We start from the raw sequence: 57,671 nt of genomic DNA on the forward strand, positions 1-57,671 counted from the left end.
AGCCGATCTCTCTTTAAATTAACATCGTAGTAATCGTTCAAATTATCAATTCCTGTTACGTATTCCCCCTTGTCTAACAATCTTTTTGTAACAAAAGAACCGATAAAACCCGCGGCACCCGTCACTAATATCATAGATCTATCCCATCCTCTCCCTAACCGTAAAGCGATCTTCTGAATTTCTGTTTAATAAATTCATGTAAAGCTCTTCATTTTTACTAACCATACTGATTAAATTAAATTCCCTTTGCATTTTTTCATAACTAATAGCACCCATTTTCTTGCGTCGTTCAATTGGATATTCCAGCATGGTTTTTAGCTTTATTGCTAAATCCTCTTCGTTCCTTTCCTCACATAGCAATCCATTTACTTCATGCTCAACTAGTTCCGGTGCACCGCCTACCTTTGTACATACAATTGGTACACTGGCAGCCATTGCTTCAATAACCACACCCGGGAGCCCCTCCCAGTATGAGGATAGGACGTAAATATCAGCAGCCCACTGTAATTCATTAACATCGTTTCGAACACCTATAAATTTAATCCTATCTTCTAACTTGTGTTCTAGAACCAAGCCCTCCAGCGATTCTCTAAGAATTCCCTCACCCGCAATAATCCAACGGAAGTTTAATCCCCATTCCGCTAATAGAGCAGCTGCCTTAATAGCTGTAGGATAACCCTTCTGCTCTTCCAGTCTTCCTACGGATAAAATTAATTGTTCTGCTGATGAAATACCAAGAGACGATCTTATTTGGTTTCTTTTTTGCGCGTTGGGACATATAAAAGGTTCAGGATTTATCCCATTGTATATCACATGGAGCTTTTTCTCCGGCACTATTCTTTCTTGAATCATTCGGGCGGCAGCTAATTTACAAATTATTGTCGTAGCATCAGACCATGGATCCGTGAATCGCATTATAGATTCTCGTAACTCTCCGCCAAAAACAGTATTTCTTATACTGGAAATAACTACAGGTCCTCTTGTTAACCGGCTTACAATTCGGCTAAGCACGTTAGCATGGAACATAAAGGAATGGATAATATCAGGTCTAAAACTCTTAATTATTTTCAAAAATTTAGGTATGCTCCCTATTGCAAATTTATTTCTCATTTTTAGTGAAACAACTTCCACTCCCGCTTGTTCTATTTTAGCTGCAATCTCGCCACCCTCTAACAAAGAAACCACTATAATGCTGTGACCTTTTTTTTGAAGATCCTTTACTAGCCTATACAACATCATTTCTGCGCCGCCGACTCCGAGACCAGTTATAACAAACATAATCCTAATGTTTTTCATAACTCTCCTTACTGCTCCACCGGGAGTTTATTTTTCAGAGGGAGCACTTTTAACAACTCATCTCTTTTATTAGCTAGCAAATTTTCTTGATTATAAACAAGATTTTTTAACAGACATTTTTCCGCATATTCTTCAACTGTCATTAGAAATTTCGCGGGATGGCCTGCAAAAACGCTGTTTGGCAATACGTCTTTTGTTACCAAAGAACCTGCCGCCACTACTGAGTTTGGACCAATACTTACACCTGGCAAAATGATACTGCCAAAGCCAATAAAGCTATTGTCATGAACAACAATTCTTCCGAACTTAATTACTTTTTTATATTTTGTATCTTCTCTGAAAACCCATGTTCCTCCGTCATGAGTTATAAATTGTACATTACCTGAGATAGTTACTCTGTTTCCGATTGAAACCAAATAAGGTTCGGATCCAAAATCAGATTTTCCTATTCTGCAGTTATCGCCTATGATTAATCCTTTTCTTCTTAAATTCCAAATTTTATATTGTCTGTAGATGTCTTTTATCATTCTCATCACCTCAATTTATCGCTCCTGTTGTTTTTCCTGATTCACGTAAAAACGAACTAGTAAAACCATCAAAATCATAGGAACAACCCAAAATCTTGCATAAATATGTGTAATTGTCATGCAGTTAGATATCAATGTAATTGACATAGAAATAGCAGCCGCTCCTACCGTTTTATTAAGTCTCCAAACTTTAATGGCATAAAGCAATATAATTATTAAAAAAATTACTAACCCAATTAACGAGATAAATCCGCCTTCCACCCAAAAATTTAAATAAGTATTGTGTACTGGAAGTTGAAAAGCCGTTAATTTTTCGAATGAATCAGCTCCAATACCGATAAAGGGATGTTTTTTTATTTCTTCTAAGGCTTCATAGTTCAAATACGATCGATCATCAAATGATCCTACGGATGATGTCTGACCACTTGAATTGAAATAACTCATTATTCTGCTCTCAAAAATCTCAGGTAAGGTTATATTCATTCCAATAATAATAATGAACCCGACCGCCAGTAACGTCTGCATGATCATTTTTAGATTTAGACTCAATAATAAAAATAGCGCTAAGCTCAAAACAGCTGCCAGCAATCCACCAAATGAACTAGCTACTAGCAACCCACCTATCATACAGAACAGGCCAATTAATGCTGTCCATTTTCGGACATATTTATAATGGCTAAACATCATCAAAAGGGGGATAAAAATCGAAATAGTTTTACTTAGACTATTCGGATTTTCAAGAAAAGAGCCCATTCTTCCTCCCATTGTAAAAGGACGAGCATATTGTGCGAAAAAGTAATACATAATGATTCCAAATAAACAAACGATTGTAACGCCTGCAATACCAAACCGTGCACTGTTTTTTAGCTCCTCAAAGCTCAATTGACTGTATACAAAAGGCACCAAAAATAAAGTAAATGAATATTGAATAACCACGATCAATCCCCTATTGGGATCGCCATTGATAATGGTCGATAAAGCAAGCCCCGTCATAATCAAACAAGAAGAAAAAACCCAACCAAATATCACCGAACTTGGGATTTTTGATTTAGTTATGTACTCATTACGTTTTCCCAGCATTAGAAATACCGCACTCAATAAAAATAGTAAATCTGCTAAAGTAAAGAAAATTTGAGGTGCCCTAATATAAGGGAAAAACGAAAAAAAAGTAGCTCCATATACAAAAAAAACTCCAATGCTTTGGAATGAAGTTGATTTGTTTTCAATAGAAATACGATTTAATGAACTGGTTAACATAACGCCTCCCAAATAAATGACTTAATTCCCCATGGAAACTTTCTTTTTCATTAGTTTTGAAAGTTTTCTCGGTAATTCCCAAACATTCATTAAACCTATACAGAACGAATAAATAGTTATTAAAGTAATAATCTGGAACAGAAAAGCTAGGATACCCGAATAATTTCGTATGCTAAATAGTACAAGGCCCGAAATAGCCGTTGCACAAAGTATCTTTGCCACGTCTTTTAATGGTATTGGTAATGGTGTAACTTTTCTGCCAATAGTGTAACTGAGCACAATTGAAGCGGAATAAGAAATAATCGCGGAATAACCGGCACCTATAATGCCTGTCTTAGGAACCAAGTAATAATTTAGAGTGACACTTATTAGAGCCCCTATAAAAACCGGGATTATTTGTAAGGTTGTTTTCTTTGAAATTTGAAATGCTAAATCAAAATAATAATTTTTTATTCCCAATAAAAACATACTGATCGTGACAACAGGTATAATCTTGCTGGCGGTCTCTTGAAATCTACTTCCAAAAATAATCATGGCTATCTGATTGTTTAATATAGTCATACATAATACTACGGGCAACGAAACCAGCAATAATAGAGTAATATTATCGATTAGTTTTATTTTCGCTTTCTCCATTCCTTCATTTTCCAAAGTTCTTATAACAATCGGATAAGAAGCTAAATTTATTACAACCATAATTAAAATGATCGTATATTGTGTAAAATCATAGGCTACTGAGTATAAACCAGCTTCCGTGTAACCTTTGAAATATACCAGAAATAATCTATCCGAAAAATTTATTATCAAGCCGAAGGAAAAAATAACAGTAAGCGGCAATCCATAAATCAAAAAATCTTTTATTAGTGCGGGATCTATAAGATGAAGCCTTGCGTTTGACCAAGTTTTTTTTATTTGAATCGTGAATGAAAAAATAAAACCTAAGATTGCACCCCAAACTATGCCAACAAATCCACTGCCCAACAGCAAAAAAATGACACTAAATATTAAAGTTATTATTGATTTAGCTGTACTCACAAACCCGTATTTGATTGGCGATAATTCAGAACGTAATAGCTCTAAATTAAGTTCAAAAAAGGCTTGAGCCCACAGCATAATCAAAATTAGTATAAACAATTTGTGGAATTGCTCACTAAGCGGAATTAAGAAATAACCAATGCTGCCTAAAACGGCAGTAAGAAGTATTATTGTACAAAATGAAACTAAAGTTGTACTGAGTATATTGTTCCTTTTATCTGTATAACTCGGCATGTACCTTAATAGTCCTAAGCGGATCCAGTTAAACAAAACTATGTTGCATATATTAACAATAGATAAAATCATAGAATATTGACCATATTCATACGGGGCAATTATTCTTGTATAAATAATGGTCGCTAATAAATTTGTTATTCCAGGTACACCTCGTGCGAGAAGATAGTATAAGCTATGTTTAATAAGCATTCTGCAATCTCTCCATTACTAATTTATTTCACGTGTTGTATGAGCTAATTCTTGAGGATGCTTATTTAGCTTATATAGGCTTCTGTAGATTTCATTTACTTGGGGTAAAATATTTGTTATATCATATTCTTTTGAGAAATTTAATCCGTTAACGCCCATATTTCTACATAGGAATTCGTCGCTCATTAATTTTTCGAATGCGGCAGCGGTACCTTTATCATCATTGATTTGAACCAAAAATCCATTGATACCGTCCGATACTAAGTCCGAGTTTCCACGAATATTTGTCGCTACTATAGGTTTGCCAGCACTTAATGCTTCAAGAAGTGATTTGGGTAAGCCTTCACGATAAGAAAGCAACGTAACTGCATCAGCTGCCGCTAACAACTCAGGTACATCTCTGCGGAACCCAATAATTTTAATAACATTTGTTAAACCTTTTTCTTGAATGACAGCCTCATACTCACTCTCCATCTTTCCGGTTCCAACCATAACACACTTAAGATGGGGATACTTGTTATGCAAAAGTTGTACGGCTCGTATTAATTGAATTTGGTTTTTGTTTTTGTTAAGCTCCGCCACACACAGAATGACAAAGTCACTTTCCATAATTGAAAGTTCTTTTCGTTTATTTCTTCTTACTACTAAACTGTTTTCTATGTTGTATTCTGTACTATCAATCCCTACTCCGGGTATGAACAGAACTTTTTGACGAACTGCAAAAAACTTAGCTCTGTTGTAATCCTCCTTATTAATTGTTATTAAAAAATCTGTAAAGCGAGCCATAATCCGTTCTATGGGATAGTAGATCAACCAATTAATTAGTGACGCACCTTTGTGAAAATGAAATCCATGCGCTGTATAAATAATTGGATTAACTTTGGCCTGTAAAGCGGCCAATCTTGTAACGATACTTGCTACAGGAGTATGTACATGAATCATGCCGTAATCTTCTTGTCGCAGCATTTTTTTTATCATTCTGTATGCCTGAATATTTTTAGGATGAAAAGGATTCCGAACAAAAGGTATATCAAAACACTTTATTCCGTTTTTTTTTATACCTTCGAGTCCATGGTCAGTATGACCGTAAGCATGAACCTCAATGCCTTGCTCCTGCAATAATTTCATATAAGGTATATGGAATGCTTCTAGATGACGAAACACAGTCGCCACAAAAGCAACCCTTCTCGGCTTATTTTTAGTGCTCATCTGGCCCCTTCTCCCGTAAACACTACTTTAATAGTCATCAGTAAAATTCGAATATCTAATAGCATAGAACTCTTTTCTATGTATATTAAATCAAGGTCTAACTTTTCTTTGGGAGTTATCTCATAACCGCCATTAACCTGAGCCCACCCGGTCAAACCCGGTTTAACATCCAATCTTCTAGCAAAACCAGGTATCTCTTGTTCAAACTTTTCTGTAAATAAAGGGCGCTCGGGCCTAGGACCAATTAAGCTCATTTCTCCTTTTAAAACATTAAAAAACTGAGGAATTTCATCTAGTCGTGTCTTCCTAATAAATTTACCTACTTTAGTAATTCGGCTATCATTTTTTTGTGCCCATTGTGCACCATCTTTTTCCGCGTCTGTAACCATAGATCTGAATTTAATGATATTAAATCTTCTTCCGAAACGCCCCACCCTTTCCTGGGTATAGAAAATAGGTCCCTTTGATTCAAGTTTTATTACAATCCCAACTATAATCATTAAAGGCAATGTCAAAAGAATTCCTAACGCTGAGAGAAGGATATCCATGCTTCTTTTAGAATAAAAATAAATTAAGTTTGTTCGGTTTGTTACGAGCACTGTCCCCGTATGTTCAATAGATAAGCCAATCCCACTTCCATTGTTATCCTGAACCGTTTCTTGATTTGTATACACCTGTATTCCCTCCACTTTTTATGGGTTTAATTTCCACAATAAAAAAACAAGCCATGGGGCTTGGTAACTACAAAACCACATCGCTTGAAGTTTCATAATAAAAATAATGGGGCATTAAACCCCGCCTCACACCATACCTTCGACGATTTACGTCTAAGGTGCTTGCGCACCCACAGCATGATCGAGTGTCTACACATGATAGAGGTATAGTAGACATGACCTTAAATTCATTATTTTTGTTGATAGTAGTAATATGATGTTTCCTGTTTGGATTGTGCTTTGTTGTTCAGCACTACTCCAAGAATCTTTGCTTTAACATACTCTAATTGTGAGATGGCCTTTTGTGCCCGGTCCTTCTTTACCTTCCCATGATTTAGAACCAGAACTACACCGTCCACTTTACTAGCTAATACTTGAGAATCAGTAACTGCTAATATTGGGGGAGAATCAACTATTATGATGTCAAAATTTTGACGCATCTCATTTATGAGCGTACTCATCTTATTCGAACTAAGCAGTTCGGCCGGGTTTGGAGGCACGGGTCCCGAAGGAAGAAGTGTTAGGTTAGGTATACTAGTTTGTGTTAATCCTTCACTATTTCCTTTGAGGTTATTAATCAGAAGATGTGTTAACCCTTCCATATTAGACACCCCGAAAATCTTGTGTAGGGTCGGCTTTCTTAAATCCGCATCAATCAGGAGTACATTTTTATTTTCTTGAGCGTATGCAATAGCGAGATTTGCAGCAGTTGTTGATTTTCCATCTTCAGGTTGGGCTGAGGTTATTAATATGCACTGAATAGATTGATCAATAGAAGAAAATTGTATGTTAGTTCTTAAGGTTCTATATGATTCAGCTATGTGAGATTTAGGATTGTAATAGGTAACCAATCTATTGGTTTGCACTGACATAAATATTTTCACCCACTGCTTTCTGTGAAGGATTAAGAGGCACTTTTGACTTTAAATCGGAGGATTTAATGCGGCCAATACTTGCTAATGTCGGCAGGCCCAAATATTTATCAATTTCTTTTTCTGTTTTTATAGTGTCGTCCAAATACTCCAACAGGAATGCTAATCCCATGGCAACTATGCCCGAGAGGACAAATGCCAATACTAAATTCATCTTAGGACTAGGTTTCACCGGAACCGCAGGTCCGTCTAATTTTGCTTCGTTTAAAATAGTCACATTATCTACCTTCATGATGGTAGGTATATCTGTTTTGAATATGCCAGAAATCGTGTTGACTAACTTAACAGCAGCTTCATAATTTTCATCTGTCACTGTTATAGTCAATACTTGCGTTTCATTAATGGTACTAACTTTCACTTTTTGTATAATTTCGTCTGCAGTCAGTTTTAATTCAGGTAATTTGGAAGCAACTTTATCCATGATAGCCGGAGTTTTTATGATTTCTTTGTAAGTATTTACGAGCATGATACTGGCGCTAACTTCTCCATAATCAATTCTCGAAGACCCTTCAAATTGATAAGATGAATTGACAACCAACTTTGTATTTGCGGCATACTCAGGCTTTATAAAGTAAAAACTTGCAATTCCAGTAGCGATGCAAGTCAACAAAATGACTGTAAGTATAAGCCACAAACGTTTTTTCAGAATCAGAAAAATACCTTTTAAATCCAAGTCCATGCTCTAGCCTCCGAAATTGTATTTACAATCGTTTTATTTGATACAATTTGTATCATTAAGAACAGAACAAGTTCCTTAATTAAGCTCTCTTTACGTAAACGCCGATCGATACGGTAAAGGGGCAGATTCTTTCCCTACAGCTTCTATGATCTCAACCAAGTCGTATTCTTCAAGCTGCTGCAAAAACAAATGGATGTCATTCTCAGCCGTCTGGTAAGTCGTTTCATAATGATCCTGCAAACACAACACAAGTTCATGCACGGTTCTGGCCTCGGAGAGCAGGGACCAAATCATACCGCCTACTTCGTTGACTTTCGTGATGCTTTGCCTGTTCATTTGCATAATCACGTATTCCCCGTCAAGAAGCATCACTTCCGTATCTTGATGGCGCTTGAATTTATTTTCCATCCAGCGAATCTCCTAAACATATTTTTTCATTTTGACTTGACGAAACAAGCGTTTCCACCTTTCAGCATAAACGGATTTAAAATGCTTCCAGCGTGAGGCGCTCCTCACTCCTTCCAATCCAAGCAAAGCGGGATGAACATAGGGGAAAAGAAAATTGCAGAGCCAGGCTCCCGTATGTACGGGTCTGTCATACACTTGTGTCAGGTGGTAAATTGCAATATAGACGGCGTTCTCAACCCCCTTATGACCTTGCTGAACTCTGCGAATAAGCGAGTAGGACCACAGGGGTGGAACGGACCGTTTAACAGGCACAATAACCGGAAGGCCCGGGAAGAGATAATCAACGGCCGCCAGCACCGTTTTTATTCTTTTCACGGTATATTCCCGAGCAGCCCGTTGAGCCACTCCTTTCCTGACAGATTCAACATCTGCATTCTGCAGCAAATGAACAACGTCCAAGAAATAGCGTATGGAATTCATCCTGTGTTGAGAACCGTGTAAACATATACTGTAAAATGTATCCGAATCGTTCATCCTCCGGATATGCACATAGTTCTGCAAAGGAAGGGACTGACTCCAAAATGAATCGTAATCGATATCGGCTGTACGAAACTCCACCAGTCCCCAGTGAATTTCAACCGTAATGGGAAGCCGGCCGGCAGCTCCTTCTCTAGTGTATACAACGTGATGGCTCGCATCCGATCCATCAAATCGTTCAAATCCCAAGGTCTCGACAATGTCCGCCGCTGCGGAAAGGTTCTCCGGTTGGATAAGAACGTCAATATCCGTCGTTCCTCTTACTCCGAATCCGCCGTAGTACTGCTCGCTGAAATAGATGCCTTTCATAAGCAGGACCTGAAGCCCCGCTTCCTCGAACAACCGGAGCAGCCGGTCTGTCTCTGTCTTGAGAAGCAAGTTCTGGAACAGGGTCGCTTCCGCCTTGCGCTTCAGACGGTCCTGGAGAAAGAGGGGGAGCTCACCGAGTCTCCCTTTCTCTTTCAGCATGTGGTACACCTGAGCCGTGATGGAGAATAAGTCCAAGTCTTCGGCGATCTGCCCGTATTCTTCCTCAGTGAAGGAGAATGCACCGTGAACCACATACAGGTCGTTCATAAATCGGATGAGGGGCTGTGTCATTTACATGTCGGACTGCCTGTGTGACCGCCGTTATCGCACGGATGCGGCTTGGACGGCTTGGTCTCGAAAACGATCTGCTGGTGTTTCAAAACTGTCGGTGCGATATACGTCTTCTTCACTAGCTTCACTCCTTGCGGATAATTATTTATGAAAGGGACTCTGCTACAACGAGTATCCGTTTCACACCAAACCGATACAATTCGTATCTACAATATTAACTTTATGATACGATATGTATCTTGTCAAGCGAAAAATGACCAATTCCTACCCTTTAACTCGAATATTGAAAGGCCAGGGCCACAGGGCCCGCGATAGCGACATGTTATGGGCCGGAACAGCCGGCACAATGACTTCGTCACGCGCGACATATTCCGCGTTAGCCCGGTAGGCCGAGACCTGTTCCGGCCCCACCTTCCGGGCTGCGAGCGCGTACGCGTCCGCGAGGTGCCATTTCCTGACGACGACGTCGTGTGCGTCGGAGGCCAGGAAATGGACCGCATTAGCGCGGCACAGGCTCAGCGCGAATGCCTGCATCCGACGGCCGTACTCCCCGGTGAGGGCTCCCGCCGTCACCTGGAGCAGCAGGCCGCCGTCCATCCACTCGCGCAGCAGCTCCGGCCGGCGCTGGATCTCGCCGCTCCGCTCGGGGTGCGCGAGAATCGGGACGATTCCGCGCACTCCCAGCTCGTGGAGCAGCTCGGCGAAGCCGCCCGGCACGCGGCCGCCGGGGAGCTCCAGCAGCAGATAGCGGGAACCGCCGAGGGTGCAGAGCCGGCCGTCCAGCAGGTCATCGAGGAGCCGGTCGTAGACGCGGATCTCGTGTCCGGGCAGGACGGTCAGGGCGATGCCCCGGCGGTCCAGCGCCTGCTGCAGGAGCTCCACGGCCTCCCGCACGGCCGGGGCTTCGTTGTCGTAGGCGCCGCCGTGATGAGGCGTTGCCACGACACGGCTGATGCCCGATGCCGCGGCGTGCTCCGCCATCGTCAGCGCGGCCTCCAGATCGGGAGCGCCGTCGTCCAGCCCCGGAAGGATGTGGCAGTGCAGATCCGTATACATAGGGCCGCCTCCTTCATCGGGATTCCGGTCCGGACCGGGTTAAGTTTTGCGTGACTTTCATGAAATTTTCATGAAAGTCCGCCTTCATTTTTTCATGAGTGGGCAGAAGTAACCCGGGCTTGGGACGATAGGATGATAGTTAGCGTATGCTTTCCATCTCAAATTATGATACAATCCCAAACATTACATAAGTGGGTAACCACCGAATATAATGTATAAAGTTCTTTAAATTAAGGTAAAAACGGGATAAAAAAAGGGTTTATTACGGCCTGTGGAGAAACATTTTATCGACAAATAGTTGCATTTTGTATCAAAAAATTTATAATTTCAGTATATCGACCTTTCAATGTAATCTCTGACGGGTAACCAATTGAGCCCTATTCAAGCGAGCGGTTGTTAGGTGATACCGGTTTAAACGATTGGCCGACGTGGTTATACTGGTTATTACTTTCTAGTGGAATGAGAGGAATTCTAAGATGAATAAACATGGGGATCGCATTGCTCAACTGCGAGAAAAGCATGCTTTGACTCAAGAAGAGCTGGCCAACAAACTCGGCATATCACGCGCAGCATTATCGCATTACGAGACGAGCCGGCGCGAGCCGGATTTCGAAACGATGAACAAAATCGCGACCTTCTTCAAAGTGTCCGCCGACTATCTGCTCGGAAGAACGACCAACCCGCATGCGGTGCTCGACGAAGATGTAAGAGATTTCGTGAACAGCCTGGAGCTTTCCGACGATAAGATTCTGGAAAAATTCGCGCTGTCCATTGACGGCCGCAAGTTGACTGCCGAAGAAGCCAAGCGTTTTATCGCTTTCGTGAGGGCGGAACGTTCGATGTCGGAGTAGGCGGATCGGTTCCGTCTCCCGGACCTCTCGTCTGAAACGAACTTAGTATAGCCGGATTCAAGTTCAGCTGGTCCACTAGTTTATGCAGATCAATAACAATTTCATCCGTCATTTTTATGGCACCCTCACCGGTTCCGAAATGGTAATCCTACCGAAGCGTTTAGCTCATGAATTTAATTTATGATACATCTTGTATCTGTGTCAAGCACATTTTGTATCCTTTTCAAACCTTTCGACTCCTCCATCCCGGGTGTCGATTCTTTGTTTAGCCGGGATTTTTTATGAAACCGCATACATTATCGGATTATCTGCTGTCGCAGGTCTTTCCGACTCTTTTCGGAGTCTCCGGAGTAATGAAAAGTAAACGCTCAACCGCTGCTTCTTTTATCGATGCCGATGTATTTAAAGGTTACGGAAGGAGCCGAATGGTTAAACAAGTCGCGAAGGACGGAAATATTCTTCGTGCGCTGATAATAATGGTACCCGAATGTCTTCCGCAGCGTATGCGTGCCGATGTCCTGCAATCCCACCCGCTTGGCGGCTTCGTTTAATATCCGGTAGACGCGGATGCGCTTGATCGGTTTGCCCGTTTTTTGCGAAGGAAACATAAAGTCCTCGTCGTCCATATACTGCACATACTCGCCGATGTAAGACTTCAAGGCGTCATCGACCCAGAACGATTTGCTCTTGCCGGTTTTCTCCTCGGTGATGCTGATTTCATTGCGGTCTTTCACGTCTTTCACCCGGAGTCTCAAGATATCGTTGAGATGCAGACCCGAATTAATGCCGATCGTAAAAAGAAGCCAATCCCGCATGGAATGATTCTTCAGGACGTCCTGAAGTTCTGTAATTTTTTCGGGGTCACGAATAGGTTGGGCCACTTGCATGTAAGAAATCCCTCCATTAAATTAGTTAACCCATGGTATGATACATTTTGTATCAAGGGCATTATAGCACACCACATTTCGTATGCCTAGTCCCTTTGGCGATCTTTTATCATTACTTAATCCTCATGTCCGCCTGCGGGAATGAATCTTTGTATCTAGGTCTAAAGACTTTATTTTGGTACAAATTGTATCATAATATCTAAAATAAATCTTCTTTTATTTTTTTGACGGCCTCGGAATCGGGAATCCAGTAGTACAAATTGGAGCCGACAAGCGGGTCTTCTTCACGTCCGCTGTGCCCCGGAAGCTGAGAGTAATTGAAGTTGTCATGACCGACCCCTTTGAAAAGCCAGGCGAGGCTGATCAGATCGGAATCCGAGAAATTCGTATCGAGAATGTCCTTGCGCAAGGAAGGCAGGAGCGTCGCCAGCTGCGGAATTTTATCCGGCTTTAACAGTTCGATGGCAATGGAACGAAGAACTTTGGACTGCTCTTCCTGCCGTCCGAATTCTCCTCCTTCCGCTCCGTAGCGTTCCCGTACGACTTTCAGGGCCGTGTCTCCGTCGAAATGCTGCTGCCCTTTCGGAATCGTCGTTTTCTGCCATTTCAGATGCAGGTCTTTCTCCAGCGTAAGGTCTACGCCTCCGACTTTGTCGACAATACGCTTGAATCCTTCGAAATTCGTTTTGGCATAATAGTTGATCGGCACGCCGAGAAAATCGCTGACCGTCTGCGTGGCCGTAAGCGTTCCCTGCTGATTGCCTCCCTTCGACTCCCCCACGATGTGCGCATGATTCAGCTTCGTCAAACCGACTCCCTTAACGGGCACGCGCGTATCCCGGGGCAGGGACAAGATATTGACTTTGCGCTCGGACGGTACGACATGAACCGCCATCATCACATCGCTGCGGGAAGGCTCCCCGCTTCGTGAATCGATGCCGAGAATCAGGATGTTAAACGACTTCATGTCCGGTTTGGGCGTTTCCTGAACCGGTGCTGCCGCTTCGGCAGTTTGCGGCTGTGCCAGTACGGGGATATCCTGATTCTCGAAATGTCTGGACGGGTCCAGGCTCCAGTAAGCCCAGCCGCCGGCCGAAACCCCGATTACGAGAACACTGAACGCAGCGATTTTCCATTTGGTTTTTTTCTTCAAGAAAGGTCCTCCCTCACTCTCGTCATACGATACAAATTGTATCATCAAACCTTTTGGAAAACAACTGCCTGAGGTTCCGATATTTCCTAAAATTCGGGACTTAAGGTTCAAGGGAATCGAATCCTGTCCCATGTCACCGATTCCTCTCTGCCTGTTCGCCTGTCCGGCGTCCGGTCTTCCCCCCTTTCCTCTCCGGATACACAAAAAGCCCGCATCCTTCTCCGGAAAGGACGCAGACTTTTGCTGCCGCCAAGCGGCTTCGCGCTCAGCCTTTAATAGAGCCCGCAAGCAGGCCGCGGACAAAATATTTGCCGAGGAAAATATAGACGAGCAAAGTCGGGAGGGCCGCCAAAATGGCTCCGGCCATCTGCACGTTCCACTGCACGATCTGGCTTCCCGACAAATTTTGCAGAGCGACCATGACGGGCTGCTGCTTCTGGGAAGTCAGTGTCACCGCGAACAGGAACTCGTTCCAGATGTTCGTGAACTGCCAGATGCCGACGACTACGAAGCCGGTAATGGACAGCGGCATAATAATATAGCGGTACACCCCGAAGAAGCCGGTGCCGTCGATTTTCGCCGCTTCCATGATTTCGTCCGGCACGCCCGCGTAGAAATTGCGGAAGATCAGGGTGCAGATAGGCAGACCGTACACGACATGGACAAGGATAAGGCCGGGAATCGAATTGTACAGGTGAATCGTCTGCAGGAACTGAATGAGCGGAATGAGAATGCTCTGGTACGGGATAAACATGCCGAACAGCATCAGGGCAAAGAGAGTGTTCGATCCGCGGAACTGCCACTTGGACAGCACGTAGCCGTTAAGCGATCCGAGCAGAGCGGACAGCAGTGTCGCCGGTACGGCAAGATACAGGCTGTTCAGGAAATTCGGCGCGAGCTTGTCGAAAGCGGTCTTATAACCCGAGAAATCCGGATAAGACGGCAGCCTCCACATCTGATCGAGCGTAATCTCGTTCAAGCCTTTGAAGCTGGTCACCCCGAGCACGTAGATCGGCACCAGGTAAAGGCAGGCCATGACGGCGAGCAGCATATAGAGCAGCGAACGGTTGATCTGCGCGAGACGCATCAGCCTTCCTCCTTTTTCAGACTCGAGAAGAGATACGGAACGATCAGCAGCGATACGAACAGGAGCATAATAATGGCGATGGCAGCCCCCTGAGCGTAATGATTGCCGCGGAAGGTCGTCTCAAACATGTAGACACCCGGCACGTCAGTCAGGAACATCGCCCCGGGCCCGGTCATCGCGAAGATGAGATCGAAGATTTTAAGTGAAATGTGCCCGAGAATGATCACCACGCTCACCGTAACGGGCCGCAGCTGCGGCAAAATGATTCTCGTGAACACCTGCCGCTCCGAAGCCCCGTCCATCCGGGCCGCTTCCCGCAGCTCGTCCGGAATCGCGCGCAGCCCGGCGAGATACATCGCCATCGTAAAGCCGGACATCTGCCATACCGCGGCAATGACAACGGCAATCAGGGCCAGCGGCAAACCGAAGTCGATCAGTCCCCAGGCGATGCTCGGCACGATTTCCGTGCTTGTGTACCACTTCGGGGGATCCGTCACTCCGAAAGACTTCAGGATGAGGTTCACCCCCGTCGACGGATTGAGAATCCACTGCCAGACGACTCCGGTTACCACAAACGAGAGCGCCATCGGGAAAATAAAAATGTTGCGGAACAGAGCCTCCGCTTTAATTTTCGCGTCCACCATCATTGCCAGGAAAATTCCGATCGCCATCGTGGCCGCGATAAACAGGACGGTAAACATCAGCGTGTTGCGGAGATCCGACTGAAAACGGAAATCGCCGAACAGAAATTTGAAGTTGCTTAAACCCGCGAAGGATAAATCCTTCACCAGTGTGTTCCAATTGGACAAAGATACGTATCCCGTCCAGGCGATAAAGCCGTATACGAACACCAGGATAGCGGCAAAAGACGGCAGCACCATAAGAAACGGCACCCATCTGCCGCCTTTCCGCTTGCGCCGGGGCCTCATACCCCGCTCTATCTCTGCGGGCACACGCACCGCCGATTCCGTTTGCACAGCCTCCAGCCTCCTTCCGGAAAAAGAAGGTCAGATGGTCGCCCACCTGACCGTTTTCGTTATTTTTTCATGCCGCTTGCGGCTGCCGCCTGCTGAAGCATCTTGGCGGTCTGCTCCACATCGCCTTTCGTGACGAAGATGGTCATCGCCTGGTTGGCTTGAGTCACGAAGCCTTCCGGAGCCGCTGAGCCGTGCGCCATGCTCGGCGTGAGCTTACTCTTTTTGAACTCTTCGATCGTCTGCTTGCCGTAGGCGTCATACTTGCCCGTATCGGCATCGGTGCGTGCCGGGATCGAGCCCTTCAGCGGGTTGAAGACGTCCTGTCCTTCGACGGAGCCCAGCACCTTCAGGAATTCCTTCACGGCTTCAGGATCTTTCACGCCCTTCGGCAAACCGAAAGTGTCCGTAATGACCATGAAGCTGTTCTCGGTGTTCGGCGTCGCCGCCCAGCCGAAATCCTCATTGGCCTTCAGCTTCAGATCGGTGGTGAAGTAGCCCTTCGCCCAGTCGCCCATGATATTCATGGCGGCTTCGCCTTTCGCCACGAGCTGGGCCGCATCCTGCCAGTTGCGGGCGGCGTGGTCTTTGTTCGTGTAAGTAAGCATCTTCTTGAACGTTTCCAGCGACTGCTTCACTTTGGCGTCCTCGAAGGAAATTTCGCCCGTCCACAGCTTCTTGTAATCGTCCGGTCCGAGCGTGCCGAGCAGCACGTTTTCGAAAATCATCGTGGCTGTCCAAGGCTCTTTATCGCCCAGCGCAAGCGGAGTGATGCCTTTCGCTTTCAGCGCGTCGGCCGCCTGGAAGAACTCGTCGAACGTCTTCGGCGCCTTCAGGCCGTTCGCGTCGAATACTTTTTTATTGTAAAAGAGGACGTTGCCGCGATGGATGTTCACCGGAACCGAATAAATGCTGCCGTCCTTGCTCACAAGGTCGATCAGATCTTTCGGGAATTTATCCTTCCAGCCTTCCTTGTCGTACAGATCGTTCAGCGCTTCCATCTTGCCGGCCGCCACCCAGCCCGTATTCAGCTCGGCGCCTCCGTGCACCTGGAACGTACCGGGAGGATCGCCGCCCTGCATGCGGCTGGCAAGCACCGCTTTGGCATTCGTGCCCGCACCGCCCGCCACGGCCGCGTTGACCAGTTCAATGTCCTTGTTCTTCGTTTTAAAAAGATCAATGAGCCCTTTAAGGCCCGCTTCTTCACCGGCACCTGTCCACCAGCTGAAAATCTCCACTTTCTTGGCGCCGGCTGCCACTGGCGACGAAGCCGGTGAGGACGCTCCGGGCGTTGTCTGCGCTCCGTTCCCGCCGCTTTCTCCGGACCCGCAGCCTGCGAGCAGTGTCGTACCTATCGTCATGACGGAGAGTACGGTGACCATCTTGCGTTTCATGTGATCGATCCCCTTTTTCGTTATATTTATGGGCTGTATCGTTGATGTATCCGCTTACACAAATATCGTAGCACAGGCTGACGGCCATCGGATGCGGAATCATCTGCACAAGTTTGTGCGGGTTCTGGAATGATTTGCGGTTTGTGAAAGCGCCTCCTGTCTGTTTTCAATAACCAGCATTATTTTGCGCTGCCAGGTCCTCATTTCCACAAAAAAATCCATCCCGCTATACAAACGGAATGGATTTCGCCGGACGGCTTCCGCCTGCCCGGTCTAGTCGTCAACTTTGGCTCCATATGCGCGCAGGAAAGCCGCTCCCTGATGGGCGTCCATGCGGGCCCCTTTTATATCGAGCGCCATAAAATCGACCCCGTCCAGTAGAGCTCCGCGCAGGTCCGCCCCCTGCATCCGGGATTTGCCCATTCTCGCCCTTGTGAGATCGGCGTCCCTTAAGTCGGCCTTCTCGAGGTTGCAGGAATATAAATCGGCTTCGACCAGCCGGATTCCCCTCATGGCCTGCTTCGATAAATTCGCAAAACGCAAATTCGTGTAAGACCAGTCTCCCCCGGCAATCGTAATTCCGTCCAGAGAAGCCTCGTTAAAATCGGAGCCGATCATCTTACACTCCTCAAATTTGGCGACAAAAAAATTGGCTCCCCGGAACCGGCAGTTGGTAAAAGCGCTCCGCTTATGCGAAGAGGCGTTGAACTGCGCTCCGGAGAAATCACAGTCGATAAATTGGCAGCTCTCGGTCCAGGCTTCTTCCAGACGGGTGCCGATAAAACGGCATCGTTCGAACGTGCAGTTCCGCAGCTCTCCCTCTCCCAAATCGCGTCCGCTGAAATCCGTACCTGTGTAAGTTTCTTCTATATAAGAATACATAAGTCCTCTTCCATTCCATAAGTGTATACTTGTCACAAAATCCTGCTTGGCCATGCAGTTTGTGCAGCTTGCACGGTTTGCTGCCGGGGCCGCCGATGTATTCCTTCGCACACCGCGAGTTCCCGGCTCGGCGGGGCGTCGCATGACGGTCGTCAGCCACAGAAAACGCCATGGAACTAACGCCCCCGGTATCCGGTCGGGGATATCCCGGTTACTTTGCGGAATACCCGGCTAAAGTAGTTGGGGTCCTTGTAGCCGACCTCGAAGCAGACTTCCTTCAGGCTCAGCTCGTCGTTCTTCATGAGCTCTTTGGCCCTTTCGATGCGCAGGCGGGTGACATAATCAATGAACGTCTCCCCCATATGCCGTTTGAACATTTTGCTGAAATAATGGAGGCTCAAATGCACCCGCTCCGCCGCCTGCTCCAGCGTAATCTCTTCGACGAAGTGTGCGTCGATCCACTCCTTGGCCTCCTTCAGCACGGAGGTCGTGCGCTCTTCGCGCTCGCTCAGCAGCCTTTGCGCGGCAAGCTCCAGCTCGCCGGGAACGCCGTGACCCGCCGCGGCGTTCCCGGCCGTGACAGGCGGGCCGCCTTCTGCGGACTCGCCGTCATAAACGCGGACAAACGCAGATTCGTCCGCGTTTATAGCGGCGGCGCAGGCTTCGGCGTAGGACCGGCGCAGCCCCGCCAGGCCGTGATGCGCTCTGCCGGCGCCGACGGTCGCCCGCCGGCCAAGCCGGCCGCTCACGTAGCCGTGCAGCTTGCTTGCGGCTGCGGCAGGCTCGGCGGCCTCCGCCGACGCGGCAGGCGGGACGGGCCGGCCGTGACACGGCTTCACCGCCGCCCCGTCTAGGCCGCTGCCCGCGGCCAGTGCGGCATTCGCCGCGGCTGCCTCGTGCTGGCTGCTCCCCGCCCCGGTTCCGCCATCCCGGCCTGTGCCGGCCTTCTCCGCGGTCTCGGCAGCCAAGACGGCTGCGGTTTCACCGCAGGCCCGCGCGCCTTCTTCTGCCGAAGCACTCTTCGGCTCACTAAGCGAAGTCCGGCCTGTGCCGCCACTCTCTTCCGTCTCACCGGGCCGGATCACAAAAACAGCCAGGTGACGGCCCATAAGCGGGCTGACCACGCACGTGTAACGTGTGCGGCACCAGCTTTTGACCGCGTCGTACATTTGCTTCCGGGAAGCGGTGTCGCCGTTCTCTCCGCCGCCTCCCCGGAGTCCCGGTCCGCCGTTGGCGCGATGCGGCTCCTCTTCCTCGAATGAAAGAACCAGCGCGTATCCCGAAGGATCGGCGGGCAGGGCAAGCAGCTCCAGCAGATCGCTCTCCTCGGTTTCCGAAGTCCGCTCCCGCATCAGATGCATAGCCAGTTCGCTCTCCGCCAAAGGTTCCAGACGGGCCAGTTTTTCCGTGGTCCTCAGTTCCTCTTCCCGGCGGACATGCTCTTCTTTTAATTCTTGCACAAGTGAGGTCAGGAGTCCAATCATCTGCTCCCGCTTCGCGGGTTTCAACACATAATCCCGGACTCCGATCTCCAGGGCCTGCTTGGCGTAAGAGAAATAATCATAAGCCGTGACGAGCACAAGCTTCATCCGGGGATGTATGTCTTTTATGCGGCGCAGCGCTTCCAGCCCTTCGATTCCCGGCATTTTAATATCCATCAGCACGATATCCGGCCGGTGCTGCTCGGCTCGCTGAATGGCCGTCCGCCCGTTTTCGGCATGGATCACCTCGAATACGCCGGGCATGGAGCGCGATATCATCCACTCCAGCCCTTCTCTTTCCAGCGCTTCGTCATCCGCGATCAGCAAGCGGTACATAGGCATTCCCCCTTGTCCCGGAACGCTGTCCGGTCATTTCCGGAAGTGTAAGCACCACGGTCGTGCCTTTTCCGGGAACACTCTCAATTTCAATGATTCCGTCCGTTCCGTAAAAAAGCTGCAGGCGCCGGAATACATTCTGCGTCCCGAGACCCGTGGACGGTTTCCTGCCCGCGCGGCCGCGTTCATACCCGGCGGCTGCCTCCGCCATAGGCGAACTTTCGACTCCTCCGGGTGAGAAATTCCCTTCACGCGCAGCGAACCCCGCCCCGTCAGCGGACTCCGATCCGTAACGGAGCAAGTGAAGCCGGGTCTTCTCATCCATCCCCGCTCCGTTGTCCGCCACGGTGACGCGGATGTTCTCTCCGGCCTTCTTGATGCCGAGCCGGATGAAAGCTCCCTCCTCCATGCTTTCGATCCCGTGCATGAAGGCATTTTCCAGCAGCGGCTGAAGCGTGAGGCACGGAATCCTCTGATCCAGCGCCCGCTCGTCTATGTCCGTCTCGAACGAGATCCGGTCCCGGAAACGGGACTGCTGGATTGCAAAATACTCCCGCGCGTGATCGACTTCCTCGCGAAGGGTAACCGGCTGATCCAGCTTGCGGAGATTATAGCGGAGCAGGTTGGACACCGACACTGTCAGATCGCTTGTTTTCTCGGCACCTTCCAGAAGGGCCAGCTTGGACAACACGTTCAACGTATTGAACAGGAAGTGGGGATTGATCTGGCTTTGCAGCGCTTTTATCTCCAGCTCTTTTACAAGTCTGTCCTTCTCCATATTGGCCTGGTTCTTCGCGATGAGTTCTTTCAAATTGACCTGCATATGCCCGAAGGCGAGCGTCAGTATGCCGATCTCGTCTTCGTTCTGCACGGGCGGCGGGGCCGCGTCCAAATTGCCTTTGGACATTTGCCTGGCGGCGTGCACCAGACGCCCGATCGGCTTTGTAATGCTCTGGGACAGCCAGATGGCGAAAACCAGACTGAGCAGCATGTTCACCGCAACAAGCGTCTGGCCGAGCATGTTCATTTCGCCCGTTTTAAGCAGCATCTGCCTGTAGAGCGGCTGGTAGAAGCTCAGCTCCAGATCCACCAGGTTCTGGTGTTCCGCCTTGATATAGCCCGCGGTTTTGTCCGCCTCCTCATACCGCTGGAGATACCGCTGCATGTCTTTGCTCTCGACCGCCATAAGAACGGAATCGGCCGCCGTCAGATAGGTGCCGAGCATGTTCGCGTAATTTCTCCGCGCGAAGCTGTCCTCCTCGCTTCTGGCGTCCGCCTCCAGCTTGCCCTGGAGGCTGCGCAGCTCGTCTTGGAGCGCGACGAATGTTCCGCGGCCTTCTCCGTTCAGGTCGATCAGATAACTGCTGAGGGACCGCAAGCTTTCTTCCGTTTTATGGGCGATTTCCTTGTACAGCAAGATACGGTCCATCGTCAAATGATAGCTCTCCTGGACCGTCCGTCCGCTCTGATAAATAAAGAACGTAACCGAGTTCATCAAAATGACGAGAGCCGGAATAAACAGGAACAGCTTCATGCGGATACTCACGGCGCCACCGCCGCTCCCGCATTTTGCGGATTCAAGATATCTATTCGGGTAAAAGAAACATCGGGCAGCGTTTCTCCCTGAAAATAGCGGTTCAGCATTTCGACCGACTGGAAGCCCATCGTATACGGCTTCTGGATCACTGACGCTTCAATTTCTTTGCGGGCCAGCGCCTCGCGGGTCTCCGTCAGGTCATCGAATCCGAAAATGCGGACCTGCTCCTGTTTATTCAAGCTTTTGGACGCCTGCAAAATACCGAGCGCATCCAGCGCGCTCGTACCGACCATCACATCGATGCCTTCCCTGCTGCGCAGCATGTGCTCCGCGGTCTGGGTCGCCTGGATGCGGGAGATGTTGGAAACGCCGACCTCCACGATTTTGAGATTCGGCTCGGCATCCACAACGGAACGGAAACCTTCCAGCCGCTGCTGCTGGTTGCCGGCCTCATAGCTGCCGATCACCATGCCGATGGACGCGCTGCGGCCTTCGTAAGCTTTTGCCACAAGCTCGCCCAACTGCCGTCCGGATTCCACATTGTCGGTGCCGACATAGCTCAGCCTGCGGCTGTCCGGGCTGTCCGTATCGACGGTCAGAACGGCGATTCCTTGTTCGACGGCCTTGTCGATCAGTTTGTTATAAGCTTCGCTGCGGATTCCCTGGATGAGAATCCCGTCCGGCTTACCGGCGATCGCCTTGCCGAAAATCTCCGTCTGCTCTTCAATATCGTTGCGGTAAGGGCCGCTGTACTCCAACTTAATGTTGTAATGCTCCGCGGCGTCCCTTGCGCCTTTTTCAATCGTCCGCCAGAAAGGGTTGTCCAGCTCCTGGGAGATCATGACCACATGTTTCGTCTTTCCGCCTGGAACCGGCGTATGGCCGCGGTCCTGTATGTCCCGGACAATCCCGTTGATCTGGGCGTTTGTATAAGCAAACCTGCCGAGCAGCAGCACGAACAGCGCAAACAGCACGGCGAGGCCGACGGTCCATTTGGACGGGGCCCATTTCTTCACGTTGCTCCTCCTCCGAAAAATCCGGTTTTAGCGATGCCCTGTCCCCGCCTCCTTTAATTTGTATGCGGTTACAGTTTGATGGGTATGCCTATTATAGCAAAAAAATTCTCCATGTGGTCGGGCGGGGTCGGGGACTTTTTTGTACCAAGGTCGGGCAGCAAACCTAGACCTGAGTCGGTGTGACCGGACACGAACGGTCTATATAATGAGAAACCGAGAGCACTGCACGAGTGATAACGGATTACGGATTTTTTGGAGGTAGAGAAAAAAATGAACAATCAACCCGTATTGGAAATACGCGGCGTCAACAAGACGATACGCGGCAAAAAGATTATCCAGGACCTGTCTTTCGAAGTTTATCCCGGCGAAGTCTTCGGATTTCTGGGACCGAACGGGGCCGGTAAAACGACGCTGATCCGCATGATCGTCGGTCTGATGAAAATGAACAAAGGCGACATCGTGATCCACGGACAGTCGATCCAGAACCGATTCGAAGACGCCATCAAGCACGTGGGCGCCATTGTGGAGAATCCCGAGATGTACAAATTCCTCTCGGGGAAGAACAACCTCGTGCATTACGCCCGCATGTTTCCGGGCGGCATCCCGCAGTCGAGAATCGACGAAGTCGTCGAGCTTGTCGGGCTGAAAAACCGCATCAAAGAGAAGGTCAAAACCTACTCGCTTGGCATGCGCCAGCGGCTTGGCGTCGCTCAGGCCCTGCTGCACCGGCCGTCCCTGCTCATTCTCGACGAGCCGACGAACGGTCTCGACCCGGCAGGCATCCGGGAGCTGCGCGACTACCTTCGCCGGCTGGCCCGCGAAGAAGGCATCGCCATCGTCGTCTCCAGTCACCTGCTGTCGGAGATGGAGCTGATGTGCGACCGCGTCGCCATCATCCAGCAGGGCAAGCTCGTCGACGTGCAGGATCTGCGCGGAGAAGGGGCTGCGCCGAAGGAGACGTCCTACTTCTTCGAAGTTAACGATCCGGCGACGGCGCAGGCTGTGGTGCAGGAAATCGACCCGCACCTGCACGTGACACCGCATCCGAACGGCATCGAGCTCACGATCGGACGCGAAAGAGCCGCCGACATCGGCGCTCTGCTCATCCAGGCGGGTCTCCGCCTGTACGCGATGAAGCCGCTCACGCAATCGCTCGAAGACAAATTCTTGCAGATAACGGGAAGTGATCAAATTGCTTAATCTCATTCGTAATGAAAACATGAAAATTTACCGCCGGCTGACAACTTGGATTATGGTCATTCTGCTTGTCGGACTGGTGGGGCTGATTTCGTTCCTGATCCACTACGACTCCAGAGGCATGAACAGCGCGGACTGGCGGCAGGCACAGACTCAGCGCATCGAACAATTGGAGAAGACCAAAGCGGACTTCCCGGACAACGCGGCCGATCTGGATCAGCAGATCAAGCTGGCCCAGGAATATCTGAACCGGGATATATCCCCGAATCAGGCTGCCGTATGGCAGGCCGTCGGCTCCATGTCCAGCCTGATCGCGGTCATTACCGTCTTCACCGTGGTCGTCTCCGCCGACGCCATGTCCGGCGAATTCTCGAGCGGAACGATCAAGCTGCTGCTGATCCGGCCCGTTTCGAGATCGAAGATCGTGTTCGCCAAATACGCGGCAGGCTTCCAGTTCTCCATCTTCATGCTGCTCGTGTTATTCGTCTCGGCCCTGGCCATTAACCTGGTGCTTTACGGAGGGGCGGGAACAAGCCCGACCGTTCTCGAGCTGAACAGCATGGGGGCCATCGTCGAGAAAAACGTCATCACCGACATGCTGAGCACGTACGGGTTCAAGTGCGTAGAGCTGATTATGATCGTGACGCTCGCCTTTATGATCTCCACCCTGTTCCGCAGCAACTCGCTTGCGATCGGGATCTCGCTCTGCATCATGTTCCTGGGCAACACGGTCAGCATGATTCTGAGCCGGTACGACTGGAGCAAATACCTGTTGTTCTCCAATATGGATTTGACCCGCTACCTGCACGGCCAGCCTCTTGTCCAAGGCATGACGATGACCTTCTCGATCCTCGTGCTGGCCGCTTACTTTATCGTCTTTAACATACTCACCTGGACGGTGTTCCGCCGCCGGGACGTCATGTAAGCTCCTATTCTTGCATGGAAAAAGCCCGCGTCAGCGGCCGCCTTCGCTGCCGGCCGCTGACGCGGAACCGGCCTCCGGCACGGAGCCGAAAAAGCCGCACCCGTTTGTTAAGGGTGCGGCTTTTTCGTATGCCGGGCGTCCGGCCGTGTGCCGCGCAGTACCGGGAGCGCTTCGCGCCCGAACTTCTTACCGGCTGCAGCGGACTGGGGCGGGCGTTCGCAAGCGGCGACGCTTGACCGCAGTCTCCCGCAATGCCGGAGCTCTCCCGCGGAGGTGGCGCGAGCAATCACGGGCGCTGTCACCGTCTGGCTCCGGGAGGGCTTTTCTCACCGGCGGAGGATAAACCGGCGCAGGCGAATCCCGCTTCCTCCTAAGAGGAGTTGCGGCGGAGCCAGCGGTAGCTTTTGCGTACGCCGTTCAGAAGCGTGTCCGGCATCGGAATAGGGTGCTTAGACAGAAGCGGCAGATACAGGCGGTAGTAGGCTTTCTTCATATCCTCCCACATCGTGTCCGGCGTGTCGCCCAGAAAATCGGAAACATCCAGCACTTTCCCGCGTCCGTCTTCCATCATGACATTTTTGGCATGCAGGTCCTGCGGCACCAGTCCCAGCCTTCGCGCAAAATCGCACGCTTCTTCGATATCGAGAATGACCCGCTCCGGTATCCGTATCCCCGAACGGATGCAATCGTACAGCGTCCTCCCGTTCATCCGTTTCAGGATGAGGTAGGGCTTTTTCGCATAATGGCAGCGGGAGTACGCGGGGTGCTCGCCCAGCTTACGGTACACCTCGACCTCGTCTTCCCAGCCGTCTCTTCCGGGAGCGTATACTTTAACGACCAGCCCGGGCATGTCCGGATGCGAGACGACAGCCGCGTAATTGCCCGCACCGACTAACTGCCAGGGGGCGGGAAGTTTATGCACCACGACGGGGTCATGGGGCTTTTCGCTTTCAAAGTCGAGGCCGGGCAGAAGCTCCCGTTCGATCTTTTGTATCCATGCTTCCATTTTAGTCTCCCAACGAGTTCTTATGCTCTTATTGTAGAGGGTTCCGGGTACCGATACAATGGACCTTCCGCTTCCGTAAACAAAAAAAGAGCACGGCGCGCCGCACTCTTCCGGTCCAAGCCGTATGTGCGGAGCTAAACCGGCATGCTTTTATCCGGCGTCTCCGTCTTTGTCCCGCGGCTCTGCCGCTCCAGCAGCACTCTGCGCCCCAGGGTCAGAGCCAGAACGAGCATAACCGTTCCCGTTCCTGCGGCAATTCCGTACTGCTGAACCCAGAGCGGCAGCCCTTCCGCCTTTTCGTACAGCATACCCCCGAGCAGGGGGCCCAGGAAAGCCGCCAGCCCCGTCAAGGTGTTGTACATGGCGATAAACATCGGCCGCTCGCCTCTCGGCGTATCCCCGATAATGAAATTGAAAGCCAGTTGGTTGAATCCCCCGGTCCCCGCTCCAAGCAGGATGTGAACCGCAATCAGCACCGGAAGGACCGGAAACCAGGCGAGCATCCCCCACAGCAGACACGACAACGACAGAAGCGGGAGCGTCCAGAACAGAAGCCGCCGGTTGCTCCACCGCGCGTTAAGATTTCCCCAGACGTAGAAAGAAATCATCATCGCGGCCGTCTGCAAAACCGTCAGCACGGAAATCGTCTCATAGCTTACCTGCAGCAGCTTCAGCATGACATACGAAAAGAGCGGCACCGCAATTCCCTGCAAAAACAGCCAGAACGACAGGAACGCCGTCGCCCTGATATACGAAGTATCTTTCATAGGGCGCGTAAGCATGGGCAGGAGCCCGCTTTCCGCGGAAGGCTCGAAGGGCGGATTCGGATAAAACAGGTAAGCGATTACATTGACCACCGCGGCCGTGCCGATCACCAGGTAAAGAACCTCAAACCCCGCCTCGTTACCGAGCTTGTCGAGTATTTGTCCGCCCGCAAACAGGCACAGAGCTCCCAGAGCGTTCAGCATCATATTCCGGATGCCGAAATAACGGGCCCTCACCGAAGACGGCACCATATCGGCCATGAGCGTCGACCAGACCACTCCTCCGAAGGCATTCGAGAGAAACGCCGCCGTATATAAGGCGATATAAGCCGGAATCCACAATTCGCGAGCCAGCACAAGGGGAATTAGCCCCGTAGCCGCCCATAGAATGCGGTGAAGCCCGCCGAAAACGAGAATCTGCAGCTTCCGGTTTTTCCATCTCTGCATCAGAAAAGCCATCAGAATCTGCCCGGCGTTCACAATCGTCGTCATGGCAAGCACAAGTCCGATCTGTGCGGACGTTGCACCGAGATAGAGCAAATAACCCGTCAGGAACGGACCGTTGAGAAGGGTTTGAACCACCGTGGCCGGAGCCCCTTCGAGAGTCGCGATCCAAAGATGTTTACGGGTCGGGGTAAAACGGTTCCAGGAGCGGGTCTTGGCCTGCACGTCGGTAGCTCTCCTTTGAGCCGGTGCTGTTTTCCGGCTTCGTCAGCAAAATGTTTGCGCTTACGCGTAAGGTAAAAGAAGACGGACAAAAGAAGACATCTTTTATCCGTTACAGAAGTTCAGGTCCATTATACTGCAAAAATTCTCCGCCGTCTGGTATAAAATCCGGCGAATTTTCTGTCCGAATTAAGGCTCCAATGATTCGCCTTCCTTACGCTTTTCGCCCGGGCTGAAAACCCACCATTTACTGGCGGCGTAATTCACCAGAAGCAGCAGAACCGTCACCGTCAGCTTGCTGAGCAGCATGTTCCAGCCCAGAACATTGCTGCACACATAGAGCAGCAGGTAGGACAGCCCCAGACACAACCCGTTGACCAGCAGGAACTTCAATGCCTCCGATACCCGCACCGGTTCTTTGCTGGCAAACGTCCACTTCCGGTTCCAGAGGTAGCTGTTCAAAGTTCCGCACAAGTACGAGAAAGTCTGAGCCGCTCCGTAATGCAGGTGCAGGCCCGAGAACAGCAGCCAGAACACGGCCCAGTCCACCGCCGTATTGCCGACTCCCACTGCCCCGAAGCGGAGCAGGCGGAGCATTTCCGGGTTAAGCCGCTTTTTTTGCCCGTTGTTATCGTTTGTCACGTGTCAGCTCTTCCCCTTCTCCCGGATTCCGGTCATCCAGTCTATAATCGCTTCGGCCGTCCGCCGCGTCTGCTCCTCCGGTGAGATCGAGGCCGCATGATCGCCCTTCTGAGAGCCGTAGCTGCCGAATTGGCCGTGATTCCCTCCCGGAAGGGTCAGAAGCTTGGCGTCTTCCGGCAGGTTCTTCTTGTTCTTCTCGAAGCTGTCGCGGTTAAGCACGCCGTCCTCCGAACCGGTCACGGAGAGAACCGGAAGCCCTTTATCGCGGAGGCTTCCTTTGTCATCGGCGTACGACGCCAGGAAAAACACGCCCCGCAGCCCTTCCGGATGCTCCGCCGCATAGCGGGCCGCCATCACGCCGCCGAGCGAGTGCCCTCCGATGACGAACGACTCCCCGGGACGGGCCGCCATCACTTCCGAGGCACGGCCGCCTCCCAATACCGCCAAATTCAGCGGCATTTTGACGACGACCGTGCGGTGCCCGCGCTGAGCCAGCTCCCGGGCCAGAGGCGCGTAGCTCTCCGGCTTCACCAGGCCGCCCGGGTAGAAGATCACGCCGGGCTCCTTGGGCTCTGCGCCTTCGTAGACCGTTACATCCTTGCCGTCTGTAACGGTAATACCGCCGCCGCTCCGCATAGCCTCGACCGCCGCGCGGTCCGGCCCGTACGGCCGCAAATAGAATGCCGCCGCAATTCCGGCGGCGAGTATAAAGATCACCAGCGCCAGGAGCAGCTTTCTGCCGCGCGATCGTCTTTTTCCAGTCATTCTCCGCCTCCTTGGATCCGTTCAGGTAAATTCGTCTTCTCTCCGGTCCGGGCCGTCTCCGCTTTGCCGTTCCGAACCAATGGGTGTCCGCTGTCCTTCTCCGGCCGTTTCCGTCTTCTTCAACGCCTATCGTATCACAGCTCCGCTTCCCGGCCTACCTTATCCCTGGGGTAAGTTTCCGGCGGCCTCGGCGGCGGTCTTTTTAAGGGCATCCACGCTCTCTCTACCCACTTCGTATACCCCGCCGTCTAACTCCATTCGGGGAGAATCCCCGCCGTTTTGAAACGGCACATAGAGCCTGCGGACTTCATGGACCGCCGTGGCGACCGGCAATTCCTTCCGCATGCGGACCGACTGGCCGGGCGGCAGCATAAGAAGCAGCCCGGGCTTATCCGGCACATCCCCGGTCAGCTCGGCCGGACACTTGCAGGGCCCCTTCGCGGTAGATTCTATCACTTCCTCGGCCTCGTCTATCAGACGTTGATACCGGGAATCCGCTTGCGGCACCTCGATGATGCGGCCATTCCAGTTGAGCACCACTTTCTCAGGAGCAAGCTCGGCCGAAGGCAGCCAAAGCGAGGCGGCTCCGGCCGCAGCTATAGCTAAGATAACGAGTCCGCCGGACACCGCTGACCATTTGTTCCATCGCATAAGATACCCCCTGTAACTTTCTTACCCAGTTAAACGGCACAGGAAGGTAAATGTTGCATAATCGGCAGAGGAATGAAAGGGCAATAAAAAATGCTGGGTCGCTATTCCTGGTGTTAGTAGGGCTGGACGCTTTATCCATCGCGGCCACACAAAAAAAAGCAGCCTCCAAAAAGGAGACTGCTTTTTCTGAATCTTGTAAGCGGGTGATGGGAATCGAACCCACGCTACCAGCTTGGAAGGCTGGAGTTCTACCATTGAACTACACCCGCAAAGGTGATTGGAGCGGAAGACGGGAATCGAACCCGCGACCCTCGCCTTGGCAAGGCGATGCTCTACCGCTGAGCCACTTCCGCAAACTTTTCGTTCGAAGCATTTCCGAATCGACAAGAGATATCATAACAAATAATTCACGAAAACTCAATCCTTTTTCCGTCCAAATTTCAATCCAATTTTTTACACCCCCTGCAAACAAGGAAAAACCCTCATTTCCGCGCATAAAAAGAAGGACCGGAGCAGACTTCTCCGATCCTTCCTCTTTATCTGAATGGCTCGCCTAGCCAATTGCCCTCTTCTCTTTTTACACCGCGCGCAGTTCCCAGTGCGCGGTGTGGGGGCATAAGACGAGGCGGTCAATCACACACCGAACGTCCGCCTCGTCTGTTACTCTCAGGAAAGAGCCGCTTTAGCCTCTTTGAAAGCCTGCGTATATTGGGCCGCTTTCTTCGCGATCAGGCTGAAATCGCCGGTTTTGGACGCATCCGTCGTCAGATCCGATCCGATTCCGACAGCGACGGCACCCGCTTTGATCCAATCGGCGAGATTGTCCAGGGATACGCCGCCGGTCGGCATGATGTTAGCCTGCGGCAGAGGCCCCTTGATGGCCTTGATCACGGACGGCTCGTACAAGTTGCCCGGGAACAGCTTCACGATGTCCACGCCGAGCTCCAGCGCTTCCTGGATCTCTTTGACGGTCATCGTGCCCGGCATGACCGGCACGCGGTACCGGTTGCAGAGCGCCACGGTCGCCGGATTCAGCGAAGGCCCCACCACGAACTCCGAGCCGCTCAAAATGGCCGCTCTCGCCGTTTCCGGGTCCAGAACGGTACCTACGCCGATAATCGCGAATTTGGAGGCGTCCTGCGCCGTGCTGCTGTACGTTTTGGCCAGCTTTTCAATGGCTTGAAGCGCAAAAGGCACCGTCATCGTCACTTCGATGACTTTGATGCCGCCTTCGATGGCCTGTTCGGCGGCTTCGACGACCTCGTCCGACGTTTTGCCTCTCAGAACGGCGACTACGCCCTGTTCCGTAATTTTTTGAATCAGCTGTATTTTTTTCATGGGTCAGTTCATCCTCTCTCTGTCGGTAAAATCAGTTTCCGCAAGTAAGAGGCGGCGGATACGCCTTCTATCTGATACGTCCGTATGAACCTCGATCAGACTTTAACGGCAACACAACACGGCGCTCAGCGCTCGATATGACGGCTTCCCTGAAGCACGGCATCGACTTCCTCACGCGTCGGCAAGCCTTCCCAGTCTCCCGGAGCCTGAACGACCAGCGAACCGAGCAGACTGCCCAGCTCCATCGCTTCCAGGTGGCTCTTCCCTTGCAGAATGCCGGATAGGAAACCTGCGCAGAATCCGTCCCCTGCTCCGATCGTATCGACGACCCGCTCCGCTTTGACAAAAGGAACAGAGGACACGCGGCCGCCTTCGATCAGGAACGTTTCATTGTCGCCGCCTTTAAGCACCGTCACGGCCCGAAGCTTGCTCAGTTTTCCGACGATCTCGTCGAAATCTTCCGTCTCGTAAAGGAGCTTAAGCTCATCCAGACCCGGAAGAAAATAATCGGCCTCCTCCGCCAGGGCCAGCAAAGTCTCTCTGGCTTCCCCGATTCCCCAGAGCTTAAGCCGCAGGTTCGGATCGAAGCAGACTTTCACCCCGTGCCTTTTGGCCGTGCGGACGGCGGCAATCACCGCTTCTTTACAGCTTTCGCTCAGGGCGGGCGTAATGCCGGTTACATGCAAAATTTTGGCCCCGGCTATATAATCTTCATCGAGATCGCCGGGCTTCATCAGGCTCATGGCCGAATTTTTGCGGTAGTAGTAGACGGAGGCTTTGCCCGATACCGCTTCCCGCAGCATCAAACCCGTCGGCGCCTCGGACGCTAATACGGCCTTGGAGACGTCCACGCCTTCGCCGCGTATTTTTTTGAGCACCATCCGGCCGAAAGGATCTTTCCCCAAGCGTCCGAACCACCCGACACGATGCCCGAGCCGCGCAAGACCTATCGCCACATTGCTTTCGGCCCCGCCGAACGAAGCGGTCAGCTGCGGTGAATATTCAATTCCTTTTCCCGAATCCGGCATCAGTAGAGCCATCGACTCTCCGAAAGTCACTACATCGGGATAAATAGGGGGTTGCTCTTTGCCTTGCTCCATCGTTTATCCACCTCGACCGTTAGATTCTCGCAGGCTCAGGCATCGTCCGCAGGCGGTACCCGGCCCATGCTGGCTTCCTTTATTCCCCGGAAAAACGATCCCTTGTCCGCATTATCATGCGCAGAAAAAGCTTTTTCTTATGGGATCACTCCGTACAGGTTTGTATCTCATCCTTGATTCCGTCATCGGAGAAAGCCCCGGTCTGGATTTGTTAATTTAGAAGAATCCGTTCCTTCTTCATTATAGCAGAAAGGACTTCCCTTTAGGTATGAAAATGTTCATTCAAACGAAAACGAACGAAACGAACCTCTTTATCACATTCCAGCCGTTTAAAGAAAAAACAAAAGAAAGCCTTGATTGCTCAAGGCTTTCTTCGTTGTTGATGCGTGATGCGAACGAGAGGACTCGAGCCTTTACGGCTGTTACACCACTAGAACCTGCTAGCCTCGGCCAGCAGGTTCTATTTTGGCGTATGGGAATGTTCACTGCTCCTTATTTTAGATACTTAATAAGCTTGGACCAAAAGGCCGAATAGTGCTCCCAATTCATAAACTCCAACGATCCCCAGTGCGGCGAACAATCGCTTGCAAACGCCGCCGTCTTTCCCTGGCCGTAAGTTCCAACCGTCAGAATAGCATCGCCTTCATGGCTTAGCAGTTCCTCTGCCCCCGGCTTAGCGGACAACTTATTATAACCTAGCAGCCTAGGCCATTCTCCCAGATCGTTTACCAATGGATGCGGCTGCGATACGACAGGCGAGAAGCCGCTCGGCATCTCTACCCGATCATCTTTATCCATCATGACAACCGGCAGCACATCGGCCAATAGCGTATTTCTATAATTGGCTTTTCCTTCTATCCCCATGAAGGTGAGGTAACCGCCAACCATCAGCAGGCCACCTCCTTCAGCGACATACTGCTTCACAAGCTCAAGGGCATTCGGAATGATTTGCATTTGATAGAAGGTTGGATTCTGGAGCAGGAATGTGTTTGCACCTACGTCACTCAGCACAATCGCATCATAGGTTTTGAGCTCTTCCAGCGATTGAGGAAAGCGTACCTGCACTTCATGCGCAGGCATATAAGTGACGTCGATTCCCTCCTGACGCAGACAGGACAGCAAGTAGGTTGCTCCCTCCTCGTACTTGGTCGAGGTAAAACTGTCATAACCTTTCGTATGAATCATATGCACAACCCAGGATTCGCCAACAAACAAGATCTTCATCAGTTCAAGCACCTCCGTATTTTTTATATCACCAGGCCCTACACCTACAGGCCGTCTTGATCCCATTTTTACGCTTCCTCGATTTCACACCAGTTCACAATCGTTTTGGCAATCATCTTGACGGCCTGAATCACTTCGTCAACGGGTGTAAATTCGTCGCTATGATGGGCAAGGCTTGGATCACCAGGTCCAAAGTTAATGGTCGGTATGCCGACATTCACCGGCCAGCCCATATCGGTATGGAAGCCCAGTCCTTCGATTTTGCCTTCCTCTCCAATGGCCTTCAAGGATTGTACACAGGTCTGAACAAAGGGGTGTGCCACATCCGTTTCTGCACAATCGGCATCCACCAGCCATTCGATTTCCGGCATATGCTCACGCAGCCAAGGATCTGACTCCGATACCTCGCGCAGGAAGTCCGTCAATTCCTTCTTTACGTTACCGCCTACAAGCTTCTCGTCCCGCTCCGAGGGCAAGTATTGCGCATTGAATACGATTTCCGCCTCATTCGCGAAGGAGGTCGGGTATTCCCCAGCGTTCAATTGCGCAACATGCACCTGGCAAGGGATCGATAAATATGGATGGGTCTTGTTCGCAGCCCATTTCTCATTCAAGCGATCCAAATGCTCCAGAATATATCTCGCTTTCTTAATCGCATCAACCGCGCCGCCGTCCTGCCAATCCGCTTGCGGCATCTCAATATGGCCGCTGCGACCTTGAATCTTGATTTTTCCCCATAAAATCCCGCGGCAAAGCGGGGCGATCGTCAGCGAGGTCGGTTCCGTTAAAATGCAAGCATCCGCTCGATAGCCATGGTGAATAAAATCAAGTGCCCCCATGCCTCCCGCTTCCTCATCGACAACCGTGCCGACGATAACCGGCCCTTTAAGCTTAAACCCGCTGCGAAGAATCGCTTCGACGGCCATAATCATGGCTGCGACTCCGCCCTTCATATCAACGGTGCCGCGGCCGTACATCTTCCCATCGATAACTCGGCCCTCGAACGGATCGACCGTCCATTTGGAGCCTGCCATGACGACGTCAATATGGCCAAACAAGAGCAGGGACTTGCCTTCCGTTCCTTTGCCGAACGTAGCCGCCAAATTGGGCCTGCCCGTAAAATCTCTTCCTGGATAATAGCCCGCCATGCCTTCATATTGCTTCAGTTCATCGGCGATGGGCTCCCAGACTTCGATGTCCGCGCCGAGCTTCTCCAGCTTGCCGGCGATAAATTGTTGAAGGTCCTTCTCTTTGGATGGCGCCGGTTCCTCGAAAAACCAGGGGTTGACGCTCGGAATTTGAATGAGCTGCTGTAAAAAATGAATAATTTCATCTTGATGATTCTCGATCCAGTCCATTACTCTCTGTTCTTGGTTCATCTCTCTCTCTCCTTTTGGCAGCACTCTCCTGATACAGCATGAATCCGCAACTGTCGTAAGCAAGCGTATCGGGAGCCATGCCTGCTCGCTTATTCGAATCGAACGGTGTTCCCGTCAATAAAATCAACCCACGGATTAATCATTTCATCGCCGAATTTATCCTTCTTTTTCTCAATGCCGAACATATAACGGGCATCGTCCGCAGCCGGGTAAGCCGGACTATGCCAGACCCCCCGATGGATGACGATAGCTTGTCCAGGCTTAATTCGAAAGCACTTGACGGTGGATGCGTCAGGACTTTCATCAGGATCGTCGATGTCCATGCACAATGCTACAGGCTGTACAATCTCACGATCAAAGGTAAGCAGCAGCTCTTCACGGCTGACATGCCTCTCCATTGCCGTTACGGCAAATTCGCGCCGCTTGGTGACCACAAGGCCAAATCCGATTGGCTCCCATACATCCAGCATTTGCACATAGCTCCAGCAATCCCACCCGTCCCCGGATTTGGAGGGATCAATCGCCGGCATATCCACTACTTTGCCATAGGGAGCAAAAGCCTCCTCCGTCAACTCTTCTATCTGCACCTTGTACTCCATTAAGGTCGCCTCCTAACAGGGGTGTTATTAGAAATCAAAGCTGTCCACATTATCGTTCGTGACTTCAAGCGTGCCAATAAATACACTTTGTCCGTCTACTTTCACAGTCCCTATCGTCGGAATCTCCATGCCGTCCTTGATTTCCTTGCCTTGAGCCAGCTGATCCATAATGTAGACCGTTACATAAGCCAGCTTGCCTGGGTCCCAAATAATATCCGTTTTGATCGTGCCGCTCTTGATATAATTTTTCACGACGCTCGGCACGGCAATGCCTGTAATGGCAACTTGGTTTTTCTTTAAAGTGCCTGCCTTTACAGCTTGCTCTACTACCTCCGCAGCAGCCGTAGGTTCGCCGCCTGCAAATCCGATAATGCCTTTCAGATCAGGGTAAGTTTGTAGCAGGTTTTGCGCATTGGCATACGCCTTCTGTTGATCGTCGTCGCTCGCAACAGTCGTTACGACCTTAATATCCGGATATTTGGCTGTAAAATAGGCTTTAGCCGCATTGGATTTCGCAATCTGGTTTTGTGAGCCAAGACCGGCTACCATGAACGCTACCTGTCCTTTACCGCCGATTTCTTCTCCGATCGTTTTGGCCAGAAGCTCCCCCACTTCTTGGTCAGTGGCCGGAGCTACATAATATTGGCGATCTGTACCCGGCGCATCGCTATCCCAAGTCACAATGTTGACGCCTTGACCCGCCGCTTTCTTGAACACAGGGCCTACCGCTTTCGCATCATTAGGCGATACACCGATGCCGCTTACTTTGCGGGTCAGCATATCCTGAATCATATTAATTTGCTTGGAGGAATCCGCCTCTGTCGGCGCATTGAACAGAACTTCTACCTTCAAATCGGCTGCCGCCTTCTTGGCACCCTTTTCAGCCGCCGCCCAATAAGCAGGGCCGATGGACTTTGGATTCATAAAGTAAGTCTTTGAGCCGGAAGCTCCCTGGTTCGGTTTGCCTCCGTTATCCGTTTGGTTCCCGCTTGTACTTCCGCATGCTGCCAAATTCAGAGCCAATACACCCGTTAGTAACGTCAATGCCAGCTTTTTCATAGGTTTCACTCTCCATTGAATTTTTTGTTTCCTACAGCAAGCAGAAGCAACGCTCCTAAAATGACTGCCTGGTAAAGCACGGATACACCTAATAGATTCAATCCATTACGCAAAAACACAATGATCAGCAGCCCGACAAATGTGCCTGAAAGACTTCCCCTTCCTCCAAAAATATGTGTGCCTCCTATCAAAGTCGCTGTAATCACGTCGAGCTCTATATTGGTACCCGATGTCGCCTCCGCGCTTGCCAAACGCGACACCAGAAATATACCCGCCAAGGCCGAGAACAATCCGCTAAGCATAAACAGGATAAACCGGATGCGTACGACCGAGATGCCGGAATAGCGGACAACCTCTTCATTGTTACCAATCCCGTACACATAGGTGCTGAATCTGGTTTTTTTCATTACAAAGCTGGCCAGCAGGAACATCACCACAAGGAAAATCGCATTAACCGGAACAACGCCGATATATTGCTGGCCCATAAAGTAGAAAGCATCGGGAAAACCGCTTATGGGTCTCCCCTGATTGATCACGTAAACCAGCCCCCGCAGCATCACGAGCATGCCAATGGTGACGACGATAGCCTGCATGCGGTGCCGCGCGATCAGATAACCATTGACGGCCCCGCACAGCAAGCCGGCCAGCAGTCCAATGATCACACTGATCCATATATCGATGCCCCGCTCATATGCGACTCCCATACATACAGCGGAGAAAGCCAGAATGGAGCCAACCGATAGATCCATCGCACCGGATATGATGATCATGGTCATAGGAATGGCGATCAGCCCTACTTCAACCATCTGGTTAAGCACATTCATAAAGTTGGTGACGGTCAGGAAATAGGGAGACAAGAAGCTGAACAGCACGATAATGACGAGCAACAGGAGCATTTGAACGATTAGCTTATTTCCCCTAAGCGGGAACCGGCTTGTCCATGCACTCATACCAAATCCCCCTCTTTTCCTTTGTTTTGCCGTATACGCTGCAGCGTGTTAATGACAATTGCCAGAATAATCAGAAAACCGGTTGCGGCATCAACCCAGAACGGAGAAACCTTGGATATAATGAGCCCGTTTTTAACGATGCCCATAAAAAGTACCCCCAGCATCGTTCCGGCTATAGTACCGACGCCCCCGAATATACTTCCCCCGCCGATAAGAACAGCTGCCATGACTTCAAACGCCAAACCGCTGCCTGCCGTCGAGGCTTGCACACTTCCTACCTTTGCTGCGAAGATAACGGAGGCGATTCCGACCAGCAAGCCGGTTAATACATAAACCTTAAACTTAGTTCGGGCTATGCTGATTCCCGCAAGCTTGGCTGCCGGACCGTTCCCTCCGATCGAGTAGATTCTTCGGCCCACGCGGGTGAATTTCATTAAATAGATGAAGATTGTTATGAGCATAACGGCTGTCAGCAGCGGGAAGGAAATGCCAAGCAAATATCCTTGTTCGAAGAATCGAAATCCTTCCGGAAAGTTCGTCATCCAGGTTCCCCCGCTGATGCCTACCGCAATGCCCCTGAAGATGTACATGGTGGCCAGGGTGACGATGATGTCCGGTATCTTCCTTACAGCGATGAAATAGCCATTGACCATGCCGCATAGCACCCCGATGCATATCCCCATAGCGGCTGCAATCCATGGATGAATGCCATGGCCGAGGAACAGCCCGACAGATGTCGCTGTCACAGCCAGCACGGAGCCAACCGATAAATCCATGCCTCCCAGAAGAATGACCATCGTCATCCCTATCCCCACAATAAACATGGAGATGTTCTGACCCACAATCAGCCTTATATTTTCGAATTGCAAAAAGTCAGGTGAAAGGATTGAAAACAACAGCGTGACGAGAATGGTGAATAAGATAATAGGCGCTTCATGCACATTTAGCAGGCGTTTCATAAGAGGCCTCCTTCCGGGAGCGGATGTGAAGCACGCTGCAGCAGTTGTTCCTGGTCTGCCTCACCATGTGCAAATTCATGAACGATTGTGCCTTTGTGTAGCACCAGGATCCGATCGCTGAGTCCAATCACCTCCGGCATTTCGGACGAAATCAGCAGGATGCTCAAGCCTTCTTGAGCCAGTTGATGAATAATATTGTAAATCTCCGCCTTCGCTCCGACATCAACTCCCCGAGTCGGCTCTTCCAGAATAAGAATATCTGGGTTCGCCGCAAGCCATTTGCCAATCACGACCTTCTGCTGATTGCCGCCACTCAGAAAATCTACGCTTTGTCCGTCACTGGGTGCTTTAATCCGAAGCTTCTCCATGTACTCCCCGCTCATTTTTTTAATTCGCGACTCGTCCAGCACCGTGTACTTTGAAAGCTGGGGCAGCATCGGGAGCGATAGATTTTGCCGGATTGACATCGGTTTTATGACGCCTTGACGGTGACGATCCGGCGGAACGTAAGCAATCTTCTTCGCTTTGGCCTGGCTCGGGCTATTGATTTTCACCGCTGTGCCATGAACAATGATGTCACCCGCTCCCCGCCTTAGACCGAATAAACGCTCGGCAATCGTATGCGTACCCGAACCCGGAACGCCGAACAACCCTAATATCTCTCCCTTACACAGTTCAAAAGATACACGGTGAGTGGAATCGAGCGACAACTGCTCTACCTTCAGCACAACCTCTTGACCGTGCTTCTGCTCTCTTACCGGATATAACTGGCCGACCTCTTTGCCCACCATCATCTGAATCAAGTTCTGTTCAGTAACCTCTTCGATCCCTCGGGTATCAATCTTGGCTCCATCCCTCAGCACCGTTACCTTATCCGCAATTTCAAATATTTCTTTCATGCGGTGGGAGACATACACGATGGCAACGCCTTGCGCCCGAAGCCGGTTAACCACGTCGAACATTTTTTTCACTTCGTTTTCCGGGAGCGCCGCCGACGGTTCATCCATAATGAGCACATCCGCCTGAAAAGAAAGCGCTTTCGCAATCTCGATTACTTGCTGGCTGTGGACTCCGAGATGCCGGACCTCCTTGCGGACATCAATTTCGCCTCCCCCTATGGAATCAACCAAACGCTGCGCCTCGTCATACATTTTGGACCATTGTATCCGTCCGAATCTGCCGACCATTTCCGGGCGGTCGATAAATATATTTTCCGCGGCTGTCAGATTGGAAAACAAATTGAATTCCTGATGGATAATGGACACGCCTTGCCGTTGGGCATCGAGCGGGTTGCCGAATGTTACTTCCTTGCCCTTCAGTCTTATCGTTCCTTGCGTCGGTGAATATACGCCGGACAAAATTTTCATCAGCGTAGACTTTCCTGCTCCGTTTTCCCCCATAAGCGCATGAACTTCGCCCGGATACAGCTCAAAGCTAACATCGGATAACGCTTTGACCCCCGGGAACTCTTTGCCGATGCCTTCCATTTTCAAAACCGGATGCCTCATCTTTAGACCTCCTATTCACCTTACCCGGCTGCTTTTTGGATAACTTTAACAAGACTAAGCGTTAAATCGTCAAAGTCCGGGAATACAGGTGTCCCTTTCCAGGAAAGAAACCCCGTATATTGCCTTTTTATAGCGGCCTTATTGACCTATTGTTCTATGCCGTAAGAAACGACTGACCTGATCATCTGTCGGAATCGAACTCTGAGCGCCCGGTTGAGCTACAGCCAGCGCCGATGCCGCTGTCGCGTAGCGCAGGCAGTCATGCACCTCCGCTCCCGTTACATATTTAGCTGCGAATGCTCCAATGAAGGTGTCTCCCGCCGCTGTCGTATCCACTGCGTCAACTGAAAATGCGGGTAATGTGATTTGACTTCCCGATTGATCCATGTAGATAGATCCTTTGCTTCCCAAAGTAATAATAAGATGAGGAATGCCGTCTTTCAGCAGTTTCTTCCCAGCCTCCAGCGCTTGGCTGCTTCCTTCAATACGGATGCCGCTCAGCACCTCCGCCTCGACCTCATTCAAAATGAGGAAAGCAACCTTGTGCAGCTGGCTCCGGTCAAACCCGTCAATTGGTGCCGGATTCATAAATACCGGAATATGCTTCTCTGCAGCTCTATCCAGCACCCTTTGATTGGCTGCCGATGATATTTCATTTTGCAGCAAGATGACGTCAAAACCCGAAAGATCCAATTGGTCAATCTCTTCCGCGCCATATCTTCCATTAGCGCCGGAGGATAATATAATGTTGTTCTCGCCAGCTCCATCTACTGTAATCAAGGCAAGCCCCGTCATACAGGGCTGATCGGCAACATAATCAAGATTAATTTTATCCTCCGCCAACCCCCTGCGTATGTCGGCGCCAAATGAATCCAAGCCCAGTCCACCGGCCATAGCGACCGAAACTCCAGAGCGAGAAGCGGCAACCGCCTGATTAGCCCCTTTGCCTCCAATGAAGAAACGGGTCTCGTTGCCCTGTATCGTTTCGCCGGGAACCGGGTGACGTTCAACCTGTGTGACGATGTCCATATTCATGCTGCCCACTACCAAGATCTTCGCCATGGCTCTCCCCCCAGTATTACGCTTTCAGTCTTTTGACTGAGCCGAATTTCTTCAATTCAACATCCAATATCATTTTCTTCAGCTTCGTCTGTTCTTTTGGCTTTCCCTTGATTTTTTGAATGAGCATCTCCGCCGCTTGAATTCCCATCTCTCTTGTCGGTCTGCTAACCACGGTCACTCTTGGCTGCACGAATTGAGCAAGCTCGTTCTCGTCAAACCCAATTAAAGATATATCCTCTCCGATTCGGAGATTCAAATCGCGTATCGCTTTAATCGCACCCGTACAGATGACGTTATTAGCCGCAAATATGGCTGTCGGCGGCTGCTCGGATTGCAAAAGCTCCATTGTAAATCGGTAGCCATCCTCTTCCAGCCAATTCCCCTGCTTATGATAGGCAGGATCGGGTGTCAGGCCGCTCTCATGCATGGCTTGACGATAACCCCAATAACGGTCCTTGCCGTCATTAAAATCATGCGCCCCATCTATAATGGCAATGCGTTCATGACCATAGTCCACGAAGTGCTTGGTCGCTTCGTAAGCGCCGCGGAAGTTATCGATTAAGACACCGTCGTGGCCGCAATCGTTGATATAACGGTCTACAAGGATAGTTGGCTTGCGAATATTCCGGTAAAAATCTGCATCCTTATGCGTACCGATTAAAATAATCCCATCAACATTTTTCCCTAGGAAGCTTTCAAAAAATTCTTCCTCCTCCGCCTCGTCACTATTCGTAGAGACGACTAGAGTGAAGAAGCCTTCCTTCTTGGCTACCTCTACCATACCGCCAATGACTGCAGTGTAGAAGGGATTCTGAATCTCCGGCACCACGACGGAGAGCATGTTGGTTTTTTTATTGACCATCGATGCCGCCATCGTATTCGGCACAAAGTTCATCTCTTCGACTATTTTGAGTATTTTCTTGCGAGTGGCTTCACTTACGCGATCCCGTCCATTCATCACTCGGGATACCGTAGCTACAGATACATTTGCTTGCTTGGCCACGTCCTTAATTGTAATTTCCTTGTTCGTCTTAGCCACCCCCTTCCTTTAGTTTAATGTCATAACGTTTTCTCAATATTTTCCCTTTGACGATAAAAGCTATGAATCTAATCTATCATTCATTCAATGAAAACGGTTACGCAATTTCTAGTTTTATTCTAGTACGTTCCCAATAAGATTACAATAGTTTTTTTACAAAAAACAAAAATAATAAAGCGTTTTCATTTTCATGCATAACCTTTTATGTTAAGTATTTGTTCGGTATTTAACTAAATTCTCATTAAAACCTCGTAAACATGTCATATATCATTACATAAAACCAAGATGTTCATTGGTATCGAGCAGGCCTCAGAAAAATCATACGAATTTTAATGTCAGCCACTCCTCAAAAACTAGAAACGTTAACCCGCTGTTTCCCTCATTTAAAAACTTCCTTTTTTCAACCAATTGTTTGTTAAAACGTTTACGCAATTTGTTTGAACATGCACATTGTTCAGGTAAAATAAAAAAACCTGGGGGATTCAGGAATAAAAACCTTTAATGCCACCCGGCTTGCTGCCTCTTACTATAAGGATGCATGATAATTCTGAGGAGATTGCTGTTCCCGAGAGCCTTTGGCTAGATCTATTTTACGAGACCTTAGGACGGAAATTGTAGCAGGTAATACAGTATCATTTCGATCACAGGTGCAAGCTTTCTTCTGCCCAGGTAATGAGCACCAGCTTAAAGATCACGCATCAAGAAAAAAGGTTCCTGCTCTGCCAGAAAAAGCAGATCAGAAACCTTTTTTCTTGATGCGTGATGCGGACGAGAGGACTCGAACCTCCACGGCTGTTACACCACTAGAACCTGAATCTAGCGCGTCTGCCAATTCCGCCACGTCCGCATGAGGATTTGATGGTGCGGTCGGAGGGATTTGAACCCTCACGCCCATTGGGCACTACCCCCTCAAGATAGCGTGTCTGCCGTTCCACCACGACCGCATAAGACACTTGAAAAGTGAGCCATGAAGGACTCGAACCTTCGACACCCTGATTAAAAGTCAGGTGCTCTACCAACTGAGCTAATGGCTCTTAAAAACTGGTGGAGGCTGATGGATTCGAACCACCGAACTCGTCAGAGAACAGATTTACAGTCTGCTGCGTTTGGCCACTTCGCTAAGCCTCCATGAAACTGGTGCCGTCGAGAGGACTTGAACCCCCAACCTACTGATTACAAGTCAGTTGCTCTACCAATTGAGCTACAACGGCATATAAAGTTGTTTAAATGGTGGCTCGGGACGGAATCGAACCGCCGACACGAGGATTTTCAGTCCTCTGCTCTACCGACTGAGCTACCGAGCCTTGCATGGTTTGCACCAACCCAATCGGAATATGCGGGATCGATGAACGCTTGTAAAACTTAAATGGCGGAGCTGACGGGATTCGAACCCGCGGTCTCCTGCGTGACAGGCAGGCATGTTAGGCCTCTACACCACAGCTCCAAGTAGTATTCCCCAGTTCCAGGAAAATTATGATTGTCGGTCTCATAAAATCTGGATGGTGGACGCTGACGGGATCGAACCGCCGACCCTCTGCTTGTAAGGCAGATGCTCTCCCAGCTGAGCTAAGCGTCCATATCTTATGGTAGGAATAAAATGACCCGTAGGGGATTCGAACCCCTGTTACCTCCGTGAAAGGGAGGTGTCTTAACCCCTTGACCAACGGGCCTTGATGTTTATCTTTTTTGGCGACAAGGATTATTGTATCAGAAATTTAAAAGATTACAAGCTTTTTCTTCTATCCAAAATATCCTAGAAATTGCCTCCATATGGACATGCTGTTTTTGACGGATCAAATCGCATTTTTCCCAGTAAAATCAAGGGTTTCGGAGGTCACGCTTGAAAAACGGCAGGACGTATCCGGATCACTAGATGTAAATTTACGCCATGATACGGGAACGTGAATTCGTATATACGAGTATGACTCTCATTTGTGGTTGACCACCGTCATGTGACGCACAAGCACAGCGCTCTGACGTAAATTCGCAACCGCGGGCGTGACTTTTCTCTATTCTTCCAAAGCGCGTGATTCACAGGCGGCGTTACGGCACTGCGCGGCAGTCGGCCCCGCCCTTTATTCTGATAGTGAATAGCAAACGCAGGCTCATTAATGGTTAAGCCCGTAAAAAAACACGCCCTTGCTCACAGGAAGGAGCACCGGACGTGTTTGGTTTGAAGGGGTTCCTGCTCAGCTTAAGCCGCCGGAACGAAGCGCAGCCGCTGTCTGTGCAGGATGAGCATCGCCGGATACAGGCCCCAGCCGTACCGCAAACCGAAAAGCTTGAGGCTCCAGCACATGCGGCGGAAGCTGCTTCGGCCCGCAGCTGTTGCTGCCCAGCCCGTTCTGCTTGTAATCCAGATGGAGCGTGACATAATCGCGCGGAACGAGATCGCACTCGTGGGAGGCCGCTTCCAGGTCCTCCGGCGTGTAGCGGCTGGCCCCGAAGTCAAAGACCGGCTGCCCGGCTGCCAGAAGCCCGGAGCCCTGCACGCCGCGCAGGTACGCCCAGCGCACATCGGAGCGGTTGCCGCTTTCCTGCGGCTTGACGTACGGAAAGCGCAGGTCGTCCACCGCTGCGTCGTACAAGCCCATCCGCGCCGCCTGTCTGCTGTCCGGGTAAGATTCCCCCGGACCGAGCCCGTACCAGGTCACGCGGTCCATGCTGCCGGGCAGCTCCATCCTCAGGCCGATGCGGGGAAGCATATCCGGCGGCGTGCCGTCCGGTTCGCCCTGCACGATCAAGTCCACCGTCCCGTCGGGACGAACGGTGTAGGCCCACGTGCAGGAGAAGCCCCAGGTGTACACGGGCGGCGCCGTGCGGATGGAGACGGTCACGCGGACGGAGCCGTCCGCGAGCCGCTCCCAGCCGCTGCCGCGCACATCGTCGGCCGCCATGTGTACGCACGCCTTGCGCCAGTCGGCGACAACGTACATGTCGTTGTCGATCGGCGCGCGCCACAAGGCGAGCCGCGGTCCGCCGCCTTCGGCGATCACCGGGGTGCCCGCGTGCCGCCAGGAGGCGATGCGCCCCCGGCCCCGGTCGAAGACGAGCGTGAAGTCCGCTCCCGTCAAGGTGAGCAGGCGGTCCGCTTCTTCGACCCGGATGGCGGCTGCGGTTTCGCCCGTGCCGGCGGATACGCTTCCACGTCCGGCTGGAGCGGCCGCGCTATCCGCCGAAGATCCTTCTCCTCCGTGTGCTTGTGAAGCCGCCATTTGGCCTTCTGACGCTCCTGCTGGGGATTCGGCGGCGGAATTTATCGCGGCTCCTGCCGCCCTTCCGGAGCAGGCATGAAGCGGAAACTGCGCCCACGCAATCTCGTGGCCTTCCTCCGCCCAAGCTGCCGGGGAGGCCAGCACGATGCGCACGGTCAGCCAGTACTCGGCCGGATCTCCTTCAGCTGCCGCAAGCACAGGAAGGGGAATATGGAGAGTTCCCTCTTCTCCCGCAGCCATGTCCGGCAGCTCGGCCGGACCCCCGCCGACGAGGCGGCCATCCGCCTCCAGCTTCCACGTACAGCGGAAGTTTTGAAGCGAGATGAAATCGTAATGGTTCCGGATAATCAGCTCGGCGGCTCCTTCGTTTTTGCCCGGCTCCCATCCTGCGATCTCTATCGATATCGGTTCAATCGTTTTCTTGTATTCCATCAGACCCGGAGAAGGCGTGCGGTCAGGCGTTACGAGTCCGTCGATACAAAAGTTTCCGTTGTTCGGCTGATCGCCGTAATCCCCGCCGTAAGCGAAATACTCGCGGCCGTCCGCTTTTTTTCGCCGCAGACCGTGATCGATCCATTCCCAGACGAAACCTCCCTGGAGCCTCGGATACGTTCTGAAAAGCTCCTCATAGTGCTGGAGTCCTCCGGGGCCGTTCCCCATGGCATGGGCATATTCGCATAGGATATGCGGTTTGTCCAGCTCCTTCATTTCCCCGAACCCGCGCATTTTCTCAGGGGAGGAGTACATGGTGCTGAACACATCGCAAGCTTTACCTTCGCGGTCCCCCTCGTAATGAACGAGTCTCGTTGAATCGTAGGAGCGGCACCACTTGTACATCGCCTCGTGATTGCATCCAAAGCCGGATTCATTGCCGAGTGACCACATGATAATCGAAGGGTGATTTTCGTCGCGCATGACCATTCTCCGCATCCTGTCCACATAAGCATGCTCCCAAGCCGGATCGGCGCTGAGCCGGTTAGCGTCCCCGATCAATTCGAAGCCGTGCGTCTCCAGATCGGTTTCGTCCATGACATACAGGCCGTATCGGTCGCACAGGTCGTAAAAGCGCGGGTCGTTCGGGTAGTGAGCCGTCCGCACCGCATTGATGTTATGCTGTTTCATCATCCGGATGTCCTTCTCCATCGTCTCCGGTGTGACGGTTCTGCCTGTATCGGGGTGATGGTCGTGACGGTTCACTCCGCGCAGACGAATCGCTTTCCCGTTCACGAGCATGAGGCCGCCTTTGACCTCGATGCGGCGGAAACCGGTTTTCAGCGCCGTCGTTTCAAGCACCTCTCCCTCTTCGTCCAGCAGAGTGACGATCAGGTCATACAAATAAGGCGTTTCCGCGGACCATTTGCGGGGTTCGTTGATTTCCGCTTCAATCGTAAGCGAGCGCTCCATCCCATTTTTAGCGGTTCCGTCCGTTTCTCCGCTGTTTGCGACCCCGCTTTCTTTCCCCAAAACGACAACGTTCCCGTCATGGTCCCGGAGCTTCCAGACCAGAGTGAACGGACGGGAAGCCGCACCTGCCGCTGACAAAGTCCCGGCCTGTGACCTGCTTTGATCCCCATGCCTCGTTCCGGTTAACGCGCCTGCATGTTCTCCTGTGTGCTCTCCGGACTGTACGCTGATATGAGCAGCGCGTCCAGCCGCCGCCTTCGCTACCGTCACCTTCACGCTGAGAAGTCCGTGCCTGCATGCTTCATCCAGTCCGGCGTGTACCCGGATATTTTGCAGATGCAGCTTGGGCCGGGCCGTAAGGACGACATCGCGGAATATGCCGCTGAGCCACCACATATCCTGGTCTTCCAGGTAACTTCCTGCCGACCACTGATACACCTGCACGGCAAGAACATTCCGTCCGCTGCGGACAAAAGGCGTCAAATCGAATTCCGCCGTCAGCCTGCTCCCTTCGCCGTACCCGACATACTCCCCGTTCAGCCAGACGTTATAGGCGCTGTCTACTCCGTGAAACCCGATAACAATGTCCTTATCCGTCCAATCGTCCGGCAGTGTAAATTCTCTCCGATAACTGCCTGTAGGATTGTCCGTGGGCACACGCGGAGGGTCAACCGGGAACGGATAGTACAAATCCGTATAATGGGGAGCGCCGTACCCGTGCAGCTGCCAGCAGCTCGGCACAGGAAGCCGGTCCCAGGCGGACGCGTCGAACTCCGGCTCATAAAAACCGCCTGGCGCTTCCTCGGGCGAGCCGGTATACCGGAAAGCCCACGTGCCGTTAAGAAGCAGGGTCCGGTCCGAACGCTCTCCGGCGTAAGTAAGAGCTTCTTTTTCTTCACCATAGGGAATAAAACTGGTCCGGGCCGGCAGACGGTCCCGCTCCAGCACGTCGAGATTTTCCCAATCCCTGCGCTGCAAATGTAGTTCCTTCATGTCTATGCTCCTCCTGCTTGGGGCTCACCCCTTAAATGGTCGTCCCGTTTGATGATTAAAGGCAGCACACGGCTGCGGAAATACATAAAATTCACGATCAGCAGCACGCCCGCAATGAGAAACGGAGTGCGGTAATCGCCTGCATTCATAAAAAAACCCGCCGTCATCGTCGACAAAGACGATCCGACACAGCGGAAAACGGCCCGCATTCCCGCGTACAGATTGCGGTCCTCTTCTCGCAGCGAAGACATGGTTTCGCTGTCGACCAGATTGCCGAGCAGCGAAAAGCTTCCGCTGCGGAGAACGAGCAAGGCCGCAAATACCGGCGCCGGCTGCGCGATCATGAGCAGAAGAGCCAGCCCCGCGTTTCCGAGGAACGCGCCTGTGAAGGCGGCTTTCGCTCCCCAGCGCTCCATGATTTTGGGTGCGGCCAGCGAGGCGGCAAACAGGACAAGCCCGTTGACCGTGTACACGTAAGAAATCAGATCGTCCCCCCATGCCGCCCGGAACTTCAGATAGACGTTCATGAACGGGCCGATGAACGAGAAGACAAATCCGATCAGGCAGGCGTTGGCGGCGAGCAGCCAGAGTGACCGGTTGCGGAGCAGCCTGCGGATTGCCTGCGGCAAACGCGGCAGGGATTCCGCGGATCGCCTCCCGCGTGATACGGACAGCTTCGCCTGCCCCTTGCGGGACGCGTGCTTCTCCCCGGCGCCGCGCGCTGCGCTGCCGGGTGCATCCGCTGCCGCCGATTCCCTGCGGCAGCTGTCTCCGGGGCCGTTCTCCGTGATGTCGCGGCCCCGGCTGCCGGCTTCTGCCGCATCGCGGCTGCCGTTTGCGGTTCCCGCAGCGGCTTCGGCTTCGGGACGCAATCCGTTCCCGGCTGCTGCCGGTTCCGGACGGTCAGCGGCTCCGGGACCACCCATCGCCGGCGAACCCTCCCCGCCGCTGCCGCCCGCCGCCCGTTCCGCCGGAAGCAGCCGCAAACGCAGCAGAGACAGCACCGCGATGCACACGGCGGAAGCATAAAGCGACGGGGCGTGGCCTGCGGCCGAAGCGTCCGCCCGGGAGAGCATGCCCCCGAGCAGATTGCCGAGCCCCGTGAATGCGGTGAACACCGCGAACATCCCGTGAAAAGCCCGGCTCTCCTCACGGCGGGATCGGGAGTACCGGAACAAGAGCTGGATTTCCGTGGTCTCGATACACATAAATCCGGCTGACGCTACCGCCTGGGCCGCATACCAGACCGGCAGGCTGCGTCCGGCGGCGAATAAGGCCGCTCCCGCTGCAACGAGCATCGAGCCCGTGAGCAGCATGGGCTTGCGGCCGATTTTTCCCGCAAGCATACCGGCGGGCAGCGCGCCGATTCCCATGATGAGAATGCCCACGGCGGAAATGCTCGCGATCTGGCCGCCGCTTGCGCCGAGAGCCAGCAGGTGAAGATTCAGGGCTAGCGAATACAGCCCGATTCCGATCCCATACAGCGCTTCCGTCGCCAGAAACCGCCTGACTCCGATTGTCATGCTTGTATTGCTGCTGCGAAAACTAAACACATCTGTCCAATCCCCTTGCTGTCCGAAACTCCCAAGTTAACTTCCTTGCTTACTGCTTACCGCTTGATTCTGGCAGCTCAGCCTATGTTCCCATCCACTCCGGCTTCACGGGAACACAAGACTTTACTTGATGCCCGTCATCGAAATGCCTTCCACGATATACCGCTGGGCAAGGAAGAACACCGCAAGCGGAGGCAGACAGATGATCGTCGTTACGGCCATAACCGAAGTCATGTCGACGCCGAACATCCCTTTAAACTGCGCCAGACCGAGCGTCAGCGTATACATGCTCGCATCGTTCAGGAAAATGAGCGGTCCGAGATAATCGTTCCACGTGTCCAGCATATTGAAGACGCTGACAAGCACGAGCGCCGGAAACATCAGGGGGATGATGATTTTCGTAAAAATTTTCAGATCCCCCGCCCCGTCGATTTTCGCCGCCTCTTCAAGCTCCGTCGGAATGGTCATAATAAACTGCCTCAGCAGGAAAATGTAAAACGCCGAGCCGAACCAGGACGGGACGATCAAAGGCTTCAGCGTATTGATCCAGCCCAGGAAATTAAACTCCATGTATAGCGGGATCATCGTCACGTCCCACGGAATCATCATCGTGGCGAGCACGACCATGAACAGCGCGTCCCTGCCCTTAAAGCGGAACCGCGCAAAGCCATACGCTACCAGGGAGGATGAGATCAGTTGACCGATGTTGCACAGCACGGTGACGGTCAGGGAATTTTTCAGAAACACATTAAAAGGCTGGATAGTCCACGCCTTCGCGAAGTTTTCCCAGTGAAGCTCGGACGGGATCCATTTGGGCGGATACATGTAAACCTCTTCCGGGCTTTTCAGAGCCGTCGTAACGAGCCAGAAGAACGGCATCAGGAACAGCAGCGAGAAAAACAGCAGCAGGGCATATGTGAGTACTTTCTTCATGTCTTCACCTCGCAATCGTCTTTACAGCGCTTTGCGCTTCGTTTTCCGGGCTTTGTTCTTCTTCAGTTCACCCTCGTAATAGACGAACATGGAGGTGGAGCGGAAGACCATCATCGTCAGCGCCAGCACAATCACGAACATGACCCAGGCATTGGCTGCGGAATAACCCATTTTGAAATATTTAAAAGCGTTCTCGTACACATACATGGCGTAAAAGTAAGTCGAATTCAGCGGCCCTCCGCCCGTAAGCGTCAACGCGAGCGTGAGCTGCTGGAAAGCGGCGATGATCGATGTGATCAGGTTAAAAAGCAGAGTCGGACCCAGCATGGGAAGCGTGATGCGGATAAACCTCTTGAACGCGCCCGCACCGTCCAGTTCGGCGGCCTCGTAAAGATCGCCGGGGATATTTTTCAGCCCGGCGAGGAAGATCAGCATCATGGACCCCTGCGCCCACAGGCTTGCGGCAACCATCGCGATCATCGACCAGTTCGGCTCGCGCAGCCAATCCGGTCCGGTAATTCCGACCAGGGACAGGAAATAATTGAGAATCCCGTATTCCCCGCTGTACACCCACGCCCAGATCATCGCCAGAGCAACGCCCGAGATGACGGAAGGCAGGTAGAATACCGTGCGGAAAATGCCGCTTCCCCGGACGTTCTGATTGAGCAGAACCGCCAGCAGAAGAGCGATAGCGAGATTAAGCGGCACGAATATGGCGGCAAACCGGACCGTGACGCCCAAGGAATGCCAAAACAAAGGATCATTTGTGAACATATTCACATAGTTTTGGAAGCCGACAAAGGTTCGTTCGCCGACTATGGGCCAATCGTAAAAGGAAATGACGAGCGAAAACAGGAGGGGTCCGAGCGTAAAGGCCACGAACCCGATCATCCAGGGAAGAATGAAGAGGAAGGGGGTTAGCCTGCCTCTTCTCCAGATGCTGCGCCGCACGCCTTTTTGAAGCTGCAAGGTGTTCGGTTGCATGGGCTCACTTCCGTTTCCCTAACGGGTTATTTGAAAAACTTTTGCGAATCGCGTACGGCCGTATCCATCGAATCCTGGGCGTTTTGTCCAAGCATAATGGCGTTGATGGCCGACGTTAAGTTGCGGTTGACTTCGTTCCATTTCGGGCTGAGCAGGAAAGCCGGGGTGTTGTCGCTCGCTTCGAGCATCGTGTAGAACGCCTTATACACCGGATCCTGATCGAGCTTGTTGCCTTCCACGATGCTTTTACGCACCGGCAGGTCGCTTGTCCGCAGTTTGATCGCTTCCTCGGAAGCGTAATATTTGATAAACTCCCACGCTTCTTCCTTGTGCTTGGAGTTTTTGGACATCGAGACCGCGGATTCGGCGATTACGCCTTTAACCGGCTTGCCCGGGAAGACCGGCATGGAAACCGTTCCGACATCGATCTTCGCTTCCTTGAAGCCGTCCAGCGGCCAGATGCCGCTCTCCCACATGGCGATTTTACCCGCTTTGAAAATGTCGTCCCCCGACTGCTGGTTCTTGCCGCCCACGATCACGGCCGTCTTGGATTTGACGAGGTCGCCGATCATGCCGATCGCCTCGACCGCCGGTTTGCCGTTCATGTAGCCTTCGATCGTTTTGCCGTCATCCGAGATAAAGCTGCCGCCGTTGCTCCAGACGATGCCCTGAAGATCGTACGGATCGTTCTCCGCGCGGACTCCGAAGCCGTACTGCTTTTTGGCCGGATTCGTCAGCTTCTGGGCCGCGCTCTTGAATTCGTCCCACGTCCAGCCTTCTTTAGGCTGAGGAACACCCGCTTCGTCAAACAGCTTTTTGTTGTAATACATCACCCTTGTCGTAAACCCTGCCGGTATTCCGTAAGCGGTTCCATCGATTTTGACGTAATTGAGCAGTCCCGGGTAAAAATCGTCCTGCTTCAGCGTCGTATCGCTTTTCATCCGCTCATCCAAAGGTTCAAGGTTTTTGTAATACGTCGGAAAATCCCACATGTACATCACATCCGGCGCATTGTTGGCTCCGATGGAAGCGGCCAGCTTCTGATCGAATCCGTCTCCGTAAGCCTCGACCTGCACCTTGACGTTCGGATGCTTGGCTTCGAAGTTTTTGGCGATCGTTTCCTGGATTTTGAGCAGATCGCCGGTATCCCAGGTCGCGAAGCGCAGCGTCACCTTGCCGCCGCCGGCGCCGGAGTCTCCTCCCCCCTGGGCTTCTCCCTGCTTGGAGCCGCAGCCCGAGAGGGCAAGAGCGGTAACCATCGATCCGGTAAGCGCGAGAACGAGCGTCTTTTTCATAAAGTTCCCCCCATAAACATCTTAGGTGTGATGAGATGAATGCGTTGAATTGACTTCAGTTTACGGCAAATAAAGCGTTTTCAAAACGGAAGAATGTCCGAAAAAAAGTGCCGCTTTGCCCGCTGTCCGGGCAGCTCCCGAGGAAGGTGCCAATACGTTCGGCGCGAGGGGGTATTTTTATCCGGCGATCCGCTACCGGGGAAAAAAAGAAGGTTTCCCTTCCGGGAAACCGCACCGGCAGAGCCGGCTAGCGAGCGTCCGTCATCCGCCGCTCCGTGCGGTAATGACTCGGGGTCTGACCCGTGCAGCGCTTGAACCACTTGCTGAAATATTTCGCATCCGGCATGCCCACCCGGTCCGCGATGTCCTGCACCGTCAGCTTCGAGGCGGCGAGCAGCTCCGAAGCGATGCCCAGCTTCGTGCGGCAGGTGAACGCCACGAAGCTTTCGCCCACCACGCGCTTGAAGAGCGTGCTGAAATGGCTGCGGCTCAGGCCGACCTCATGGGCCGCTTCCGCGACGGAGAGCTGCGAATCCGCCTGCTCGACGATCAGGCGCACCGCCGCCGCAATCGGCTCGGGCCATTCGCCGATGCGCACGCGGTGGCGCGTCTCCAGCTCGATGCGGCCGTGCAGGCGGCGCACCTCCGCCAGCCAGCCGGACGCGCCGGCGAACGCCGCGCCCTCGGTCCAGCGCAGCTGCGGGTCCGCCGCTTTGCGCGCGCACAGGCGGGCATTCCACGCCTGCCGCTCTCCCTCCGGGACGAGCAGCAGCACATGCTGCCCGCTGAGGGCGGCCGCCGCGCAGAGGCCCGCGGAGGCGAGCCCGGCCGCCAAGCGCGCGGCGCAGGTGGCCGGGCCCGGTGCGGCCCCGGTCGTGGCGCCGGGCACTTCCGCTTCGGCCGACGCCGCCGGGCCTCCGCAGCCGATCAGGTAAGGCACCGTCGGCTCGCGCATCCACCGCCACTCGGCTTCGAGCAGCCTCTCCAGCTCTGCGGGAAAACGGTCCCGGATGCCGTGCAGCCATTCGCGGAGCGCTCCTTCCACGCCCGCCGCTTTGTCTTCTCCGGCCGTTTCCGCTCCCCCCGACTGTGCGGGCGCCTGCTGTCCGGGCCTGCGGAGCTCGCTGCGGAAACCTTCCAGATAGTCTCCCAGCTCCTCATCGCTGAAATCGGTTTTGAGCAGATAGCCGGACGCGCCGTACTTGATGCCCTGCTTCGCGTATTCGAAATCGCGGTGGCAGCTGAGCAGCAGCGCTTTTGTCCGAGGGGCGTGCTCCTTGATCTTGCGGATCAGCTCGATTCCCGTCATCCCGGGCATCACGATGTCCGTAATGACCACCTCCGGCTCGTGCTCCAGGAAAGCCTCCCAGGCCCGGGTCCCGTTCGGCGCATCCGCCACAACTTCCATACCATAGCGTTCCCAGGGCACCGTGCTGATCAGCCCCCTGCGGATAATCACTTCATCGTCGGCAATCAGTACGCGTATAGTCGTATCGCTCATCCCGTTTCCTCCTCCTTAGGAAGCTTAATCCCGATGCATGTTCCTTTTCCCGGCTCCGACTCTACATCCAGCCCGTATTTATCGCCAAAATGCAGCTTGATCCGCTGATCGACGTTATAAATGCCTATGCTGCGTTTCTTGCGGCCGACCGCATCTCCGGGATCGGCCAGAAGCTGCCGTGCCGCATCGGGTTCCATTCCCTTGCCGTCGTCGCACACACTCAGCCGGATCGCGTTTCCCTGCTCACGCACTTTGATTTCGATCGTGCCCGCCCCGTCCTCGAACGCATGAAAAAAAATATTTTCTACCAAAGGCTGTAGAGTCATCCGCGGAATGCGGACCTGATCCAGGGGGATCTCCCCCGTATCGATGCGGTAGCCGAACACATGGCCGAACCGGTATTCCTGGAGATTCATGTAATGATGAATCACATCCAGCTCCTCCTTCAAGGTTACCAGCTCACGTGTGTAGTTCAGGTTGCCGTCGAGTACCTTGGTCAAATGAAGAATCATCTGCTGCACCTCGGCGTTGCCCGCTATCCGCGCTTTCCACTGGATGGAAGCGAGCGTATTGATCAGCAGATGGGGATTGATCTGATGGTGGAGCGCCCGGAGCTCCGCTTCTTTTTTCTGCCGCTCCACGCGTTTGACCTCTCCGAACAAATCCTGCAGCTGGACAACCATGTGGTTGAAGCTGCGGCCCAAACGCCCGATTTCATCTTCGGAATCGACGACGATCCGGGTATCCAGGCGCCCGAGCGAGACGTCCCGGATGGAATTTTTCATTTTTTTAATCCGGCTAAGGAACCGCAGCGAACTGAAGTACGCCAGAACGAAAGCCAACAGAATGGACAAGCTGACGGCTGTAAACGTAAATGTCCGGACGAGCAGAGACGACTGGTAAAACTGGTGGTAAGGCGTCCGCACTTCGATCTTCCAATCGGTCTCCTCCGACTGCTTCGTCCAGACGACATCGTCGTCACGCTTTGTATAGGCCTTCGCCGTCTGATACAGAATGCGCCCTTGATCCGATATGGTCAGGAAAGCGCCCGTATCCCGTTCGTACTCGTGGAACATTTCCAGCAGCTTTTCGGCTTTTACTTCAATCAGCACCCTTGCATCCTCCAGCGCCCCGACCTGATTGTGAATCTGGAAAAGCAGGCCGATCACTTTTTCGCCCGGAATGTTGGAGGTGCCGCTGTACTGCTTGGGCTCGTAAATGCTGAACCGGTACCCCGTGCGCTCCTCGCCGAACCAGGGGCTTTCCTCCACAAGATCCGTATTGGCGATGCGCTCGCCGTAATAGTAGCCGGACTTGGTCAGGATAAAAATGCCCTTCGTATCCAGCGTTTTATGCGCTTTTAAATACTGTTCGAGCTGCTGCTCTTCTTTAAAGCCCAAATAAGTCGTCGGAATCTCCTCATGCAGAACCGTAAAATTGGGATCCAGCAGGTAGGACAAAATATCTCCGACGGTATATTTCATCTGAGCCAGCGTCGAATCGATTTGCACCTGCAGCTGGGATACCGTGTTTTCCCCGTAGCGCCCGAACTGCTCGTTTATCGTCTGCGATGACTTGGTATACAGCACATAGCCCAGAGACAACAGGGGGATAATGGCGACCAGCAAAATCAGCAGCACCAGCTTTCCCTGCAGGCTCCGGCGTAAACGAATCGGCAGTAGGCCCAGGTGTCTAAACAACGTAATCTCCCCCGCATGCAGTAAAGTAAGCGCTTCCGTAAAATGATTATAGCACGGGAAGGCTGTGTGCACATGCCTCCCCGCGCTCTATGGAATTTGAAATATAACCCAGCGGGTCCGCTGTCTGAACGTCGTCAGTGCGGCGCCCCGCTTCCGTGCGCGGGACCCTTTAGCGGGCGGCCCCGGCCGACTCTGTTTTTTTGAGATAGGCCCGCCACGTAATGCACCACTCTTTGGGATCGTCGAAGCTGGATTCGTCGATGCGGTGGACGGTGCTGTTGTGGGGGGCGCTTTTCACGATCTCCGGATTTTCGTACGCTTCCTGCGAAATATGGCGCAGCGCATCCAGATACTCGTCAAGATCTTCTTTGGAGTACGATTCCGTCGGCTCCAGTGTGAAAGGCTGCGGAACGATATAAGGATGATGACTGGTCCAGTAATGCAGCCCGAAGTCGCACATCCTGCGCTGAACATCCTCCGTCGTCACGCCGGTCTCCTTCGTCAGCTGTTCCCAGCTGTAGCGTACCTGCTCCAGGCGTCCGCCTTCCACATAAGGGGCGCTGGCGCCTCTGATTTTCAGAATGTTCGCGTACAAATAGTTGTTGTTGAGAACGGCCGTTTTAGCCACTTCCAGCAGCCCTTCGGGCCCCAGCGCGCGAATCCAGGCATACGAGCGGAGTACCGTTTGAGCCACGCCGTGGAACATCCGCACTTTGCCGATGCTTTCCGGGGTTTCCCCGCTCAGGCTGTAGCGGCTGCCGTCGTATTCCACGACGGGACCCGGCAGGAACGGCGCCAGCTGTGCCGTCACGCCAAGTGCTCCGGTTGCGGGTCCGCCGCACATATGAGGCGCCGCGAATGTCTTGTGCAGGTTGAAGAAGCACATATCGAAGCCCGCTTCTTTCGCCCGTGCAATGCCGAGAAGCCCGTTCGCGTTAGCCTGATCGTAGAAGCAGATTCCGCCCGCTTCATGCACGACGTCCGTAAACTCGCGGATCCGGGGATTGAAGATTCCGGTGTCCTCGGGGTTCGCCACGACAAAACCCGCCGTCCTCTCGGACACCGCGTTCTTAAGCGCCTCCAGATCCGGGAAGCCGTCCTTGTCCGGGTACAGCGTGATGATTTTGTACCCTTTTACCGCGGCGGTTGCGGCCTGGGACGGATGAGAGAAGATCGTCGTGATAATCTCGTCGCGCTTCTCCCCTTCCCCGTTCGCATCGTGATAGGCCCGGACGATGGACGCCATGGCGAAAAGCGCCTGCGTACCGCTGCTCGGCTGGAAGGAGAACCGGTCCAAGCCCGATATTTCCCTCATCGCCAAGTCGAGGCCGTGATAGACTTCGAGCATGCCCTGCACCGTGTCCGCATCCTGCAGCGGATGAAGGTCCATCATTTTGGGGCTGCGGATAAACATCTCGTTGATCCGCGGGATGTACTTCATGGTGCAGGTGCCTTGACCGATTTCAACGTTGAAATCGGACCCCAGCGTTTCCTGCGACAGGCGCAGATAGTGCCGCAGCACCTTGGCCTGGCCGATCTCGGGAAGGGCCGGGGCCGTCTCTCTGCGCATGGACGCCGGCAGGGCGGACAGGCCGTCGCCCACCTCGGCTTCCACCTCCGGCTCTGCCGCCGGTACCAGAATCCCCCGCTCGCCCGGACGGTGCAGTTCGAATAGGACAGGCTCATCCCATTTCGCCTGGTGGAACTTGCGGACCTTGCTGTTTCGTTCGATTCGTTTGATCATGGTGCCGATATCCCCTCTCATCGGTGGTTGAATCTACGGGTTAGTTCTATTGATTGGTCTATTGATTGGCTCTATTGATTGGTTTCGATAGTGGTTCTATTGATCAGTTAGATAATTTGTTCTATCGGCCGGTACTATTAGTTGGCTTTAGATCCGGTTCTATAACCGTTGCTATTCCAGAACGTTTGCCGCGTACGCGACCCATTCCTCCGGCATCTTCCCCCGCTCCCTAACATAAGGGATCGCATTTGGGGATCTTCAGGCCCTTCCCAGCACTTTTTTCAGCGCCTCCGCGAGGGTATCGATATCCTGCTTCGTGTGGATTTCCGTTACACAGTAGAGCGCGCATTGTCCCCATTGCGCAAACTCGGCGGACAAGTCCTTGCCTCCGAAAATACCCTGCTCAAGCAGAAGTTTATTAATCTCCGCCACGCTTTTGCCGGTCGAATTAAAGTCAACGACAAATTCCTTAAACGTGGACACGTTGAATTTCATGCTGACTCCCCCGATTTCGGACAGCCGCTTCTTGGCGTACTCCGCCTGCTGAACGATGGTCTGGCCCACCTCAACCATTCCCTGCGGCCCCATCAGTGCCAGATAGACGCCTGCCGTGATCCCCCACAGCGCGGTCTGCGTGCCGACGGACTCTTTCCCTTTTTCCCGCTTCGCAAAAGAAGTCCGCTCATACGCCACGTCCCCGAAGCCGTACTCGCCTTCTACCGAAGTCGGCGCTATGCCGAACAGGCGTGACGGATATTCCATCACGTAAGCTTCTTCGTCACGCGAAGCGATGAAACCGGCCTGGCCTCCGCCATAGTTCATACGGATGCCTAGAGGCTGCAAGTCGCCGCAGACAAGGTCCGCGCCATAGCGGGAAGGCGGCTTCAGGACGCCCAGCGAGATCGGGTCCACGCCGACCGCAAACACGGCGCCCGCCTCCTTCGCGAGCTTGCCGATCGCCTCCCCCTGGACCTCGATGTGACCGAGGTAGGAAGGGTTCTCGATATAGACGGCCGCGGTATCCGGGCCCAGCTTGCTCTGCAGATCGCCCAAATCCAGCAGTCCTGTCGCGGGGTCGCAGCCGACGAGAGTGCAGCGGATGTGCGGCGACAGGTAGTTGCGGATGATAAGCAGGCGGTCCGGATGGGTCGTCGCCGGCAGCAGCACCTCGCTGCGGCCGTTCATGCGCGCTGCCATGCGCAGAGCGGTGGAAGCCGCCTGGGCCCAATCGAACGTCGGCACG

49 protein-coding genes and 11 tRNA genes (2 of these 60 cut by a window edge) are annotated in these 57,671 nt (G+C 52.3%); 3 read left to right on the forward strand and 57 right to left on the reverse strand.

Translation table 11 applies throughout. The features are described from left to right. The 12 genes from ACI48J_RS23070 to ACI48J_RS23125 form a co-directional block, all read right to left on the reverse strand. A protein-coding gene (locus ACI48J_RS23070; RefSeq protein ID WP_405080390.1) for an NAD-dependent epimerase crosses the window boundary here: on the reverse strand, positions 1–134 show its start. 877 nt of this gene lie to the left of the window's left edge; only the first 134 of its 1,011 coding nucleotides appear in the window; it begins with the start codon at positions 132–134; its stop codon lies beyond the left edge, outside the window. Between the two features lie 4 nt (positions 135–138). After that, entirely contained in the window at positions 139–1,296 is a 1,158-nt protein-coding gene (locus tag ACI48J_RS23075; RefSeq protein ID WP_405080391.1) for a glycosyltransferase, read from the reverse strand. Positions 1,297–1,304: 8 nt separating this feature from the next. Next, positions 1,305–1,829, reverse strand: a complete 525-nt coding sequence (locus ACI48J_RS23080) for an acyltransferase (protein ID WP_405083273.1) — start codon at positions 1,827–1,829, stop codon at positions 1,305–1,307. Positions 1,830–1,838: 9 nt separating this feature from the next. Further along, positions 1,839–3,080: an O-antigen ligase family protein gene (locus ACI48J_RS23085; RefSeq protein ID WP_405080392.1), complete on the reverse strand. Its 1,242-nt coding sequence runs from the start codon at positions 3,078–3,080 to the stop codon at positions 1,839–1,841. 21 nt (positions 3,081–3,101) lie between these two features. Continuing rightward, complete coding sequence (locus ACI48J_RS23090) at positions 3,102–4,541, reverse strand: lipopolysaccharide biosynthesis protein (protein ID WP_405080393.1); 1,440 nt, start codon at positions 4,539–4,541, stop codon at positions 3,102–3,104. An 18-nt stretch (positions 4,542–4,559) separates the two neighbouring features. Then, complete coding sequence (locus ACI48J_RS23095; RefSeq protein WP_405080394.1) at positions 4,560–5,750, reverse strand: glycosyltransferase family 4 protein; 1,191 nt, start codon at positions 5,748–5,750, stop codon at positions 4,560–4,562. Continuing rightward, complete coding sequence (locus tag ACI48J_RS23100; RefSeq protein WP_405083274.1) at positions 5,747–6,379, reverse strand: sugar transferase; 633 nt, start codon at positions 6,377–6,379, stop codon at positions 5,747–5,749. The genes ACI48J_RS23095 and ACI48J_RS23100 overlap by 4 nt, the downstream gene beginning before the upstream one ends. A 275-nt stretch (positions 6,380–6,654) precedes the next feature. Next, positions 6,655–7,335: a CpsD/CapB family tyrosine-protein kinase gene (locus ACI48J_RS23105; protein ID WP_405080395.1), complete on the reverse strand. Its 681-nt coding sequence runs from the start codon at positions 7,333–7,335 to the stop codon at positions 6,655–6,657. Next, positions 7,316–8,074, reverse strand: a complete 759-nt coding sequence (locus tag ACI48J_RS23110) for a YveK family protein (RefSeq protein WP_405080397.1) — start codon at positions 8,072–8,074, stop codon at positions 7,316–7,318. Before ACI48J_RS23110 ends, ACI48J_RS23105 begins: the two co-directional genes overlap by 20 nt. Before the next feature lie 90 nt (positions 8,075–8,164). Continuing rightward, the gene (locus ACI48J_RS23115; RefSeq protein WP_326054008.1) at positions 8,165–8,482 is read right to left on the reverse strand and encodes a PqqD family protein; all 318 of its coding nucleotides are present in this window, start codon (positions 8,480–8,482) and stop codon (positions 8,165–8,167) included. Positions 8,483–8,494: 12 nt separating this feature from the next. Beyond that, on the reverse strand, positions 8,495–9,619 hold the full coding sequence (locus tag ACI48J_RS23120) for a nucleotidyltransferase family protein (protein ID WP_405080398.1): 1,125 nt from the start codon (positions 9,617–9,619) through the stop codon (positions 8,495–8,497). A 264-nt stretch (positions 9,620–9,883) separates the two neighbouring features. Beyond that, the gene (locus tag ACI48J_RS23125) at positions 9,884–10,675 is read right to left on the reverse strand and encodes a tyrosine-protein phosphatase (RefSeq protein ID WP_405080400.1); all 792 of its coding nucleotides are present in this window, start codon (positions 10,673–10,675) and stop codon (positions 9,884–9,886) included. Between the two features lie 476 nt (positions 10,676–11,151). On the opposite strand from ACI48J_RS23125, the gene ACI48J_RS23130 reads away from it, so the two are divergent. Continuing rightward, positions 11,152–11,526, forward strand: coding sequence for a helix-turn-helix domain-containing protein (locus ACI48J_RS23130; RefSeq protein WP_009672225.1), 375 nt, complete (start codon positions 11,152–11,154; stop codon positions 11,524–11,526). A 368-nt stretch (positions 11,527–11,894) separates the two neighbouring features. Here ACI48J_RS23130 and ACI48J_RS23135 read toward each other — a convergent pair whose 3' ends face one another. From ACI48J_RS23135 to ACI48J_RS23175, 9 genes are all read right to left on the reverse strand, one after another. Continuing rightward, entirely contained in the window at positions 11,895–12,413 is a 519-nt protein-coding gene (locus ACI48J_RS23135; protein WP_405080401.1) for a tyrosine-type recombinase/integrase, read from the reverse strand. A 199-nt stretch (positions 12,414–12,612) separates the two neighbouring features. Further along, positions 12,613–13,566, reverse strand: coding sequence for an LCP family protein (locus ACI48J_RS23140; RefSeq protein ID WP_405080403.1), 954 nt, complete (start codon positions 13,564–13,566; stop codon positions 12,613–12,615). Between the two features lie 265 nt (positions 13,567–13,831). Then, positions 13,832–14,653, reverse strand: a complete 822-nt coding sequence (locus tag ACI48J_RS23145) for a carbohydrate ABC transporter permease (RefSeq protein ID WP_326054000.1) — start codon at positions 14,651–14,653, stop codon at positions 13,832–13,834. Further along, a complete protein-coding gene (locus ACI48J_RS23150; protein ID WP_405083275.1) occupies positions 14,653–15,582 on the reverse strand; it encodes a carbohydrate ABC transporter permease in 930 nt (309 codons plus the stop codon). Before ACI48J_RS23150 ends, ACI48J_RS23145 begins: the two co-directional genes overlap by 1 nt. Before the next feature lie 107 nt (positions 15,583–15,689). Then, positions 15,690–17,021, reverse strand: a complete 1,332-nt coding sequence (locus tag ACI48J_RS23155) for an ABC transporter substrate-binding protein (RefSeq protein ID WP_405080404.1) — start codon at positions 17,019–17,021, stop codon at positions 15,690–15,692. Between the two features lie 273 nt (positions 17,022–17,294). Beyond that, on the reverse strand, positions 17,295–17,903 hold the full coding sequence (locus tag ACI48J_RS23160; RefSeq protein ID WP_405080406.1) for a pentapeptide repeat-containing protein: 609 nt from the start codon (positions 17,901–17,903) through the stop codon (positions 17,295–17,297). A gap of 176 nt (positions 17,904–18,079) precedes the next feature. Then, complete coding sequence (locus tag ACI48J_RS23165; RefSeq protein ID WP_405080407.1) at positions 18,080–19,720, reverse strand: response regulator; 1,641 nt, start codon at positions 19,718–19,720, stop codon at positions 18,080–18,082. Beyond that, positions 19,695–21,266, reverse strand: a complete 1,572-nt coding sequence (locus ACI48J_RS23170; RefSeq protein ID WP_405080408.1) for a histidine kinase — start codon at positions 21,264–21,266, stop codon at positions 19,695–19,697. Before ACI48J_RS23170 ends, ACI48J_RS23165 begins: the two co-directional genes overlap by 26 nt. Continuing rightward, a complete protein-coding gene (locus ACI48J_RS23175) occupies positions 21,263–22,273 on the reverse strand; it encodes a substrate-binding domain-containing protein (RefSeq protein WP_326056491.1) in 1,011 nt (336 codons plus the stop codon). Before ACI48J_RS23175 ends, ACI48J_RS23170 begins: the two co-directional genes overlap by 4 nt. 270 nt (positions 22,274–22,543) lie before the next feature. Between ACI48J_RS23175 and ACI48J_RS23180 the strand changes: the two genes are divergently transcribed. Continuing rightward, positions 22,544–23,473 carry an ABC transporter ATP-binding protein gene (locus ACI48J_RS23180; RefSeq protein WP_326056489.1) on the forward strand — a complete coding sequence of 310 codons (930 nt, stop codon included), beginning with the start codon at positions 22,544–22,546 and terminating at the stop codon, positions 23,471–23,473. Then, complete coding sequence (locus ACI48J_RS23185; RefSeq protein ID WP_405080410.1) at positions 23,457–24,395, forward strand: ABC transporter permease subunit; 939 nt, start codon at positions 23,457–23,459, stop codon at positions 24,393–24,395. The genes ACI48J_RS23180 and ACI48J_RS23185 overlap by 17 nt, the downstream gene beginning before the upstream one ends. Before the next feature lie 370 nt (positions 24,396–24,765). Here the strand turns inward: ACI48J_RS23185 and ACI48J_RS23190 are convergent, their stop codons facing one another. The 36 genes from ACI48J_RS23190 to gcvPA all read right to left on the reverse strand — a co-directional run. Next, entirely contained in the window at positions 24,766–25,401 is a 636-nt protein-coding gene (locus ACI48J_RS23190; RefSeq protein WP_405080412.1) for a serine/threonine protein kinase, read from the reverse strand. A 134-nt stretch (positions 25,402–25,535) separates the two neighbouring features. After that, on the reverse strand, positions 25,536–26,834 hold the full coding sequence (locus ACI48J_RS23195) for an MFS transporter (protein WP_405080413.1): 1,299 nt from the start codon (positions 26,832–26,834) through the stop codon (positions 25,536–25,538). A 186-nt stretch (positions 26,835–27,020) separates the two neighbouring features. Further along, a complete protein-coding gene (locus ACI48J_RS23200) occupies positions 27,021–27,473 on the reverse strand; it encodes a GtrA family protein (protein WP_326056483.1) in 453 nt (150 codons plus the stop codon). Positions 27,474–27,476: 3 nt separating this feature from the next. Further along, on the reverse strand, positions 27,477–28,238 hold the full coding sequence (locus ACI48J_RS23205) for an alpha/beta fold hydrolase (RefSeq protein ID WP_405080415.1): 762 nt from the start codon (positions 28,236–28,238) through the stop codon (positions 27,477–27,479). Positions 28,239–28,397: 159 nt separating this feature from the next. After that, a complete protein-coding gene (locus tag ACI48J_RS23210) occupies positions 28,398–28,889 on the reverse strand; it encodes a hypothetical protein (RefSeq protein ID WP_405080417.1) in 492 nt (163 codons plus the stop codon). A gap of 198 nt (positions 28,890–29,087) precedes the next feature. Then, positions 29,088–29,158: transfer RNA gene (locus tag ACI48J_RS23215), tRNA-Gly, on the reverse strand. A 9-nt stretch (positions 29,159–29,167) separates the two neighbouring features. Continuing rightward, positions 29,168–29,242: transfer RNA gene (locus ACI48J_RS23220), tRNA-Gly, on the reverse strand. A 313-nt stretch (positions 29,243–29,555) separates the two neighbouring features. Continuing rightward, positions 29,556–30,227: a bifunctional 2-keto-4-hydroxyglutarate aldolase/2-keto-3-deoxy-6-phosphogluconate aldolase gene (locus ACI48J_RS23225; protein WP_405080418.1), complete on the reverse strand. Its 672-nt coding sequence runs from the start codon at positions 30,225–30,227 to the stop codon at positions 29,556–29,558. Between the two features lie 125 nt (positions 30,228–30,352). Beyond that, on the reverse strand, positions 30,353–31,327 hold the full coding sequence (locus ACI48J_RS23230) for a sugar kinase (protein WP_405080419.1): 975 nt from the start codon (positions 31,325–31,327) through the stop codon (positions 30,353–30,355). A 492-nt stretch (positions 31,328–31,819) separates the two neighbouring features. Further along, positions 31,820–32,617 (reverse strand): glutamine amidotransferase, encoded by a 798-nt coding sequence (locus ACI48J_RS23235; RefSeq protein ID WP_405080421.1) that lies wholly within the window; start codon positions 32,615–32,617, stop codon positions 31,820–31,822. A 2-nt stretch (positions 32,618–32,619) separates the two neighbouring features. Then, a complete protein-coding gene (locus tag ACI48J_RS23240; RefSeq protein WP_405080423.1) occupies positions 32,620–33,930 on the reverse strand; it encodes an ArgE/DapE family deacylase in 1,311 nt (436 codons plus the stop codon). An 89-nt stretch (positions 33,931–34,019) separates the two neighbouring features. Then, positions 34,020–34,529, reverse strand: a complete 510-nt coding sequence (locus tag ACI48J_RS23245) for an ureidoglycolate lyase (protein ID WP_405080424.1) — start codon at positions 34,527–34,529, stop codon at positions 34,020–34,022. A 27-nt stretch (positions 34,530–34,556) separates the two neighbouring features. Then, positions 34,557–35,588, reverse strand: coding sequence for an autoinducer 2 ABC transporter substrate-binding protein (locus ACI48J_RS23250; RefSeq protein WP_405080425.1), 1,032 nt, complete (start codon positions 35,586–35,588; stop codon positions 34,557–34,559). A 5-nt stretch (positions 35,589–35,593) separates the two neighbouring features. Then, complete coding sequence (locus ACI48J_RS23255; RefSeq protein WP_326056467.1) at positions 35,594–36,538, reverse strand: ABC transporter permease; 945 nt, start codon at positions 36,536–36,538, stop codon at positions 35,594–35,596. Beyond that, positions 36,535–37,497 (reverse strand): ABC transporter permease, encoded by a 963-nt coding sequence (locus tag ACI48J_RS23260; RefSeq protein ID WP_405080426.1) that lies wholly within the window; start codon positions 37,495–37,497, stop codon positions 36,535–36,537. The genes ACI48J_RS23255 and ACI48J_RS23260 overlap by 4 nt, the downstream gene beginning before the upstream one ends. Next, positions 37,494–39,005 carry a sugar ABC transporter ATP-binding protein gene (locus tag ACI48J_RS23265; protein WP_405080427.1) on the reverse strand — a complete coding sequence of 504 codons (1,512 nt, stop codon included), beginning with the start codon at positions 39,003–39,005 and terminating at the stop codon, positions 37,494–37,496. Before ACI48J_RS23265 ends, ACI48J_RS23260 begins: the two co-directional genes overlap by 4 nt. A 138-nt stretch (positions 39,006–39,143) precedes the next feature. Further along, positions 39,144–40,067, reverse strand: coding sequence for a ribokinase (gene rbsK / locus ACI48J_RS23270; protein WP_405080428.1), 924 nt, complete (start codon positions 40,065–40,067; stop codon positions 39,144–39,146). Positions 40,068–40,083: 16 nt separating this feature from the next. Beyond that, positions 40,084–41,106: a LacI family DNA-binding transcriptional regulator gene (locus tag ACI48J_RS23275; protein ID WP_405080429.1), complete on the reverse strand. Its 1,023-nt coding sequence runs from the start codon at positions 41,104–41,106 to the stop codon at positions 40,084–40,086. 763 nt (positions 41,107–41,869) lie between these two features. After that, a tRNA-Leu gene (locus ACI48J_RS23280) sits at positions 41,870–41,953 on the reverse strand. Positions 41,954–41,965: 12 nt separating this feature from the next. Then, positions 41,966–42,050 (reverse strand) — tRNA-Leu (locus ACI48J_RS23285). Between the two features lie 17 nt (positions 42,051–42,067). Beyond that, positions 42,068–42,140 (reverse strand) — tRNA-Lys (locus ACI48J_RS23290). A gap of 8 nt (positions 42,141–42,148) precedes the next feature. Beyond that, positions 42,149–42,234 (reverse strand) — tRNA-Tyr (locus tag ACI48J_RS23295). 7 nt (positions 42,235–42,241) lie between these two features. Then, a tRNA-Thr gene (locus tag ACI48J_RS23300) sits at positions 42,242–42,317 on the reverse strand. 17 nt (positions 42,318–42,334) lie between these two features. Next, positions 42,335–42,410, reverse strand: a tRNA-Phe gene (locus ACI48J_RS23305). 63 nt (positions 42,411–42,473) lie between these two features. Then, a tRNA-Asp gene (locus ACI48J_RS23310) sits at positions 42,474–42,550 on the reverse strand. Positions 42,551–42,606: 56 nt separating this feature from the next. Further along, positions 42,607–42,682, reverse strand: a tRNA-Val gene (locus ACI48J_RS23315). A gap of 22 nt (positions 42,683–42,704) precedes the next feature. After that, a tRNA-Glu gene (locus ACI48J_RS23320) sits at positions 42,705–42,776 on the reverse strand. Positions 42,777–43,295: 519 nt separating this feature from the next. Beyond that, the gene (locus ACI48J_RS23325; RefSeq protein ID WP_405080430.1) at positions 43,296–46,718 is read right to left on the reverse strand and encodes a glycoside hydrolase family 2 TIM barrel-domain containing protein; all 3,423 of its coding nucleotides are present in this window, start codon (positions 46,716–46,718) and stop codon (positions 43,296–43,298) included. 2 nt (positions 46,719–46,720) lie between these two features. Then, positions 46,721–48,241 carry an MFS transporter gene (locus ACI48J_RS23330; protein ID WP_405080431.1) on the reverse strand — a complete coding sequence of 507 codons (1,521 nt, stop codon included), beginning with the start codon at positions 48,239–48,241 and terminating at the stop codon, positions 46,721–46,723. 153 nt (positions 48,242–48,394) lie between these two features. Next, on the reverse strand, positions 48,395–49,204 hold the full coding sequence (locus tag ACI48J_RS23335; RefSeq protein ID WP_009672023.1) for a carbohydrate ABC transporter permease: 810 nt from the start codon (positions 49,202–49,204) through the stop codon (positions 48,395–48,397). A gap of 21 nt (positions 49,205–49,225) precedes the next feature. Further along, positions 49,226–50,188 (reverse strand): carbohydrate ABC transporter permease, encoded by a 963-nt coding sequence (locus ACI48J_RS23340; protein ID WP_009672205.1) that lies wholly within the window; start codon positions 50,186–50,188, stop codon positions 49,226–49,228. A 26-nt stretch (positions 50,189–50,214) separates the two neighbouring features. Further along, complete coding sequence (locus tag ACI48J_RS23345) at positions 50,215–51,483, reverse strand: ABC transporter substrate-binding protein (RefSeq protein ID WP_405080433.1); 1,269 nt, start codon at positions 51,481–51,483, stop codon at positions 50,215–50,217. Positions 51,484–51,730: 247 nt separating this feature from the next. Continuing rightward, the gene (locus ACI48J_RS23350) at positions 51,731–52,984 is read right to left on the reverse strand and encodes a response regulator (protein WP_405080435.1); all 1,254 of its coding nucleotides are present in this window, start codon (positions 52,982–52,984) and stop codon (positions 51,731–51,733) included. After that, complete coding sequence (locus ACI48J_RS23355) at positions 52,981–54,684, reverse strand: sensor histidine kinase (RefSeq protein WP_405080437.1); 1,704 nt, start codon at positions 54,682–54,684, stop codon at positions 52,981–52,983. The genes ACI48J_RS23350 and ACI48J_RS23355 overlap by 4 nt, the downstream gene beginning before the upstream one ends. 169 nt (positions 54,685–54,853) lie before the next feature. Continuing rightward, positions 54,854–56,428: an aminomethyl-transferring glycine dehydrogenase subunit GcvPB gene (gene gcvPB, locus ACI48J_RS23360; protein ID WP_405080439.1), complete on the reverse strand. Its 1,575-nt coding sequence runs from the start codon at positions 56,426–56,428 to the stop codon at positions 54,854–54,856. Positions 56,429–56,686: 258 nt separating this feature from the next. Beyond that, positions 56,687–57,671, reverse strand: the 3' portion of a protein-coding gene (gene gcvPA / locus ACI48J_RS23365; protein WP_405080441.1) for an aminomethyl-transferring glycine dehydrogenase subunit GcvPA. 413 nt of this gene lie beyond the right edge of the window; the window shows 985 of its 1,398 coding nt (coding positions 414–1,398); its start codon lies off the right edge, out of view; it ends in the stop codon at positions 56,687–56,689.

The organism is Paenibacillus chitinolyticus (genome assembly GCF_045038035.1).
Classification (GTDB): domain Bacteria; phylum Bacillota; class Bacilli; order Paenibacillales; family NBRC-103111; genus Paenibacillus_F; species Paenibacillus_F chitinolyticus_A.

Excerpts from the sequence above, each read along its gene's own strand:
- ACI48J_RS23080 (WP_405083273.1), bottom strand. The coding sequence starts at position 1,829 with ATGAGAATGATAAAAGACATCTACAGACAATATAAAATTTGGAATTTA.
- ACI48J_RS23250 (WP_405080425.1), bottom strand. The coding sequence starts at position 35,588 with ATGAAAAAGCTGGCATTGACGTTACTAACGGGTGTATTGGCTCTGAAT.
- ACI48J_RS23235 (WP_405080421.1), bottom strand. The coding sequence starts at position 32,617 with ATGGGATCAAGACGGCCTGTAGGTGTAGGGCCTGGTGATATAAAAAAT.
- ACI48J_RS23125 (WP_405080400.1), bottom strand. The coding sequence starts at position 10,675 with ATGTATACGGATCTGCACTGCCACATCCTTCCGGGGCTGGACGACGGC.
- ACI48J_RS23190 (WP_405080412.1), bottom strand. The coding sequence starts at position 25,401 with ATGGAAGCATGGATACAAAAGATCGAACGGGAGCTTCTGCCCGGCCTC.
- ACI48J_RS23245 (WP_405080424.1), bottom strand. The coding sequence starts at position 34,529 with ATGGAGTACAAGGTGCAGATAGAAGAGTTGACGGAGGAGGCTTTTGCT.
- ACI48J_RS23155 (WP_405080404.1), bottom strand. The coding sequence starts at position 17,021 with ATGAAACGCAAGATGGTCACCGTACTCTCCGTCATGACGATAGGTACG.
- ACI48J_RS23255 (WP_326056467.1), bottom strand. The coding sequence starts at position 36,538 with ATGAGTGCATGGACAAGCCGGTTCCCGCTTAGGGGAAATAAGCTAATC.
- ACI48J_RS23180 (WP_326056489.1), top strand. The coding sequence starts at position 22,544 with ATGAACAATCAACCCGTATTGGAAATACGCGGCGTCAACAAGACGATA.
- ACI48J_RS23110 (WP_405080397.1), bottom strand. The coding sequence starts at position 8,074 with ATGGACTTGGATTTAAAAGGTATTTTTCTGATTCTGAAAAAACGTTTG.
- ACI48J_RS23350 (WP_405080435.1), bottom strand. The coding sequence starts at position 52,984 with ATGAGCGATACGACTATACGCGTACTGATTGCCGACGATGAAGTGATT.
- ACI48J_RS23335 (WP_009672023.1), bottom strand. The coding sequence starts at position 49,204 with ATGAAGAAAGTACTCACATATGCCCTGCTGCTGTTTTTCTCGCTGCTG.
- ACI48J_RS23135 (WP_405080401.1), bottom strand. The coding sequence starts at position 12,413 with ATGCAAGTGGCCCAACCTATTCGTGACCCCGAAAAAATTACAGAACTT.
- ACI48J_RS23120 (WP_405080398.1), bottom strand. The coding sequence starts at position 9,619 with ATGACACAGCCCCTCATCCGATTTATGAACGACCTGTATGTGGTTCAC.
- rbsK (WP_405080428.1), bottom strand. The coding sequence starts at position 40,067 with ATGGCGAAGATCTTGGTAGTGGGCAGCATGAATATGGACATCGTCACA.
- ACI48J_RS23150 (WP_405083275.1), bottom strand. The coding sequence starts at position 15,582 with ATGAGGCCCCGGCGCAAGCGGAAAGGCGGCAGATGGGTGCCGTTTCTT.
- ACI48J_RS23230 (WP_405080419.1), bottom strand. The coding sequence starts at position 31,327 with ATGGAGCAAGGCAAAGAGCAACCCCCTATTTATCCCGATGTAGTGACT.
- ACI48J_RS23205 (WP_405080415.1), bottom strand. The coding sequence starts at position 28,238 with ATGACTGGAAAAAGACGATCGCGCGGCAGAAAGCTGCTCCTGGCGCTG.
- ACI48J_RS23090 (WP_405080393.1), bottom strand. The coding sequence starts at position 4,541 with ATGCTTATTAAACATAGCTTATACTATCTTCTCGCACGAGGTGTACCT.
- ACI48J_RS23105 (WP_405080395.1), bottom strand. The coding sequence starts at position 7,335 with ATGTCAGTGCAAACCAATAGATTGGTTACCTATTACAATCCTAAATCT.
- ACI48J_RS23085 (WP_405080392.1), bottom strand. The coding sequence starts at position 3,080 with ATGTTAACCAGTTCATTAAATCGTATTTCTATTGAAAACAAATCAACT.
- ACI48J_RS23115 (WP_326054008.1), bottom strand. The coding sequence starts at position 8,482 with ATGGAAAATAAATTCAAGCGCCATCAAGATACGGAAGTGATGCTTCTT.
- ACI48J_RS23130 (WP_009672225.1), top strand. The coding sequence starts at position 11,152 with ATGAATAAACATGGGGATCGCATTGCTCAACTGCGAGAAAAGCATGCT.
- ACI48J_RS23210 (WP_405080417.1), bottom strand. The coding sequence starts at position 28,889 with ATGCGATGGAACAAATGGTCAGCGGTGTCCGGCGGACTCGTTATCTTA.
- ACI48J_RS23330 (WP_405080431.1), bottom strand. The coding sequence starts at position 48,241 with ATGACAATCGGAGTCAGGCGGTTTCTGGCGACGGAAGCGCTGTATGGG.
- gcvPB (WP_405080439.1), bottom strand. The coding sequence starts at position 56,428 with ATGATCAAACGAATCGAACGAAACAGCAAGGTCCGCAAGTTCCACCAG.
- ACI48J_RS23075 (WP_405080391.1), bottom strand. The coding sequence starts at position 1,296 with ATGAAAAACATTAGGATTATGTTTGTTATAACTGGTCTCGGAGTCGGC.
- ACI48J_RS23145 (WP_326054000.1), bottom strand. The coding sequence starts at position 14,653 with ATGCGTCTCGCGCAGATCAACCGTTCGCTGCTCTATATGCTGCTCGCC.
- ACI48J_RS23095 (WP_405080394.1), bottom strand. The coding sequence starts at position 5,750 with ATGAGCACTAAAAATAAGCCGAGAAGGGTTGCTTTTGTGGCGACTGTG.
- ACI48J_RS23345 (WP_405080433.1), bottom strand. The coding sequence starts at position 51,483 with ATGAAAAAGACGCTCGTTCTCGCGCTTACCGGATCGATGGTTACCGCT.
- ACI48J_RS23260 (WP_405080426.1), bottom strand. The coding sequence starts at position 37,497 with ATGAAACGCCTGCTAAATGTGCATGAAGCGCCTATTATCTTATTCACC.
- ACI48J_RS23225 (WP_405080418.1), bottom strand. The coding sequence starts at position 30,227 with ATGAAAAAAATACAGCTGATTCAAAAAATTACGGAACAGGGCGTAGTC.
- ACI48J_RS23265 (WP_405080427.1), bottom strand. The coding sequence starts at position 39,005 with ATGAGGCATCCGGTTTTGAAAATGGAAGGCATCGGCAAAGAGTTCCCG.
- ACI48J_RS23240 (WP_405080423.1), bottom strand. The coding sequence starts at position 33,930 with ATGAACCAAGAACAGAGAGTAATGGACTGGATCGAGAATCATCAAGAT.
- ACI48J_RS23340 (WP_009672205.1), bottom strand. The coding sequence starts at position 50,188 with ATGCAACCGAACACCTTGCAGCTTCAAAAAGGCGTGCGGCGCAGCATC.
- ACI48J_RS23160 (WP_405080406.1), bottom strand. The coding sequence starts at position 17,903 with ATGTATTCTTATATAGAAGAAACTTACACAGGTACGGATTTCAGCGGA.
- ACI48J_RS23325 (WP_405080430.1), bottom strand. The coding sequence starts at position 46,718 with ATGAAGGAACTACATTTGCAGCGCAGGGATTGGGAAAATCTCGACGTG.
- ACI48J_RS23165 (WP_405080407.1), bottom strand. The coding sequence starts at position 19,720 with ATGTACCGCTTGCTGATCGCGGATGACGAAGCGCTGGAAAGAGAAGGG.